35 protein-coding genes, 2 pseudogenes and 1 riboswitch are annotated in these 49,592 nt (G+C 33.0%); of the genes and pseudogenes, 12 read left to right on the forward strand and 25 right to left on the reverse strand.

Annotated features, from left to right (window positions below; translation table 11 throughout):
• Both IW20_RS18320 and IW20_RS18325 read left to right on the forward strand, forming a co-directional pair.
• On the forward strand, window positions 1-2,739 hold a 2,739-nt coding region (locus IW20_RS18320; RefSeq protein WP_035625737.1), incomplete at its 5' end, for a T9SS type B sorting domain-containing protein.
• 62 nt (window positions 2,740-2,801) lie between these two features.
• Window positions 2,802-3,707, forward strand: coding sequence for a PorP/SprF family type IX secretion system membrane protein (locus IW20_RS18325; RefSeq protein ID WP_035625739.1), 906 nt, complete (start codon window positions 2,802-2,804; stop codon window positions 3,705-3,707).
• Between the two features lie 982 nt (window positions 3,708-4,689).
• Here the strand turns inward: IW20_RS18325 and IW20_RS26615 are convergent.
• The 10 genes and pseudogenes from IW20_RS26615 to IW20_RS18370 form a co-directional block, all read right to left on the reverse strand.
• Window positions 4,690-8,382: a YecA family protein gene (locus IW20_RS26615; RefSeq protein WP_035625742.1), complete on the reverse strand. Its 3,693-nt coding sequence runs from the start codon at window positions 8,380-8,382 to the stop codon at window positions 4,690-4,692.
• Between the two features lie 376 nt (window positions 8,383-8,758).
• Entirely contained in the window at window positions 8,759-9,292 is a 534-nt protein-coding gene (locus IW20_RS18335) for a hypothetical protein (protein ID WP_051885931.1), read from the reverse strand.
• A 1-nt stretch (window position 9,293) separates the two neighbouring features.
• A complete protein-coding gene (locus tag IW20_RS18340) occupies window positions 9,294-10,889 on the reverse strand; it encodes a metallophosphoesterase (RefSeq protein ID WP_035625746.1) in 1,596 nt (531 codons plus the stop codon).
• Window position 10,890: 1 nt separating this feature from the next.
• Window positions 10,891-11,853 (reverse strand): hypothetical protein, encoded by a 963-nt coding sequence (locus IW20_RS18345; protein ID WP_035625749.1) that lies wholly within the window; start codon window positions 11,851-11,853, stop codon window positions 10,891-10,893.
• The gene (locus IW20_RS18350; protein WP_035625750.1) at window positions 11,846-12,889 is read right to left on the reverse strand and encodes an ATP-binding protein; all 1,044 of its coding nucleotides are present in this window, start codon (window positions 12,887-12,889) and stop codon (window positions 11,846-11,848) included. The genes IW20_RS18345 and IW20_RS18350 overlap by 8 nt, the downstream gene beginning before the upstream one ends.
• A gap of 288 nt (window positions 12,890-13,177) precedes the next feature.
• Window positions 13,178-13,603: pseudogene (locus IW20_RS25820) on the reverse strand (JAB domain-containing protein).
• A 314-nt stretch (window positions 13,604-13,917) separates the two neighbouring features.
• On the reverse strand, window positions 13,918-15,234 hold the full coding sequence (locus IW20_RS18355; protein ID WP_035625753.1) for a PcfJ domain-containing protein: 1,317 nt from the start codon (window positions 15,232-15,234) through the stop codon (window positions 13,918-13,920).
• On the reverse strand, window positions 15,231-15,611 hold the full coding sequence (locus IW20_RS18360) for a PcfK-like family protein (RefSeq protein WP_035625755.1): 381 nt from the start codon (window positions 15,609-15,611) through the stop codon (window positions 15,231-15,233). The genes IW20_RS18355 and IW20_RS18360 overlap by 4 nt, the downstream gene beginning before the upstream one ends.
• A gap of 30 nt (window positions 15,612-15,641) precedes the next feature.
• The gene (locus tag IW20_RS18365) at window positions 15,642-16,001 is read right to left on the reverse strand and encodes a DUF7222 domain-containing protein (RefSeq protein ID WP_035625758.1); all 360 of its coding nucleotides are present in this window, start codon (window positions 15,999-16,001) and stop codon (window positions 15,642-15,644) included.
• Window positions 16,002-16,040: 39 nt separating this feature from the next.
• The gene (locus IW20_RS18370; protein ID WP_035625807.1) at window positions 16,041-16,424 is read right to left on the reverse strand and encodes a single-stranded DNA-binding protein; all 384 of its coding nucleotides are present in this window, start codon (window positions 16,422-16,424) and stop codon (window positions 16,041-16,043) included.
• Between the two features lie 477 nt (window positions 16,425-16,901).
• Between IW20_RS18370 and IW20_RS18375 the strand changes: the two genes are divergently transcribed.
• The 3 genes from IW20_RS18375 (at window position 16,902) to xseB (ending at window position 18,893) form a co-directional block, all read left to right on the forward strand.
• Window positions 16,902-17,159, forward strand: a complete 258-nt coding sequence (locus IW20_RS18375; RefSeq protein WP_035625761.1) for a hypothetical protein — start codon at window positions 16,902-16,904, stop codon at window positions 17,157-17,159.
• A 113-nt stretch (window positions 17,160-17,272) separates the two neighbouring features.
• On the forward strand, window positions 17,273-18,709 hold the full coding sequence (gene xseA, locus IW20_RS18380; RefSeq protein ID WP_035625766.1) for an exodeoxyribonuclease VII large subunit: 1,437 nt from the start codon (window positions 17,273-17,275) through the stop codon (window positions 18,707-18,709).
• On the forward strand, window positions 18,687-18,893 hold the full coding sequence (gene xseB, locus IW20_RS18385) for an exodeoxyribonuclease VII small subunit (RefSeq protein ID WP_035625770.1): 207 nt from the start codon (window positions 18,687-18,689) through the stop codon (window positions 18,891-18,893). Before xseA ends, xseB begins: the two co-directional genes overlap by 23 nt.
• A gap of 213 nt (window positions 18,894-19,106) precedes the next feature.
• Here xseB and IW20_RS18390 read toward each other — a convergent pair whose 3' ends face one another.
• Window positions 19,107-19,340: a DUF6965 family protein gene (locus IW20_RS18390; protein ID WP_035625810.1), complete on the reverse strand. Its 234-nt coding sequence runs from the start codon at window positions 19,338-19,340 to the stop codon at window positions 19,107-19,109.
• A gap of 450 nt (window positions 19,341-19,790) precedes the next feature.
• Here IW20_RS18390 and IW20_RS18395 point away from each other — a divergent pair, with 450 nt between their 5' ends.
• Window positions 19,791-20,009: a hypothetical protein gene (locus IW20_RS18395; protein ID WP_035625772.1), complete on the forward strand. Its 219-nt coding sequence runs from the start codon at window positions 19,791-19,793 to the stop codon at window positions 20,007-20,009.
• 907 nt (window positions 20,010-20,916) lie between these two features.
• Here the strand turns inward: IW20_RS18395 and IW20_RS26915 are convergent.
• The 4 genes from IW20_RS26915 to dinB form a co-directional block, all read right to left on the reverse strand.
• Window positions 20,917-21,606, reverse strand: coding sequence for a hypothetical protein (locus IW20_RS26915; protein ID WP_316930723.1), 690 nt, complete (start codon window positions 21,604-21,606; stop codon window positions 20,917-20,919).
• Window positions 21,607-21,641: 35 nt separating this feature from the next.
• Window positions 21,642-22,283 carry a 3'-5' exonuclease gene (locus tag IW20_RS26920; RefSeq protein WP_316930724.1) on the reverse strand — a complete coding sequence of 214 codons (642 nt, stop codon included), beginning with the start codon at window positions 22,281-22,283 and terminating at the stop codon, window positions 21,642-21,644.
• Between the two features lie 145 nt (window positions 22,284-22,428).
• On the reverse strand, window positions 22,429-25,512 hold the full coding sequence (locus IW20_RS18405) for a DNA polymerase III subunit alpha (protein ID WP_035625775.1): 3,084 nt from the start codon (window positions 25,510-25,512) through the stop codon (window positions 22,429-22,431).
• Window positions 25,513-25,562: 50 nt separating this feature from the next.
• A complete protein-coding gene (gene dinB / locus IW20_RS18410; RefSeq protein ID WP_089052162.1) occupies window positions 25,563-26,744 on the reverse strand; it encodes a DNA polymerase IV in 1,182 nt (393 codons plus the stop codon).
• 88 nt (window positions 26,745-26,832) lie between these two features.
• Between dinB and IW20_RS18415 the strand changes: the two genes are divergently transcribed.
• Complete coding sequence (locus IW20_RS18415; protein WP_035625779.1) at window positions 26,833-27,597, forward strand: XRE family transcriptional regulator; 765 nt, start codon at window positions 26,833-26,835, stop codon at window positions 27,595-27,597.
• Between the two features lie 366 nt (window positions 27,598-27,963).
• Here IW20_RS18415 and IW20_RS18420 read toward each other — a convergent pair whose 3' ends face one another.
• From IW20_RS18420 to IW20_RS18430, 3 genes are all read right to left on the reverse strand, one after another.
• Window positions 27,964-28,983 (reverse strand): PDDEXK nuclease domain-containing protein, encoded by a 1,020-nt coding sequence (locus IW20_RS18420; RefSeq protein ID WP_035625781.1) that lies wholly within the window; start codon window positions 28,981-28,983, stop codon window positions 27,964-27,966.
• A gap of 307 nt (window positions 28,984-29,290) precedes the next feature.
• The gene (gene mobC / locus IW20_RS18425; RefSeq protein WP_035625815.1) at window positions 29,291-31,273 is read right to left on the reverse strand and encodes a conjugal transfer protein MobC; all 1,983 of its coding nucleotides are present in this window, start codon (window positions 31,271-31,273) and stop codon (window positions 29,291-29,293) included.
• Window positions 31,274-32,341: 1,068 nt separating this feature from the next.
• Window positions 32,342-33,601, reverse strand: a complete 1,260-nt coding sequence (locus IW20_RS18430; protein ID WP_035625783.1) for a WG repeat-containing protein — start codon at window positions 33,599-33,601, stop codon at window positions 32,342-32,344.
• Between the two features lie 331 nt (window positions 33,602-33,932).
• On the opposite strand from IW20_RS18430, the gene IW20_RS25510 reads away from it, so the two are divergent.
• From IW20_RS25510 to IW20_RS18455, 5 genes are all read left to right on the forward strand, one after another.
• Window positions 33,933-35,246 (forward strand): endonuclease V, encoded by a 1,314-nt coding sequence (locus IW20_RS25510; RefSeq protein WP_051885936.1) that lies wholly within the window; start codon window positions 33,933-33,935, stop codon window positions 35,244-35,246.
• A gap of 2 nt (window positions 35,247-35,248) precedes the next feature.
• Window positions 35,249-35,947 carry a deoxyribonuclease V gene (gene nfi / locus IW20_RS18440; protein ID WP_035625785.1) on the forward strand — a complete coding sequence of 233 codons (699 nt, stop codon included), beginning with the start codon at window positions 35,249-35,251 and terminating at the stop codon, window positions 35,945-35,947.
• Between the two features lie 48 nt (window positions 35,948-35,995).
• Window positions 35,996-38,356 carry a T9SS type A sorting domain-containing protein gene (locus tag IW20_RS18445; protein ID WP_035625788.1) on the forward strand — a complete coding sequence of 787 codons (2,361 nt, stop codon included), beginning with the start codon at window positions 35,996-35,998 and terminating at the stop codon, window positions 38,354-38,356.
• Between the two features lie 263 nt (window positions 38,357-38,619).
• Window positions 38,620-38,719: riboswitch (SAM riboswitch) on the forward strand.
• A gap of 247 nt (window positions 38,720-38,966) precedes the next feature.
• Complete coding sequence (locus tag IW20_RS18450; protein ID WP_240478512.1) at window positions 38,967-40,013, forward strand: TlpA disulfide reductase family protein; 1,047 nt, start codon at window positions 38,967-38,969, stop codon at window positions 40,011-40,013.
• 49 nt (window positions 40,014-40,062) lie between these two features.
• Window positions 40,063-41,535, forward strand: a complete 1,473-nt coding sequence (locus IW20_RS18455; RefSeq protein ID WP_035625823.1) for an aminotransferase class V-fold PLP-dependent enzyme — start codon at window positions 40,063-40,065, stop codon at window positions 41,533-41,535.
• 77 nt (window positions 41,536-41,612) lie between these two features.
• Here the strand turns inward: IW20_RS18455 and IW20_RS18460 are convergent, their stop codons facing one another.
• From IW20_RS18460 to IW20_RS18490, 7 genes and pseudogenes are all read right to left on the reverse strand, one after another.
• Window positions 41,613-42,215, reverse strand: coding sequence for a hypothetical protein (locus IW20_RS18460; RefSeq protein ID WP_123869486.1), 603 nt, complete (start codon window positions 42,213-42,215; stop codon window positions 41,613-41,615).
• 428 nt (window positions 42,216-42,643) lie between these two features.
• A complete protein-coding gene (locus tag IW20_RS18465) occupies window positions 42,644-43,945 on the reverse strand; it encodes a 5-methylcytosine restriction system specificity protein McrC (protein WP_051885940.1) in 1,302 nt (433 codons plus the stop codon).
• Window positions 43,935-45,794, reverse strand: a complete 1,860-nt coding sequence (locus IW20_RS18470) for an McrB family protein (protein WP_051885944.1) — start codon at window positions 45,792-45,794, stop codon at window positions 43,935-43,937. Before IW20_RS18470 ends, IW20_RS18465 begins: the two co-directional genes overlap by 11 nt.
• Window positions 45,795-45,831: 37 nt before the next feature.
• Entirely contained in the window at window positions 45,832-46,971 is a 1,140-nt protein-coding gene (locus IW20_RS18475) for a reverse transcriptase family protein (protein ID WP_035625791.1), read from the reverse strand.
• 166 nt (window positions 46,972-47,137) lie between these two features.
• Complete coding sequence (locus IW20_RS18480; RefSeq protein WP_035625796.1) at window positions 47,138-48,376, reverse strand: phosphoribosyltransferase-like protein; 1,239 nt, start codon at window positions 48,374-48,376, stop codon at window positions 47,138-47,140.
• Between the two features lie 100 nt (window positions 48,377-48,476).
• On the reverse strand, window positions 48,477-49,214 hold the full coding sequence (locus IW20_RS18485; protein WP_035625799.1) for a hypothetical protein: 738 nt from the start codon (window positions 49,212-49,214) through the stop codon (window positions 48,477-48,479).
• Window positions 49,205-49,592: pseudogene (locus IW20_RS18490) on the reverse strand (hypothetical protein); the annotation flags it as partial. The pseudogene IW20_RS18490 and the gene IW20_RS18485, both read right to left, overlap by 10 nt.

Consider the following 49,592-nt stretch of genomic DNA (forward strand, 5'->3'; position numbering starts at 1 on the left):
CAGACAACCCAGTTTAGAGCTGTAGTAAAAGATGGTAGTTGTGATGAAGCAACCTCTGAAATTACAACCGTTACAGTAGATTTATTAACAAAACCAATATTAGATAATTTGATTCAACCATCCTGCTCAGATGCTAATGGTAGTTTTAATATTTCTAATTATAACATTGCATACTCATATGAAGTAATTCCATCAAATGGGGTAAGTATAGTCAATGATAAGGTAACTGCAAGAGTAGGTAGTTATATTGTAATAGCTAAATTAGGATTATGCAATTCATTAACATCAGACGTTATTGTACTAAAAAATTATGTATGCCCAATATTTGAAAACGGCACTATCTCATCAACGGGAGGAACAGTTTTCGAAAATATTACATCAAATGATAAAGTAAATGGAGTTCCAGTAGTATTAGGAGCAACAGGAAATGCGAGCGTTGCAATATCTGGAATATGGCCAACTGGTATAACATTGGACCCATTAACAGGAAAAGTAACTGTAGATGCAGGAATAGCACCAGGAGTTTATAATGTAGTTTATGAATTGTGTGATAAAATGACTCATCAAGTTTGTGCTACAGTTTCGAATGAAATCAAAGTAATATCAGTTGTTGAACCAATATTTGAAAACGGAACTATCTCATCAACAGGAGGAACAGTTTTCGAAAATATTACATCAAATGATAAAGTAAATGGAGTTCCAGTGGTATTAGGAGCAACAGGAAATGCGAGCGTTGCAATATCAGGAATATGGCCAACCGGTATAACATTAGATCCATTAACTGGAAAAGTAACTGTGGATGCAGGAATAGCACCAGGAACTTATAATATAGTTTATGAACTATGTGATAAATTGACCCCAAAGGCTTGTGCCACAATTTCGAATGAAATTGTAGTAACTTGTAATTCGACAGCAAATATTTCGGGTATCATTAAAAATTTACAGACTAATAATGTATTGGCAAATGTTCCTGTGACTTTGATTCCACAAAATCAAACGACAGCTCCTATTTTATTACAAATAACTAAAAGCGATGGATCTTATAGTTTTTCAGGAATAATTCCTGGAGATTATTTGGTACAGGTACAAGATGCGAATTTAAATAGTGTTTATCAATTATATCCCGTAAATGGAAGTTTACGTTTTACAACAATAAAAAGTTGTGGTTTTCAAAAGTTTGATTTTGAATATGATCTTTCAGTATTACCTGTATTAGGGGATTATGTTTGGTATGATTTGAATGGTAATGGAATTCAAGATGAATGGTATGATGCTAATGATGATGGCATTGTTACCAAAAATATTCCAGATGCAAACGGATCTATTGATTATAGCCAATGGGAATGGATCGATTTTAATGGAGATGGTAGTTGCAGAGGAACACTTAATGTTGGAGAGTTAAATATGGCAGGATTTGGAAACTCAAAAAGCTCAAATATTTTGATAACGGGACCAAATGGATATTTAAAAAACACGATAATAGGAATTCAAGGCTATTGGAGAGACAGACCACAATCTGCGAATCCATGGGGTGAATATAATGTGAAATTACAAATGGATTCAAATCTTGAGATACAATCTCAAGCAATAGGCAGTACTGGCTTGGTAAAGGTCATTCCAAGTAATACAGAAAAGGTAATTTCCCAAAAAACAAATAGAGGAGAAAGTTCTATGGATTGTGCTGCCACAACTCAAAGTATAAAAACGATTACTTTGAGCGCAACAAATAGAGTTCATCTGGATTTAGATTTTGGAATCAATTGTAGCCCTTTTGTAAGCTTAATGGCTACTAATGATAAAGCAGATTTCATTGATGGAATACTAGGAGTAAAAGGTTTCTTAAATGTACTATCTAATGATACTTTCAATGGCTTACCTATAAATCCTGTAGATGTTATACTTACAGTTGTGCCAAATGTAAATTTTAGATCAAATTCAAATGGGACTTTGGATATTTTACCAAACACTCCAGGAGGAACTTATACTTTAAGTTATACTATTTGTGAAAAAACAAACCCTTCTAATTGTAGCACAGCCTCTGTAAGCGTATTTGTAGCTAGACCAAGTATTGCATTAGTTAAAACGGCTCATTTCAATGATGAAAACGGGAATGGCTATGCACAAGCAGGTGAGACTATCACGTATAATTTTGTGGTGACTAATACAGGAAATGTAGCTTTGACAAAAATATTAGTAGAAGATCCGTTAACAGGAATTATTATGACCGGAAATTCGATAGACTTAGAAGTAGGGGAAGAGGATATAACTTCATTTGTGGGGGTCTATTCTCTGTCACAATCTGATATTAATTCGGGGAGTATATCGAATCAGGCTATAGTGACGGGAACAAGTCCAAACGGAATTTTAGTAAAAGATAAATCAGATTATGGTAGTGTGTTTGATGATAATCCAACGGTATTACCAATTTCAGGATGTTCCATAAAAGTGTTCAATGCTATTTCTCTGAATGGGGATAAGATGAATGAACTATTTTATATTCAAGGATTAGAATGTTATCCTGACAATGTGGTTGAAATTTATAATCGCTGGGGAGTTTTGGTGTATGAAGGAAATCACTATAACAATGTTAATATTGCATTTAAAGGATTTTCAGAAGGGCGTGTAACAATTAAAAACTCTGATAAATTACCAGAAGGTACCTATTACTATATTTTGAAATATAAAGATAGTGAGTTCAATACACATCAGAAAACAGGATATTTATATCTTAGTAAGTAATTGGTGAAGAACAAATTTTAATGGCTTTACTATAGAGTAAGTATTTTTTAAAAGTAAAATAAATGAGAAAATTAGTTTTAGTTTTTATGTTTTTTTCTACTGTGGGTTTTGCTCAACAAGATGCTCAATTTACACAATATATGTACAACACCATAAATATCAACCCTGCTTATGCAGGATCACGAGGAGCTCTAAGTATTTTTGGATTATACCGTACTCAATGGGTTGGACTAGATGGTGCACCTGAAACTAGTAGTTTCTCGGTAAATAGCCCAATTAATAACAGTAATCTAGGATTAGGCATATCATTGGTTAATGACAAGATTGGACCTACTAACGAAAATAATCTTTCTGTAGATCTTTCTTATACTATATCTACTTCACCAAATTATAAATTATCTTTTGGTATTAAAGTCACAGGGAATTTATTTAATCTAGATGTCAATAAATTAAACCCAGCAAATCAGGGTGATCCACAATTTCAGAATTTAGATAATGTCTTTAAGCCAAATATAGGAGCCGGAGTATATCTTCATTCAGATAAAGCATACATAGGTCTATCAGTACCAAATTTTATCGAAACCGACCGTTATAGCGATAATGATATTGCGATATACAAGGATAGAATCAATTATTATTTTATGGCAGGTTATGTATTGGATTTGGGATCAGAAGTAAAGTTTAAACCAGCTGGGCTTTTTAAAATGGTAGAAGGGGCTCCACTACAAGCAGATATTTCTGCAAGCTTTATACTTATCGATAAATTTGTCGTTGGAGTGGCTTACAGATGGAGCGCTGCGTTAAGTGGCATGGTGGGATTTCAGGTTAGTAGTGGACTCTATATAGGGTATGGCTATGACCGTGAAACGACCAACTTAACCAACTTTAATTCCGGTTCACATGAAATATTCCTGCGTTATGAATTTTTTAATAAGCGCAATTCAATAACTGAACCTAGATTTTTCTAATATGTTAATTTGTTGGGGTAAATAATTGAAAAAAAGGTGAATAATATAATGACTAAAAAAGTTATTATAAAAAAAAATAATCATTTGGTTGTTGTTATTATTTATAGTTTTTTTACCAGCTGCAGAACCAGAAGTTAGCCAGTGGATTTTACTAGAGTTCAGGATTTTTAGGTACAATAAGGGCTCATGATTCGAACCATTTTAAGTTAGAGAAGTAATATGCTTAATACAATGGCTTGGCCATTCGAACCTTAACTTCTTAGGTGTTGATTTTGCTTGGTTTTGTGTTTTTAAAAACTGCCTGTGCCACGATGTTGCCACGAAACTTAGAGAAGTCATTTTTTTGTTTATTTATATCGCAGTATCAGCGTGAGCTCTTCATTTTAGATCAATGTTGATATTTTTTTTGCAAGCTCAAAAAGAGGTGCTTATACGACAATTAAAGTATAATTGTTTTTTGAACTATTTATTTTAATGTTGGAACCAGTAATTAGCAAACCTGTGTTTACTGTAGCTCAAGAATTTTAGGTACAATAAGGGCTCAGATTCGAATCATTTTAATTTAGTGAAATAATATTGCTTAATACAGTTTTGAATCTAAACTTCCGAAGGCCTGATTTTATTAGGTATCTGATTTTTAAAAAAATCAAGTGCCACGGTTTTGCCACAAATCTCTGATTGCTAATTGTTATAACTTTTTTTGATGTAGTAATGTTTCGAACTTAAGCCTTTAAAAAGTTTTATTACAGTGTTTTAAGTTAGTGTTAAAATCTAAACGCACCATTTCTACATCTAATTTCATATTATTGATTAATTCAATATTATATCTTTCCAAAAATGTTTGAATACAGTTTCGAACCTAGACTCGTTAGGCCTTGATTTATAGGATTTCTATTTTTCAAAAACACCATCTGCCTCGATTCTGTCATGAAAATTAAAAAGTAAACAAAAATTGTAACATTTTTGTCCTAAAGTGCTTTGGCTAAACAAAAAGTCCTTCACGTTTAATTTCTTGAAATGAATAAATGGGAATTTCTAAATCATGCAAATATTTTACTGGCAATTGATATGATGAAATTACAATTGGAGAAACAGTATATCCTTTTAAATCTATATTTACTTTTTTAGAAAGTTGTTCTAAATTATTAGATATAAATTCACCTCTTTTAATATGTTTTGGTAATTGCTTTTCAAGATAGTTTTTAGAATCAAAATGAAAATCATACATAACTTTAGCCTGCTTGGTATTTTTACATTCAATCAAATAAACTATCTTTTTGGAGCTATCAATAGTTAAAATATCGATGTCTCCATAGTCTCTATCAGCATTAGGGAAAACACTTTTTCTGATTCTAATTTCATTTTCTATAACTTGCAGGGGGGTATTTTTAAACCATTTTAAAACTTTATTTCTAAATTCATTTGATTTTATATTTAATCGCTCATTTATTACTGTAGTTATATTTGGGTTTTTAATTTCATCAACCTTTAATGTTCCATTATAAAAAATTGCCTTTAAGTTATCTGAAGCCATTATCAAGTGTCTTGCGCTCCACATAAGGACCTCCGATTCTCCTTGTTTTAATCTTATTATGGGTCTCCGGATGTAGGACAGTTTTCTATTAAATCGCCAGATCCACGTTTCTTTAACGTGAAGTCCTTCCGGCACATTTTCTATTTTACCTCTGGACTCTAATTCAGTAAAAGATAGAAATGCTTGTATTTCTGCCTTTGACAGGTTTGAGTTTGACGTTATTAAATCTATTAATTTATTTTCGGTGCAATACCACCAAGAACTTTCCTTCGAAAAACAGTAATTTGCCATGAACTCGGCAATCATGCCAATTTGATAAAAGTCTATTCCTAAATCTTTTTCAAACGCATTTGTAATTTTGTCATAGTAAGCTTCTTTTTCTATATCAATTTCGGAATTTTGTTCATCGGTTTGAAAATGACTATCGAAATCTTCGTTAATACCTTGAATCTCATCTAAAATTATTGATTCTTTGTAACCTGCCAAAATTGTGTCGTGAAAATCGTGATTCATTCCTAATCGCCCTGATGGTAGCAATCCCATGTCGGGATTATCTATTCCCAACACTATACTATCTTTGGTAGTTCCATAAAAGATGATCTCATTAATTAAAGCCAATAAAAAATCAACATCATCAATATTAACTTTTTTGCTGCCTACAGGACATTCTGCTACGACATATTCTATTAAACTTCTTAAAGAATGTGAAGCTTTTACCACATTGCTGTAATCTTCGCTATATTCATTAATAACATCTTGATACTTTTCAAAACATTTGATTCTCGCCGGCAAATCTAAATCCCAGTTGCTAGAGCTTTGGATAATGGCTTCATGTCTTAACATTAAATCGACAAGAAGTTCTTTTGCTTCATAATTATTTATATATTCCTTTAACTTAAATGTCAATGTGTTTATCAATTTAGTTAAGAAGGGAACCTTATCGGCATCGTTAATTTTTTCAGGAATCTGATATGAAAGATTCATCCATTTAATTTGACTCTCAAGTACCACCGAGACATCAGCATCTTGTATATATCTTGGTTTAGGAATAAATCTATCAAATCTTTTGAAGTCATTTGCTTTATGAGAAGTCAGCAGCATTTTTTTACTGCTGAGAGGCATTTGAGAAGCTAAGAATGTCTCTCTTTCTTCTTGACTAAATTCTATCAGTCCATAACCTTGCTGTAAAACAGTTAATGATTTTAAAATAGTATCCATTAAAATTTGTTCTCCATAATTATCCTTTCGATGTAAAGCGGAAAATATTTCAATAGGAATTTTTAGCTTTATTTTTCTTAAGTACACATCAACATCATATTTTACATTAATCTTTGCACCCTCTTCAATCTCAATTCCTGATGTCACAAAAGATATTAGCCTTTCATCAAATGACAATATAAATTCAATTGGTAAATTGCCTAAATTTGTAAAATATGGACTTAAAGTCTCCGCAAATTCATTTAGCCAATAAATCATAGATTCAATAAAATTGCTTCCTACTGTTCCAACACTCTGATCATAGCTAAACCAAATCGGAAAACAATAAGCTTCTAAAACTTTGCGTAATTTTCTGTTGAATATTTCTTCAGACGTATAAATTGGCGCATAATCTTTTGTTTTAATCACTGGAAGATGTCTAACTTTAGCTTCTGAATTATCTCCGATTTTATTTTCAACATGCATTACAAAATGCTTATCACTTTTTTGTGCAGATTCGGCAATTATTTCCGCTTGAGTAATAAAATCAAAACTCACTAGGTTAGGAGCTGCATCATCTGTCGGAAAAAAAGAGTCATGATTTCTTTTATACCATTGAAAATATGATAATATTGAAAACATAGGCATCATTTGTAGCTTAGCTTTGTCCGCTCTTTCTCCTGCTTTAGCATATTTCCATAAAGTTAATTCGTCTGGTTTCCAATGATTGAAAATACGCTCAAAATCAAAAAAACTAAGTGCAATTTGATATTTGGTTTCTTTTAAATATTCTATAGGATAAGAATGGAATTCATCTATTTCGTAACCTGCGAATATAGTCACTGAAAGAAATTCAGTTTCTTCGTTATTCATGCTCTTTTTAGCTAAAGCAATAGTTGAATCTGCCCTTTTTTTTAAATCATCATCCTGATTTTCTGAAATAAATCTTACGTAGGCATATTTGTTGGAATCCATCTGCCATAATGATTCGTAGTTTTTCAATTCTAGACCAAAATCAACACTATCCCACATAATATTGAGATATTTATGTGATTCATTTAAGACCATTTTTTCATAGCATGAATTTAAAACTTCAATCTGGTCTTTCAATTCTATCTGTTTTCTAATAAAAAGGTTTAGACTATACATTTGCGCGGAAGGCAATGCTAAATAAAATTTATCTTCAAACTGAAAAAAGGGCTTTTTTACTAATACTGTATCTTCCCCTTTGTTTTTAATCAGTTCCTGTTTGGTGGTTACAAAATGCTGTATAACATCTTCCTCAATATGTAGTCTTTTATAAATATCCTCAATGTCTTCTCTTGTAAACTCAAAGGAGCCTTTATGACTATTCACAAAATTACTTTCTGGAAAATAAATTTCACCTCTCCAATCATCTTCAAATAGATATCTTTTAAGCCCTATGCGCTCGGCAATCATGTTGTGAACATAGAGCATAAAATATACTCCATCACGAATTTTTAATTTCAATTCTTCAGATAAATCATTTTCCCACGCAAAAATTGAATTAAAGAGCAACTGGTTAATTGGTGTGCTGTCTTTAGCTATTCCGGGAAATACAACATTGTTGCCATTGAAAAACATAAAGTTTTCCGTTCCGCATGATTCGGCAGGGTCTTCTCTATAATCATAAGCATAGTCTTTGCCAATTAATCGCTTTACGGAATTATAATCTGTTTCTTTACCACCTTTTTCAAAGTTTGAGCAAATTAAATCTTGAATGCTTTCCAGTCTAATAAGCTTGGATTGGTTTATAGGTAATAACTGAATTAAAGAAATCATCTTTAATAATTCAGAAGCATCGTGTGTTTTGAGGTAGTTTTGAAAAGAATCTGCAGAAAATGTCGTATTTGAATTTATACAACACTTTTTATATTTTTGACCACTTCCACATGGACATATATCATTTCTTCCAATCTTCATTTTGATTGTATTAGTTAGCTCATAAATTTACAATAAAAATGATCTTGCTAATACAAATTCAAACTTAGACTTCACAGGTTTTCATTTTGCAGAGTTTTTTTGTCCCATGCAAAGTCCATCGTCATTTACGACCTCTGCGCAGTTTTCCATAAATTTATCAAAGATACAGCAACTCTTATTGCCAAATATTTGGCATTTTTGATTTCCAGCTGTTTATCGGTGCAATACGACTGATACCAAGTTATTGCGGAGCCAATCAACACGCCGATAAGTCCAAAAAATGCTTCTGTCATTTTAGATTTAATTTAGATTCTTTCGTAATATTATTATGATAACTGCCAAGTAATATGCTTGATTTTTAAAGGTAATCGAAAAGCTATAACCATTGTAATTTCTCAACGATTTCAAGCTTTAATCTTGTAGCTATTTGTTTCGGAGTTTTGGCTATGTATGTTTTTGCAGAGTCCTTTTTTTCATCAGTTAATTTATTGAGGTATCTGATGCGATCATCAGTTACATCCTGCCAATTTTCTGGTAAGTTTGTCCATATGACAGCATCAACATCAAGATTTGCAACCCATTGGGAGATATTTTCCACATATTGAAAGTCAGTAGGGTAAAAAGTATTTGACCGTTTATTAAAATAGCCAATATTTTTACTGGTTGTTCCCTCCCTGTATTTCAAATTCCCGACTGCAGAATTTAAATCGGCATAATTTGAAATGGCATAAAAGGTCTGGACCAAAGTGCCGTTTTCAGTTATAACCAGAGTTAGTCTTCCATTTTTTGAAATCCTGGCAAATTCTACAGGCAGAAATGGACCAGATCCAGACCAGCCAAATTCTTTGTCATATTTCAGTGTTTCGGGATTCCATATGAGAGATCCCCACGCAATGATCGCAATTTTCATATCATTGAAATTTTAAATTTGGCTCTACAAAATTTTCATCAGGCATTTCACTATGTTTTATAAGTGGAATTTTCAATTTGGCGCAGAATGTATTATAGGATTTTGCTTTTGGAATTACGGTCATCTTGTTCTCTCTGTCATTTGAAATGATAGAGATCACATGTATGCTTAAATTGGGATTTACAGTATTAAGATTTTCTACGAATTCTGTTATGGAATTTCCCGAAGAGATTAAATCAATGATAATGAAAATATCCTTTATATTGGCCAAATCATCAAATGCAGGTGAATGATTTGATTCCAATTGACTATAATGGCCTGATTTTGATCTTAAGGGGATAATTGAATTTTTACAGTTAAATCTTACCGATAGCTGCGAGGCTAAAATACCACCTATCATTTCAAGGCCTATAAAAAGAATTTCTTCATCACTGCCGCTTAGATTTTGTCGGACTAACTCAAAGCATTTGTCGGAGATTCTGGTTAGCAATAATTTATCGCTTAATAACTTATTAATATCTACCCAACCTAAAGAAATATACTCCTCGCTGACATGAAAGCGGCCGAATTTGTAAAGCCCTTTTTCCTTTATCAGACGCAGTATTTCTTTTTCTACTTCATGATTAAAAGCGTTTAGTGTATTTGATGGAGTATTTGTCACTTCCTGTACGGGAGTTATGGTCCTAAGCTCATTGATCTCTGAGCATTCCCAGTCACCAAGCGTCAGATGCTGTCCATGCGTCGGAAAAACGTAGCTGCACGTCAAACGGCTCACTGAGTGTTCGGTAATATGCAATATTACTGCCTGTCTGCGCTGTTGTGAAGTATCAGCTGTTCCGCCAAATTTTGAGGTAAGAATGAATGTTTCATTTTCAATAATTTTCTGATCGCTGGCATGAACATCACCGTGAAACCAGATAATATTAGATGCCGGAAGTCTTCTTATTCTATCCCGTAGAGATGCTCCTTTCGACCAATGATGGTTCTCATGCCAGTTCTGTTCTTCCATTGCCAGAAAGCTGTCATCAAAGGGGGCAATCAGGAAATGACAACCAATTAGGAGTGTAGTTTTTTCATTAGTGTTGTTCTTTAACACTTCGATTATATTATCCTGATCACCTATGTTGAATATACCCGGCGTACCGTCATTAGAATTCCAAGTGGAATCAATTGACAGGAAAAATATATCCTCTTCCAGTTTTGACAAAAAGTAGTTTGAGCCTTCTGAAATAACAGCTGGAATATATTTTTTGCGAAAATCTGAATATGGCATTTTTAATGTAAGTTCATCTGCTGAGGTAAGTTCTTTCCATTTATAGTCATGATTGCCAATTGCGAAGCACATATTTCTTTTCTCAATGGAAAATTTCTCAGCCAGATAATCAATTATCTTTTCTACATCAGGATAATTTTCAACCTTACCTTTATTTATAAAGTCTCCTGTAATGACCAGGTAATTTATTTTAAGATCCGGTTCTTTCTTTTGAATAGACAGAAAAAGACGGTCGATGTATTCTTGATAGAATCCTTTTCTTAAAAATTCCTGGTCGCCCTCGAAATGGTCAAGGTGAAGGTCAGTGATATGTAAAATAGTCATTTTAGTCAAAAAGTTTAAAATTAGCTTCCTGTGAAATTGCTCGTAATGTATTTAATTCATATAGTTTAAATTCTTTAAAGACATCGGACTCAAATAAGCTGCCAAGAACAAGGGCGTGATTGAGTTTGCCGCCTCCTAATGAAACATAGACTTTCGTCAGCTTAATTTCGGTACCACCAAATACAAAATCGCCAACATACACATAATTGTAAGAAACGGATTCTGAATCGAAAGAATTTGTGTTATATACTTTATGTATAGGTCCAATATGATCTATGTTGATATACTTTAAGTCATTTAAAATTCCTAAAATGGATGTAAATACAGAGCCTCTGAGACTTGCACTTACTAAGACTACATCTATCAATCTTTCTGTTTCAATTAATTGTGAAAGTTTATCAGAAAGATAAAAAGAAAACCACATGAAGTCTCTTGGGGATTCAATTATTCTTTTGGAATCAAATTCGCCATTTGCCAGAAACGGCGTGGAGCATAATCTCTGGTGATCTTCAAATTTTGTAAATGTAGATTTCAAAACTGTGCTTATATATCTGCATACAGTTTCGGTACGCTCCGTTTGTAATTCACGTAAATTTACATTTTTTGAATTTCCAATTATAATTATCTTATTGGCTGAATCGTGAAATATATTAACCTGCTTATCCTTTTTAAGCTTTATGAGCTCTTCGTGCAGGTGTTCTCCGTTTAAGATAATCAGCTGTTTTTTGTTTTCATTTAGTGAGTTGTAAACATCATCCAGACAGTGATCGTCCAGTCTTATTATACCTTTAAAATTAACCAACACCGTTTTATGTTCTTCACAGATATTAATAATTTCACTTAAGAGTTTTCCTGAACTCTTTTCAAATAGTTCGAGCATTGATAATCCATTAGCCACCCATACAAGTGCTTGCGCCCTTGTGAATAAAAGGTTAGTAGTTTCAAAATATAAATTTTTATTCATGGCTAAAAGGTATTTCAAATGTAATTCTGCTGCCCATTAAAAAGTGGTCGTATTTTTTTAGATATCCTTTCTTAAGTGTTTCAATATCAACAAAACCATCTAACATAAAAGCTGAGGTTTCCAGATTTAATGCCAGTATGTCCTCAAGACTCTGAAATGTATTAATGTGTTGCCAGATTTCGTTGCTCCACATAATCTCAGAATCAAAAGATGAAATATTAATGTAGCCGCCAGATAGGATCACATCGTTTATGGCGCGGTACAGACCAATTTTATTTCTGCTGTGTAGTGAAGAATATAATATGGCCTTTAAGTTTGACTTTGACAGGGAAGGAATTAAGTCAGGCTTATACTGCTGGAGAGAATTCAGAAAGCCTATTCCATTATCAGATATACAAGTTGTAATTCCTCTTTTTGTTCTCTGCACTCCTACAAAAGCTATGCTTCTGCCATGAATGAGTGAGTTTACTACAAGCTCTGAAATAGTGGTTGTAAAAACTGCCTCAAGTTCTCGATTCCACTGTTCAACAAAATAATTATTATCGAATATAGGTTTTAACCGAAATGAAATGGAGCGCTTAAGTTCTTCACGCTTTGTATCTTTCCAGGTAATAATGCTCTGCTGGTCAGTATAGCTGAAAGTGGGAACATCATTGTAAAAAAAAATTCTAGTGTTAGGGCTGGTTTTTTCATTTGAAAATCCTCCGAGCATTCCCTTCCAGTCATAGAGATCAAATTCAGATGAAATTTTAAGAAAATCAATATCAGATAAAAATCCCTGAAATTCAGGCTGCCATAAAACTCTTATTTCTATTGGTTTTCCTATAAAGTCGCGTATTGTTTTTGAAATGCCTAAAAATGTGGTAAGTGCAGCAAAGCTTACTTTTTTTGGTGTTATATTTGTTAAATCCCACACAGGTATGTGGCCGTTTCCCTTTAAATAACTCTCTCGCAGAATTTTGAGCTCTTTGGTGAGCGTGAAATTTAAATTACTAAGTGAGCTTAGTGAACCTACATTTATAATTTGTTCTTTCATTCCATGGTTTTATTTTACAGAATCTAGTTCACTGATCTATATTAACAGTTTTAATTTTAGGAGAAATAAAAGTAAATATTTGATCGTTTTAAATTTCAGGTATTTATACCTGAAATTTATCCTTGCTGATTTTAATTGACAGAGTCCGTAATTTATGCCCATGGTTTCCGAGCTACTTCTTTTGGAAGGGACGAAGTTTCAAAATAGAGTTTTATTACTTCAGAATTCATAGGACAAAATTATTTTAAACACCAGAACAGAACAAATGCATGAAAGATGAAAATGCCCTTAAAAGGCACCTTCATCTGCAAAAGAGTAGTAGGTATCGGGTGTTACGATCAGGTGGTTGAGCAGAGTAATATAGCAGTTTTCCTGCTTCGCGGTTTTTTCTGGTTATATTTTTGTCTGCCTCGGAAGGTGCTGTTTTACCTGAGGGATGGTTGTGGGTGATAATGATCCCGACGGCCGCAGCTTTCAGTGCTGCCGAGGAAAGCAGGCGGATATCAACCACAGTTCCCGAGATGCCTCCTGAGGATACCTCGTAGATTCCTAGAATCCTGTTAGACTGATTGAGTAGCAATACTTTAAATTGCTCGAAGAATTCTATCCTGCCTGGAGATCCCAGCTGTTCAATAGTATGCTGTAAGCATCTCTGGAAGAACTGATATAGGGTCTGTCAGTGTTTTTTACTTTGGATTTATAGATCAGTTCGATTTCTGATACTTTTTGCTAGTCTGTGTTTTGTTGTGCATTTTTCATAACTGCTATAGTTTTAAAATTAATTACAGCACCGCTGCACGGGCAGGGGTGAGCGAACGCAGAAAGCAACGCAATAAAGCAAGAGCAAAGTCCTGCATTTATGGGAGAATTTTTTGCGGAGAACTGAAGGCTGTACTCGAACTTTGTGATGAACTTTGACTTAACGTTCCACGATACTTCCTGAACCTAGACTGCCTGATGCGCTTAAAAGTGTCTGCGCGCCAAAAAAAAACGCAGTGTAAAATCTGCGGTGTAAATAGTAAAATGGTTTAAGCGAGAGAGGTCTGTTTTTTCTGTTTCTTCATTCGATGTGGAATCTTAGGCAGGTTTCTGTTGATAATCCTAAGAATACGACTATGATGTTTAGAGGCTTTATTGCGAAGCCCCCTGCACTGGATGATTTCCATTTTAGAAAGAGATACCTCTATAGTTTCAATAGGTTTATTATCTATTTGAGCAGAAAAAAGGAGAGAATCTTTCTTTTTAAAATACTCATTGGTAAAGATGCAGTGATGCAGTATATCTCCCTCTTCTATAAAATCCTGCACATTTTCCAGAACTTTAATGGTTAGATTTTCATCAGAAAAACATAGCCCGAAAAAAAGCTTTTTTTCTTTTGTATATATTTCCTGTGCTTGCTGTATTTCAGCGCGCATTTTCAAGAGGTATTTTTTTCGCTGCAATTCCCTTTTTTTGACAACAAGTTTATTATGCGCCTCATGGAGGTTTTCAGGACAAACTAAAAAGGGACAACTTAGGTCTTTTTTAAACCATTGAAGCAAGGAAATATAATCCTCCCAAATCGTGTAATCCGTAATGATGTAGTTATTTTTTAAGCAAATTTTTACTGCTTGCCAGTTACGAATAATCTTTTGATGAGGTGACTGCAAGTAATAGGAGAGTAGGGAAGTTTGCCTAGCTTTTAAAATCGTTTCTGTAATGGAATCTTTTAACAGCGCAGTAAAGAGTATTTGCGGTGCGATATCGTAAACACTTGTTTTAAATCCGTTTCTTTTTAGGATAGGGAGCACTTTCATACATGGGTAAATTTTGTAAGGATTAATTCGGTATTTGGGCGAGTTCTGAAAATTTTTTGGTCGTATTTCAAGGGAGGAATAATATTGCCATGCATCATAAGCATGCGAAAAAACATTTGTACTAAGGGACATGGTGCGAACTTCTCCTTTTGGATTTATCCAATGTTGCATCACTTCTTTGTGCGAATAAGTAGGGGCAACATTCTTTTTCATGTGCTTGTGTGAACAAATGATACGCACCACCTGATACCTTTGACATGCGTCCAAAACGCCGAAGTATTCAATTTCTTTGAAATGCACCTGATTGTATCCCTGCATTTTGAGTTTTCCCCCACAGACAGTACATTTTATATATTTCTCACAAGACTTGCTTTGTAATTCAGGTTTCCAAGAATGCGCACATTCAAGGCAATGAAATTTTCCACGTGAGAGTACACCCCATTTAAGGAATATGCTTATTTCTGCCCAAGTGTGCATCTGTGCTGTAATGGGTTTCAACGTACTACTCAAATTAGAAATCTCTTTCTCTATAATTGTTTTAGGTATCATAGGTCAAAAAGTGTTAAGGTGGTCTGTAAGTTTTTCGGAGTATGTATTATTTCTCTTTTCTGCTCCTTGTTTTGAGGGGCAGTAGGGGAAGAAGTGAATAAATCAGCCTTTACAGGCTGATTTACCAAGACTTTACAGCTAATAGGAACAGGAGGCGTAATATTATCATCGGTGTAGTATTTGACAGCCATGTCAAAGATTTCCTGATTGTCAAAGGCGCATAATCCTGTTTTTTTGACTTCGCCAAAAATGTAGTTAATACAGTTTTCAAGATTCTTTGATTCTTTGGCAAAGTGTGTAGCAAAGGCAGTATCGCTGAGTGCCTTTTCACTGAGAAAATTCTCTATAGCAGTTTTAAATTTTTCGGAAGCTTTCATAAGGCAAAAGATTTAAGATTAAAATGGAGGTCATTCAAAACTGCTTCTGTAGATATCAAAGCAGTATTCTTCAAAGCAAAGCCAACACATAAAGGTGTAGTGGGGAAGACGATGCCTGTTTTTTACAGGGGCTCCAAGAGAATCTTCGATTTCGTCTTTGATGTTTTCCAAATCATCCAAATGCTGTATATAAAATTCTTTACAATCTGAGTGGTATATAAATTCGGAAATCATACCGCTGATGCATCCACCGTTTTGTAAATCTTCGAGAAAGGATTTTAGCTGTTCTTTTTTAGTCCCATCATAAGAATCTAGGTCGGACAGGATTATTTTATCAAATGCTTGGCATACTTCATACTGTTTGTATGTTGATTTTTTTAAGGCTTTCATAACTCATTTTTTTAGGCGTGTACATTATTTATCGTGATATTAAAAAGGCAGGTTGTCAGGTTCTTTTTCAGAATCCTTTTTGGCTAGGGTGTTTGTCTGGGGTTGCCCATCTTTGGCAAATACGAGTATTTTAATATGGCTAGTGTGAAAGGTCAGACTGCCGTGTGCCTTTGCATCGCTGCCGATGTAGACATTCAGACCAATGCGTCCGAAGAGCTCCACGAGTGTGCCTTTTTTGAGCCACTGTGCTGATTTTTGGGATAGCCAATAGGAGCAGTCGATATAGGTTACTATTTTTTTAACTTCCGTGCTATTTTTTGGTTTATAGCTGTCATTGACTGCTATGGAGAAGTTTACCACCTCACTGTTTTTTTTTACTTTAAAAACGGAGGCATCTTTTACAATTCGTCCTGTAATTTCCATGATACTTGATTTTTTGGTGCATACTTTTTTTAAGTTCCCTTTCACCGTTTTTTTTTTGCAAATGAATTTTTTCAAAAGAAAAAACGGGAAAAAAGAAAGCACAAATCAAGTGTCCGGATAAGGAGCCGCAGTGCTATAAGTCCCGAAGGGCGACATCAAGTCGTTATGCGCATGCAGGTGACGGCGGGCACTATTTTGGCTGCCCTTTTAGTCCGTTTTGAATGGAAATAGATTCGACTTTAAATTGTTCATATTTTTATGATTTTATCAAATGATACTGTTATGATTTTTTAGTATTTTTAGTTTTGTAAAATAAGCAGGACAAGCTGTCTGTCTTGGGAAGGTACTTAGCTGAATTCTTGAGGTAAGCAAAAAGTAAGAGGCAATCAAGAGATAAAACAAAAGAACTAGTCGCTATATCTTTTGACTTTTAAGTATATTATTTTACATGAAAAGACAAAACTAAATACCAATACCATGGATAAAACTATAAAGCTTAGAGTGAAGAAGGAGATTGATAACAGGAATGAGCTTCAGGTATTAAAATTGAAAGGGAGCCTTATAACCAAAGGGTATACTGAGATTATCCATATTGCTGATGAAAACGAGGATTTTTATCTCAATTCGTTTTCAACGGCTCCCAATCATAGAAAAGAGGCAGAAGATTTTGTACTGGATTATATTTCCAGTCATGATCTTACAGATACCATTACACTTCTGGGCGCTGTGCGATAATTACCTAGTAAATGATTTTAGAAAAACAAATCAATCTTATTTTTCTAAACAATTATTGCACCTTGTATTAAAATCAGGATGATTTAAAAAGGAACATTTAGTCCCTCACTTTTATGGAGTCAGAAAAACATATCAAACTCTCAGAGCTAAACGATAAAATTAGCGATGCCCTGACGGATCGTTTTAAAGGGCAAACATTTTGGGTTGTTGCGGATATTACTAATCATTCCTATAAGGCGGATAAGAAAATTCATTATTTTGAACTTGTTGAAAAAGGGGCTACATCAAACAGTATTGTGGCGAAGATTGTAGGGAAAGCCTGGGGGACAGGATCGATGCATCTTTCTGATTTTGAAAAAAACACAGGGCAGCGTTTTACCAATAATATTAATGTACTTGTTTTGGTAAGCGTGGATTACCATCCCTTGTTTGGTTTGTCCCTAAATGTGCTTGATATTGATACCAATTTTACTCTTGGAATTCTTGAACAGCAACGAAATGCTACGCTGAAAAGACTTGTGGAAGAGAATTCTTTTATCGTTAAAGAAGGGGAACAATACATAACGAGAAACAATCAAATAAAACTCCGAGCAGTCATCCAGAAAGTAGCGGTGATATCAGGGACTAATTCTGCTGGTCTTGAGGATTTCAGGCATACATTGGAGAATAATGATTTTGGATATGTTTTTGAGATTGATGATTATCCAACTATTGTTCAGGGGGATAATAATGCCAAGGTATTTTTAGACAAACTAATTGAAGTGTACCGTAGTGGCAAATTGTATGACGTGGTTGTTATTACAAGAGGAGGAGGTGCACAATCAGATTTTCTGATATTTGATAACTATAACATAGGGCGTGCTGTGGCCAAGTTTCCTATTGCAATTATTACTGGAATCGGGCATCAGAAAAATGTAAGTATTGTGGATCTCATGGCGCATACCCAGACTAAGACCCCAACGAAAGCCGCTGAGTTTATCATAGCACATAATCGCAGTTTTGAGCAAAATATTCTTTCGCTGCAAAAAAATATTGTCATTAAATCACAGCAGCTTTTTCTACTGAATTATCAGAACCTTTCCAATCTTAAGAGTACTATTTCCAATAATGCAAGGCAACTTCTTAGTGGACATAAAGATATTTTAACAGCTATTAATCAAAATACAATTAATAGTTCCAAATCAATTCTGTATAAAGAGCATCGTCTGCTGGTGAATATGTCACATCAGATTTCGGGTAAACCCAGGATTATCCTTTACAATAGGATCAATGATATTAGTAATACTATTAATAATCTAAAAACATTCACGAATCAGTATCTTCGCAATCAAAAGGGATATCTGGCACATTATAGTTCAAGTATCAGAATGATGTCCCCTGAGAATATCCTTAAAAAAGGCTATGCAATAGTTAAAGTGAATGATAAGATTACCAGTAATGCTGATACTATAGCTGTGGGTGATACCATTGATGTCATATTAGCTGATTCTATTTTTAAAACCACGGTCAAAGAAAAAACAAAATACAATGAAAGAGACACTGACTTATGAAGCCGCATATGGTGAGCTTGCAGCAATTGCAAAGGAGATTGAAAATGAAACCATTTCGGTTGATGTATTAGCTATAAAGGTTAAAAGGGCTTCGGAGCTTATTACTTTTTGCCAGACCAAACTTAAGTCAACTGAAAGTGAAGTGAATAAGATTATCAGTCAAATGGAAAATCCTACCAACTAAGACAATCTGGTACCGACACTAATTTGATTGCATTTTCTATTTTTATACATGATGTGATATAAATAAGATATGTGATTTGATAATGCTGTATGGGCAATTATATGCCTATTATAAATAAACCCATTAAGCAAACTGCCTAATGGGTTTATTTATATATTTAAGTAAAAGAAAGTTATTTTCTAATATCCAGAAAGAATAACTTTTTTAGTTCTGTTATTCTGACTGTGTCTGGTTATTGTTGGAAGCGTTACGCTTAATATGATAGTAAAAATCTTTTAAATGCCACCAGGCAGGACACATCTCAAGAGGCCCATTAAAATTAAGTATTCCTATGTAGCAGCTGTTTAAGAAAAGTTGTGTATCAAAAATTTTTGCCCATGGTTTCCATTGTACTTCCTGGGGTGGAGGTGTGCTTTCAAAATAGCGTTTTATTTCTTCGTGATTCATACGGCAAAATTAAGTAAAATGCCAAAGTGTGTCAAGGACTTTGCGAAGAACTATAAATATATAATGCTATCTTGCTGAAAATAATATAAGGCAGTTTTTTTAGTACAAAAAAATCTCTTTTTTTAAGTATTCCTTTGGTTATATATCCTTGATCGTTTGTAAAAAACACCTCAAAAAGTAGATCGAATTTGGAGGTAGAGTGGTTGTTACTCAATCCAAAAAGAGTTTTAGTGCATGTATTGCTCTTAAAAACAATATCTCATCTCTTTAAAAAGTATCTTTAAGCCATAGTCAGGCAGCTAGCAGCCTATTTCTTTTTATAAAATAATTATACTAACAGGATTTATTTGCAGTTACTATTGTGCAGTTACCAGAATTTGGAGGGAGCATAATTGGAAAAAAATAGAAAGGCAGTATAACTGTTGCTATAGTTATTGAAAAAAGCATATTATGAAAAAATTTGGAATCAAAAAAGCAGGAGAAAATAAATGGGTGGTCTTGCATCATGAATTTCCAAAATTCACCTGTACTTTTGAGAATAAAAAATTCTATAATACTACCAGAAAGATTAAAGGTTTATTAGATTATACAGCAGAACCAAGAGAAGTCATGGCCCTACAACTTATGGAGGACTGGCTTGTTAGAAACCATTCCGATAAAATGGATTAATTAATAGAGCACCTTATCTTAATTATTGCATTGTTACGTCTTTAAATAGATTTTCGTTGTACTACTATTTGTTGGGAGTTAAATTAATATTTAGCTTACTCAATATCTATCAAAAAAACAAGAGAGTATTTTGATAAATTATTTAGGTCTAAGAATATAAGTGGAAAATAACTAAATTAAGGTATGTTATAAAAAAGAATATTTTTTCACGATATTTTTTGTTAAACGGGTATGTAGTAATTGTTTATTGACTATCTTAGTGATATACTTTGTAGCATTAATTGTACTATTGCATAAGGCTTTTAGTAGGGTTATTTGATGAGTTTTGGGGAATAAAACGCATTAAATTTTATGTAATATTACCTCCTTTTAAAAGATGTCTTACCACGGCATCTTTTTTTTTTGCTAAAATAACAGGTTATTCCACACCTAACAAAAGGCAAATAGGTATTTTAATATACTATTAAAAACAGGTATATTAGAAAAAAGACTAAAATAAGATATCCTAATAAAAAGGAGTGTTTTTTACGATGATTTATTGTTTAACATCTTTATTTCAATTATTTATTGCGTACTTTAGTGTGACAGATTTGTTATATTAATTGTACTATTTCATGAGACTTTCAGAGTAGGTTTATTTGATGTTTTTTTGGGGTATAAAATGCATCAAAGACTCATGAAATAGTATTTTATTTGATAGGATGCCTTAATCGGGCATCCTTTTTTTAAGCAAATAAATGATATTGCTTTGTTTACCAAGAGCAAATTTACATTCTAAAAGTGTTATTAAAGATAGTAGAACTACAATTTAGAAAAAAAGCATTACTTGCCCTAATTAAGGAGTTTCTCTATTAAGATTTTATAATTCAACAAAGAGTTTTTCTTTTGTCAAAGGATATTGTGTTAGTTATTTTGAGAAAAAAACTTTACCAGGGTATTTTGTTGCATAGGCAGTTATTAACTGCATGAGGTAGTGGTTGCTTCTGTAGGATACTACATATTCTTTTAGTTCATCATCTTGAGTCAAAGCAATATCGGATGAAATATAGCCCATACCATAAAAGTGTCCTTTTTCTACCCAGATACAGCTGCGCTCCTCTATAGTGCGGCCTTTATCGATAATAGCAAAACTTTTCCTGCTGGTTAACAAAAAATCAATTGCAGATTCAACTTGTTGGTTGTGTTGTGTAATCTCAGGTAAATTTGACAGGTCTTTATTTTGGAACACAACTGGATCTTCTGTTGTACCATATTTACAGAACCGATGGTCAATTTCAAACTGCTGAGCAAGACTACGGAGTACATTTATTCCATCGTAGATAGTATTGAAGGATTCAATGGCAGTTTGAAACTTTGCCATTTTTCCAATGGCAAGATAGCTGTACCCATTGCGAGCCTCATACCTGTACAGCCCATATTTGGGCTCAAAACGTTTTAAAGCCCTGTTATATCTGGGCCAGAGTTTTTGAATCTCGCTGCATTCCAAGAGCAACGCCATGAGTTCAGTGGCACAAATTTCAAAAGAAATTCCGTAAATATCGCGTAAGAAATTTTGTCGTTGTGGATTGATGTTGTGCCCGCTGAAATGAGAAGCCACTCTTTTTTTTATGTTGATGGCCTTTCCGACATAGATTACTTTTTTTGCTGATCATAAAAATAATATACTCCTGGTTTTTCGGGTAATTGCTCAAAGTCTGAAGGAGGGAGGTTAGGAGGCAGGCGCTGATCTTGGGCAGTATTTTTAATCATCTTTGCGATTTCACCTTCATGATCCCATTGGAGTAATCTGGTAAACAATATAACTGTCGCATCAGCATCTCCACCCGCGCGGTGTCGGTTCTCTACGGGTATGTCAAGGGAAACGCAAAGATTTCCCAAACTATAGGAGCTAAAACCAGGTCTAATTTTTCTGGCTGCACGAACGGTGCAGAGTTTTCTGGCTGTCCATTTGAGTCCTGATCTTTCGAGTTCATGGCGAACGAAGGAATAGTCAAAATTAACATTATGAGCCACAAAGATGCGGCCTTCGAGCATTTGTAGTACCTGTTCTGCGATATCATCAAAGATTGGCGCATCGCGTACCATTTCATTATTGATGCCTGTTAGGGCAAAAATGGGAAGCGGTATTTCTTTTTGTGGATTGACAAGCGTTTCAAAGCGATCCATCACTTTTTTACCATTGTGGATGATAATGGCAATTTCTGTAATACGACTGCCACTGGCGTTACCTCCTGTGGTCTCAATATCTACTATGGCATACTGTACTTCTTTCATCTGTATATATAACGTAAAAATGATACTTAATCTTATTAGGTTACTGGTATTACTTCAATATGGTTTTCTTCAACCTAATTATACAACTTAACAATCTATCAGTATTTCATTTATTCTATTGGAAAACTTTCTTTTTATCCAAAAGCTAATGCTGTTGCTGTCCTAATGGTATTTGTTCCATCATTTTCTGCCTTGGAATATTAATCTCATGCTCCTGTGGATAAGGTGCGCGATGGGTCATACTCACATCTTCTCGTAACTGCTGATGAGCAGTATATTGTCTTTCTGGAGCATTAGAATAGCGAGGATCAGCAATAAAGGGCATCTTTGCCATTTTGGTTATGGTGACTGTTGGGAAATGATAATCTACTTCTACAGTACCCAAGAGTAAATAGCAACCACCACCCTGAAATGGATATTGAGCCAGACTATCAGGAAAATGCACCGTATCAAAATAATCTCCTTTAGCATCTATCCAAGTCCCGAAATACATTGTCCCTCTTTTGGTGGGTACGTGTTTTCTGGAGATGAGATAGGCAAGCATTTTTATTGTTTTTTTGTGATGACTGATTAAATCCTTAACCATTACCGATCCTCTGTATTTGGTTTGTAACAAATCAAATGGGGTACAGGATACGGGAAAACTCAGTAGTTCAATCTCATCAAAAGCATCTTCAAAAGCAGAGCGTTCCAGCACAGGCAATTGATACTCTTTAACAGGCTCTTGAAGCAACAGCAAGCTTCTGTTTTCGGGTTTGAAATTCACCAGTATGAGTCGGGCGATTACTAGTAGCTGATTCTTGGATTGTCCTGTAAAACGAAAGGCACCGATGAAAATCAAGATCTGAATGCCTTCAATACCAATTGGAATACGATTGATGAAATTTTCCAGAGATAAGAAGGCACCTTGGGTCTCACGCTCTGTGATAATAAGATGCGCCAATTTGGTTTCCAAACCCTCAAGATGCATGAACCCCAGATAAACATCGGTGCCATATAGTGTAGTCTCATAATCGCTTTTGTTGACACAGGGATTGTGCAAAGTAGCGCCTGACATTTTCGCCTCATGCACATAAACCTCTGTTCTATAAAAACCTCCCTGATTATTAATCACGGCTACCATAAATTCCACAGGATAATGTACCTTGAGGTATAAATTCTGATAACTCTCCACGGCGTAAGAAGCGGAGTGCGCTTTGCAAAAAGAATAGCCAGCAAAGGATTCAATCTGGCGGTATATTTCCTGACTGAGTTGTACGGAATGCCCTTTTTGCAGGCAACAGGCAAAGAAATTATCCTTTACTTTTTGCAAGGCGGCTTTGGAGCGTCCTTTACCACTCATGGCGCGACGCAGGATATCCCCATCGGCGGCGGGTAATCCCCCATAGTGCAAAGCAATTTTAATCACATCCTCCTGATAGACCATAATCCCATAAGTCTCTCCGAGCTGCTCTTTGAACACCTCGTGAAAATATTCGAATTTATCGGGATGGTTGTGACGGAAGATATATTCCTTCATCATACCAGACTGAGCTACTCCGGGACGAATGATGGAAGAGGCAGCCACTAGTATTTTATAGTTATCACAATTCAGGCGACGTAAAAGTCCTCGCATAGCAGGACTTTCAATATAAAAGCAGCCAATGGTTTTACCAGTTGCCAAATAGGTATTGCATAGAGCTTCATCTTTAGAAAGCGCTGTATTTCGAATGTCTAGGGCAATCCCGCGGTTCTTCTGGATGAGCTTCACACTATCATCAATATGTCCAATGCCCCGCTGACTAAGAATATCAAACTTTTCAAAACCGATGTCTTCGGCAATATGCATATCGAATAAGACAATCGGAAATCCTTTTGGAGGCATTTCCAGTGGGGTATAATTGGTTATAGGCTCTTCGGAGATGATAATTCCACAGGAATGCATGCTGCGCTGGTTGGGGTATTTCTCGAGTAACATTCCATATTCCTGCACGTATTTCACTATAGTATTGGTCTCGTGTAATGCCATGGGGTTTTTAGCCAGCATATCAAGCTCTTCTTTTGGTAGTCCGAATACTTTACCCACTTCTCGAAATATCGAGCGGTATTTGAACTCTACGTTGGTGCCACAAAAAGCGACATGTTCGGCGCCATAACGGTTGAAGATATACTCCAGGATGGTATTGCGCTCTTTCCATGACCAGTCGATATCAAAATCGGGAGGAGTCTTGCGGTTGAGGTTCAAAAAACGTTCAAAATATAAATCAAGTTCGATAGGACAGATATCAGTTATGCCCAAACAATAACTTACGATACTGTTGGCACCGCTACCCCTGCCGATATGCATAAAACCGCAGCTGTTGCTGTACTGAATGATGTCCCAGGTAATTAGAAAATAGCCACTGAACTGCAATTCATCAATTACCTTTAACTCTTTTTCGACACGTGTCCGAGCTACCATATCCTCAGCACCGTATCGCCACAGTAATCCTTCAAAAGCTAATTTGGTAAGTAAGGCAATATCGGTTTCTCTGCTCTGGGTATAAAATTTTTTATTTTTCGGAGTCTTGAAGTCAAACTCAAAATTACACTCTTCTATTACTTTTTGGGTGTTGGCTATAATCTCGGGGTACTCTATAAAAGGTGACAGTAATTGCTCCATGGGAATCATTACATCAGAAGTTTTACAGACATCTTCCTGAGTTAATTTGGATAGCAAGGCATTGGTATCAATAGCCCGGAGGATACGGTGCAAATTAAACTCTCTTTTGGTTCGAAAAACTACAGGTTGCAGGATGACCATTTTAGGCAACAGGGCTTTCCATTGGGCATGGAAAAGTTTGGGAAGCTGTTCGGGACGAATGCCGATGTACTCGTTTTCATTTAAAATTTGGGGTACATTCTCTAGGGGATAGATAACTACCACATCTTCCCACTGGGGTGCGGAAAAGGGAAGGGGTGTTCCATCAAAATTATGATCGGTAAGAAAACGGTTCATTTGACCTAGTCCAAAACGATTCTTGGCTAAGGCAATATAACGAAGTTGATTTTCAAAACGCAATTCCATACCCACAATTGGTTTGATATTAACCTCATTACAAGCTTTTATAAAATCATAAATTCCTGTTACGGTATTGATATCTGTGAGTGCCATTGCTTTTACATTGCAAGCCACAGCCTGTTGTACCAACTCTTGAAGTGGTATGGTACCATAGCGAAGAGAATGAAAAGAATGACAATTGAGGTACATCAGCTATTGTATTTAAAAAATTGTACTTACAAAAAGGTATATTTTGAAATTTAGACTTTACGTTTTAAAATTTCATTTTTCGTATTGGGTTTAAAACTCGCTCCGGCGCAGCGCATGACGGCATCGAAGCCATAGCGACTCTTCATTTTATCCATAGCCTGATATAAGGAAAGCATTTCCTGGGTATCCTCGAAGAGATTAATCTGATAGGTGCCGCGAACGAGTCCGCTGAACCGAATTCCAATCAGACGAAGTCGCATCCGACGTTGGTATAGCTTATCAAAAAGATCAGTTACACTTTTAGTCAGTGTATGATCGGCAGAAGTATAGGCGATGCGGCATTGTTTGGTCTCGGTATCAAAATTAGCGTAGCGTATTTTGATAACCACTGTTGAGGTAAGCCACTGTTCTGATCGCAATTGAAAGGCCAATTTTTCGACCATACCAACCAAGATGCGTTTGAGTTTTATGATATCAATAGTATCTTGAGAGAAAGTATGTTCGGTTGATATTGATTTTCTCTCGGTATAAGGTTCCACAGGATTGTTATCAATACCATTGGCTTTCTTCCAGAGTTCCGTGCCATTTTTTCCAATCATTTGTTGCAAAACTTCTGAGGGCATTTCAGAGAGTGTTTGGATGGTTCTGATCCCAATTCTGGAAAGCAGTTGAAAAGTCTTATCACCCACCATTGGAATTTTTTTAATAGACAAAGGATTCAAAAAGGGTTGTACCATATGCTCAGGAATCTCTAAATTCTGCTTTTGTTTTCCTTCTCCAGTACCAATTTTTGAGACTGTTTTATTTACTGATAAAGCAAAAGTCAATGGCAATCCTGTTTCTTTGGTAATGGTTTGAGCGAGCTCATTGGTCCATTTATAACTACCGTAGAATTTATCCATACCGGTGATATCGAGATAAAATTCATCAATACTTGCTTTTTCGACTATGGGGGCTTTCTCCTGAATTATCTCAGTAATGGTATGTGACAAGGTGGAATAAAGCTCCATATCACCTTTCATGACTTTTGCCTGCGGACAAAGTCGAAGTGCCATTTTGATTGGCATGGCAGATCGAACGCCAAAAGTACGCGCCTCGTAGGAACAGGATGCCACGACGCCACGGTCTCCACCTCCAATAATGAGAGGAACTCCATTTAACTCAGAATTGGTTAACCTTTCGCAGGATACAAAAAATGTATTCATATCAATATGTACAATTGACCTTCCCATAATCTTCTTCCTTTTATACGGAACAAAATTAGTACAGATTGTAACAAAATTAATTATCTTTGTTGTTACAAATTGTAACAATATTGCTATGTCTTTATTTTCCGATAATATAAGAAGCCTAAGGCTAAAGAAGAAAGTATCTCAGGAAAAAGTAGCTGAAAGCCTGCTGATTACCAGAAGTAGGTATACCAAATATGAAGATGGTACCTCTGAAGCACCGTATGAAATTCTGAAGAAAATAGCGCATTATTATCAAATCAGTATTGATCTGCTACTCTCTGTTGATGTTCGAAAAATACCGATGGATGATTTGCTGAAATTAGAAAACAACCGATTGCTGTTACCCATTACCGTTGATGCAGCGGGTAATGATTTTGTAGAAATTGTGACTCAAAAAGCAAAAGCGGGTTATCTAAATGGGTATGGAGATCCTGAATATATCGAGAGTCTGCAACAAATCTCGCTGCCTTTTTTAGGACCAGGGAAACACCGAGGCTTTCCTGTGGAAGGGGACTCTATGCCACCACATGAGGATGGTTCAATTATCATTGGTCGTTATGTAGAAAGGCTGGGAGAGGTAATGGATGGTAAAACTTATATCCTGATTACTAAAAATGAGGGAATGGTGTATAAACGCCTGAACAAAAACAAAAAAAATACACTCATTTTAGAATCGGATAATCATTTCTATCCTAATTACGAAGTAAAGGCTTCGGATATTCTGGAAATATGGGAATACAAATGCAATATTGGGCGTACGGATAAAAAGCAGGAGCTATCAGAAACCCAAAGCATGAAAGATTTAATCCTTGAGATAAAAAGAGATGTTTTGGAACTCAAGAATAGGGCTTAATTTTTTAATAATCATAAAAAAAAGTATTATTTCATATTAACATTATTATTGTCTTGATGTATTATTGATAAGCAATTCATGAAACTTTTGTCATAGTATTTTATCAGAAAGATGTGTCTTGTATTCAGATACCAGTTACTATCAAGACTCTCAGCACTGCTGAGAGAAATTATTTTTATTAGGTAACCCTTTTTTAAATTGTACGAGCTACTTAAAAACTATTTTTAAATTGGGTGCAAATAGCACTGGAATTTGTACTTCAACAATAAATGTATCTTCTTTATTTTAAGTTAGGTATGTTTCCTAAAAAAAACGGTGGTTTTATTTCTTTATTCTAATGATTCGTTAAGGGCTTATTTTCTATTCCTATATCAACTTTTTTCTTTCTATTCTTTCTTTTGCTTCATTTAAAAGTAAGTGTATTTTTTCCTCGAATTGTTTTTTAGGTGGTAAATCTGTCCAATATTCAGCAACCATAATCCCGTCTTTATGCATTTCAAGTAGCTCTATTTGCTCTCTGCTACTTTCGGCACAAAGGATTAAACCGATTGGTGTTTTTTCACCTTCTTCTTTTTCGTACTTGTCTAACCATTTTAGGTATAACTCCATTTGCCCTTTGTGCTTGGCTTGAAATTTTCCTAATTTTAATTCGATTGCTACTAATCGCTTTAGTTTTCGATGATAAAAAAGCAAATCCAAATTAAAATCCTCACCATCTATAATCATTCTTTTTTGACGTTCTACAAACGTAAATCCTTTACCAAGTTCGAGAATGAATTTTTCTAAATCGTATAAGATTGCTTGCTCTAAATCTTTTTCCAAATAGGCATTCCCTAAATTAAGAAAATCCAGTAAATAAGGATCTTTGAAGGTGCTTGGTAAGTTACTTTCTATTTGAACTGCTTGTGTATTTGCTATTGCAGTACGCTCAAAAGTTTTAGCAGCAATTTGTTTTCGCAAATCTCTAATACTCATTAACTGATCGATTACTTGATGCGCATAGAATAATTTGGCTTCTGTTTTTTTCAGAGGTAATAACTCTATAAAATGGGACCAGTTTAATTGTTGTGATAATGTTGCTACAATTTGCTTGTCTTTAAATTGCTCTGCAAAACGCAGCATTCGTCTTACGTTTTTTTCGGTAAAATTTCTACCATACTTATTTTCCAATTGTGCCGACACTGTCGGCACAATTTGTTTTCCATATTCAGCACGTTTATTCTGTAGTATGGTTTCATTTATACGAAATCCAATTTGCCAAAACAGTAAAGTTAAAACACTATTGTTTTGAATAATTACTTGCCGCTGACTATGTTCAACAAGTTGAGATAACTCATGGAATAAATCTGTTTCAATAGCAACTATATTTTTTGTTTTTTCGGTCATGCTAGTTTGTTTGGTGTGTATTAGTTAAAAAGGATTATACTACTTTAACTTGAGTTAGATTATGCTTCTGTAGTACAAAATAGCAATTCTATGCTGGATAATCATACTATACAAACATAGTGAAAATAGCGAAATGGTAAAAGAGAAGAGCAAGCAAGGAAATTTTACTACGCAAGAATAGCCATAATAAAGCAATAGCATATGTATTGAGTTTAAGTCTTTCCCTTGCTAGTGGCTACTTTTAATTTGTAATGTCTGTAAATTGTTCTTGTAACATTATTTCTCCCGTTTAAATTATTATTTTTTATCATTTCTTAATTACTAAATGTCTTAGTTCATAATCATTTAAGAGTCTTTCTTTTTCAGAATAAATAATATCCTTAATGTCTTTTTTGATTTGTAAATAATTGCGTTGGACCATGGAGTTATCGACTTTACGTATAATAGGAATATCAACATAATTATCCTGTTCTTTTTTCAATGCTTTATGGTCATTGATAATATCACAGTGAAATGTTTTGAGTTCAATCTTACAATCAGGATCATCAGCTACCATCCCCACAAACTCACCAGAACTAAGTCCGGAAATTTTGGAAACAGGAATTGCAGATTCCAATTGTTTGGAGCGACTAATTGAAGTATCGCCACTATTAATGGATAGGCTTTCCCTGTCCTGCATAATCTTTCCAAAACGTTCCGATAATTGTTTGGCAGTATCTCCTGTAACTTGTCCGCTGACTATGTTTCCTGTAATGTTCATAATTACATCCGCCTGTTCTCGTCCGTAATCTTTACGCAATTGACTAAAGTCCTGAATTCCCAAACAAGTAGCCACTTTATTACTTCTTGCCGTGGCGATTAAACTATCTATATTATTGAGGTAGATGGTGGGAAATTCATCAAATATCAGACTGCTTTTCTGTTTGTTTTTCTGGTTCACTTGTTTTACCAATCGGTTTACGTATAGTGATAATACAGCTCCATAAATTTGAATTTTCTGTGGGTTATTGCCCATACAAACAATCTTAGGTTCCTCAGGATTATTGATATCCAAAGTGAAATCATTACCTGATAAAACATAATATAATTGAGGAGAAGACAATCTTGCCATTGCAATTTTTGCCGATGCGATTTGCCCCTCCAGTTGGTCCATAACGTGGTTGAGGTAGGCGTTTACAAAAGGATTAATAAGTACTTCTATTTCTTTTTCAGTCCTAAGGAGGGTAAAGAGACTGTCGTAATCTTCCTGCATGAGTTCAATTACATGAGGAAGCGTACAAAATTCACCATCTTTATATTTTTTTAAATACCATATTATGGCTGAGAGAAAATTAATCGGTGATTCTACAAAGAAATCTCCTTGACGTTTGATCCATTCTTTGTTTAAGCCTAGCAAAATGGTACGTGCCGATTCAGAAGCGTCGGTAATATCATTCATGGCTGAAGGATCTAATGGGTTACATCGGTTGCTTCGGGTGAGATCATCAAAATTAATAACATAAAACTGTGGTAATACTGGATAGTCATGTCTGTATTTAAGCCAGGTATTATAGACAATTTTGGTCAGATCATCAAACTTGAAATCGTAGACGAACATGGTAAATTTTTTACGAATGTGCTGGGTGATTACATGTCGTATGACAAAATAGGATTTCCCTGAACCAGGAGTACCAGAAACCAGTAAACCCCGAAACGGATTTATGATGTTTATCCAACTGTCTCTTATCTTATCCTTTAAATGATATCGGGCTGGCAGATTAATGGAATACTCATTTTCTAAGAGTCTTTCTTCTTGTGGGAAAGTCTCATTTTCAGCATTGAAAATATCTTTGTTATTGAGTCCGTTCTTTATTATACGCGATAGTAATGTGCCTCCAGAAAGCATTAAAAGAAAGCCACTGGAAGTAATAGTCATATAGGCAATCGCTGCTAGCATTATTTCTATTTTCAGGTATAATGAAAAATAGCTTATGAAGTAAATTAGGAGGCCCGCAATTATAAAAGCAAAAGCTGTTTTATGATTTAATTTTTCGTCTTTTCGTCCTTTAATACCTATTAGGGAAATCATCAAAAATCCCAATGCAACAAATTTGGACTTATGGAAATTGCTAAATAATCCTGTATTATAAATATTACTCAAAATTGTATCTCCAAATCCACTAACTAGATGCCACTGTTCAAAAGCTCCGTAACAGTAATAATAGAAATGAATACCTAAAAGCGCAATGCTGATTAGTCTTGTCATGTCCAAGATCTTTCTGAGTGCCTGTTCGTTTTCTCCTGTTTGCATTGCCATAATTTTTTCCAGGGTGTTACTTGTCTAACTTAAAGAAGAAAACTATAAATTCAAGTCTCTTTGAATTCTAATACTGAGGTAGTATAAAAGTAGAAACATGGTTAGGGTTCCTGTTGAGTTTTTTTTCTCATTTCCCGATTTGCACCTCTATCTTTAAGTAGTCAATGGATGGTTATGAAGTGTTTTCCAAAGGTAGTATGTATTTGGATTATTATGATGGTTATAATATGTCCATCATGACAGGTACTATTTGTATTTCAGCAAGATATTATAAGTTAATCCTTGTAAGGCATCAATTTTAAAAGCGTTTACCAATAGAGCAGTCTGTTTTTTTATGTACTGATTCCTAAAGAGACAGTAGTTATACCTATAGCTCTTTATCATAATTAAGTTTTTTTGTTATCCAACCTTTACTTAATATTATAATGTATCCAATCATAAAGTGCAGAATACAAGTGAAGTCTAAGTGATAACATTATTTTAAGGTATATATCAGAGCGATTGAAGATAAAAAGATATTTATTGAAATATGAGACGAAGATTTAAAAGATTTGAAAGAAGACAAGAATGACTTACTGAGTACTATACCACTTGTGACTAGTATTTTTTCTAATAAAAATCCAGAAATACCTTGTAATTCATTTGGATTTTGTCAGTGATTCTTCCGTAAACAGCAGTTAGGCGAAATAACTGAGTTAGTGTAAAATTGAACATTTGCACTTCGATTTCAACCATTTCGCTATATAAACCAATGAAATATGATATAAAATTACTGTAAATAAAATAACACCAAAATTAACAAGAAGAATTTTCTTAGTGATCCTTAGGGTAGAGTCTTTATACCTTATTATTGGATGATTTGAATTGATTAAATAGAACCTAAAATGTACATTTTTTTGGGTTTGTTAGAAGTCGTGAACTATCCAGCTAACTTATAGCTGATTGCGACGAAATTACTTTGTATTAATTTTAAGTTGTAATTACTAGTCTGCAGAAAAGTCAAAAAAACAATATGTATTTTAACTGATACAAACAAAATGATGAAAATAGTTTTTAATTTCTTTATTTTTCCTCGATAGCGATAGCACGTCCGTCGTATTTTAATTCAGCTATTATTTCACCAGTGCTGTTAATTAATAATTTTTTGTCATTTATTTCGACTACAAAATTTCCGTTATAACCAGGAACAATGCTTTCATATTTATTTTCAATCACAATATTTCCTTTTTTATCTATTAGCCCCCATAAATCAGACGTATAGTGTGCGCCAGAAGAAAAGGATCTTTTTCCGTAAGCGGCAAAACCTTTATTAAATGGCATCATAACTCCAATAAATTTAAAATCAATAGCGGTCTGACCTTCTTTATTGATAAAGCCCCATTTTCCATCCTTCAAGACAGGTGCTAAGCCTTCTGAAAAGTCTCCAGCCTCATCATAAATCAAAGGAATAGTTATTTCTCCTTTATTATTAGCAAAACCAAATTTTCCCATATTTTCCAATAGCATTAATTCATCGCTTAATTTCTTAATGTCTTTATATTGGGGAGCTATTAAAATATTTCCATATTTATCAGCAACACCCTTTGCATTATCCTTTGTAAGATAAACCATTTCATCTTCCCATGGAAAAACAAAATCATATTCCGGATTTAAGAGCACATTACCTTTTAAATCCATGAGTCCTTCCTTTGATTTATCACTTTCTCTAAATGCAAAAGAACAACCGTTAAATAACTCACTAAGATGATCATATTGAAAAGGAATTATTGTTTTTCCTTTAGTGTCAATAATCCCAATTTTTCCATTTTTTTTTGCTCTAGCATATCCTTTGTAGAATTCCGCAATGAACTCAAATTTATTAGGGATTATCTCTTCCCCGTTTTTATTAACAGTTCCTTCCAAACCATCTTTTTTAAAAGTAGCTAGACCATTATTAAAGTTTTCATATTGTAAATTTTCATATTTTGGTATGATCTTATATTCTCCTTTGTTGTCAATAAGGCCGAATTTTTCACCAAGCTGAACGATGGCTACTCCATTTTTCATTTGTGAAACCGAATTGTATCGAAAAGGGACAATAACATTGCCCTTGATATCAACAAATCCGTAATAGTCATTTTTTTGAACAGGGAATACATTCTCAGAAAAATCTCCGACATATTGAAAGGTTTCATTTGTGATTGGTTTACCTACCTCATCTAAAAGGATTAGTTTTTCGTATTGTCCTGATATGTAATATCCAAATTCTTTTTTTTGGGCAAAGGTAGAATTAGTAAAAACTATGATTGCTATTAGTTTAATAATGTAAAGTCCCTTTTTCATTTGTTGTTGTATTTAACTATTTCTGTCAGTGCCAGTGTGGAAAAATTCTGATTGTATAAAACAAATATAACAAAGATTATGTTTTTTAAATAGGAAGTTCTTTACAGTTTAAAATTTACTATGTGAAAAAAAAGAGTTGGCAAAGCTAAGAAGAACGCTATCAGTTCTTTAAAATAAAAAAAATGACCTGGAAATTAAAGCTGCTTGACGGGGTTAGTACAGAAATTCTGTAAACACTGACTTTGTTAGAATTAAAAAGAATAATTCAAATTATAATCACTAGGTTTATATCTTCAAAATAGACTATTACCTAGAGAAATTAAATTCATTAATGAATCACACAATAAATTATTATCCAAGTAAAAGCAAACTATTTTTTATTGACAGCTTATCTACTTCCAATTATGGTATGTACAATGGAAAACCTTTTACAGGAATTAAAGAAACCATTTCTGATAAAGAATATATCAGAGAAACTTTTGTAAATCGCAGGCTGCACGGAATAAAATTTTGGGCAAGCGAAAATTCTTTTTCAATTTTTGTTTACATTTTTGATGAAAGCAGATATAATTTTGATATTAGTAAAGATCGTGATCAAAATTTTATGAATAGAATCTACACTATTTATGATTTACAAACATTTGATTCAATTGTAGACTACAAAGTAAATAATATTGGAAAAAAAGAGTATCAGCAAGGTTATAATTTTACCCGTGAAGATTTAGATTATGATAAGAAGATAAAAGACAATTTTGATGTAATAAAAAACTACGAAGACACTAAAGAGATTTTTACTCGTTTGGATTTATTTGTTTGCACCTATAATACAGACAATCCCTTTAATCTCACACGTGAATTAAACCAAGATAGAGCTGGAAAGACTCTTTATGGCTATTTAGTTCAGGAAAGCATGAAAGAAACATTAGGATATACAGTTGAAGATGTTTTTATGGAAAAGTATATTCTTCAAAAGGAACTTGCGCAGAAGATTATTAGTGAAGACCAGATTCAACATCCGATAAAATACATTGCAGGTGTTAGTGTGGCATACAATGATGTAGATCTAAAAATGATTTCAGTCATTGCTGTAATGGATATTGAAACACAAGAAATTGTTGATCAGGCATTTTTTGAGTTAGAGGATGTTACATTGCATGTTCCTGATTTATTTGCCTATAATGAAGTTCCTTCAGTTTTAAAAGCGTTTGAAAAACTAAGTATAAAACCTCAATTAATTTTTTGTGACGGACATGGTATTGAACATCCAAAAAATGTTGGCTTAGCTACTCATCTGGGAATTGAATTAGATATTCCAACAATTGGATGTCCAAAGAAAAGACTTGTTGGATATTATGAAAAAACGAGTTTAGGGCATTTAAGAGGGGATAGGCAAGAACTATGGTTTGATGATAAAATTGTGGGCAAAGCATTACGGACCCAAGAAAGAAGCAATCCGCTTTATATATCTATTGGACATAAAATAAGTTTGGAAACAGCAATTGATTGGGTTTTAAAAACAACGACCAATACTCGAGTTCCTGTTGTTGTACAGGAAGCTATTACGCTAACTGAGCAACTTATGCCAAAAAGAATTAGATATGATTTCCTTGATGATGAAGAAAATAAATATGCTATAATAATATAAAAATGAGTAACGACATATTTGACAAAAAAACAGAATTTGAAATTTATTACGATCTTCAAAATAGTTTGCGTGAGAAAGTAATTATATATGATCAACTACCAGAGGTAATTCAATATATTGCCGGAGTTGATGTGGCATATAATGATATTAATGACAATATGATAGGTGCTATTGTAGTTTTAAATGCAGAAACTCATGAAGTTGTTGAAAAAGCCTTTCATGAAATGGAAATAGCATTTCCATATGTTCCAGGTTTGTTTTCTTTTAGAGAGATCCCTTCTTTAATTGAAGCTTTTAAAAAACTTACTATAAAACCTGATTTAATTGTATGTGATGCTCAAGGAATAGCTCATCCAAAAGGAATTGGAATGGCAACTCATCTTGGAATAGAATTAAACATTCCAACAATTGGCTGTGCTAAAAAAAGATTAATAGGTAGCTACGATAAAAATTTGCTGGGACAAGAAAGAAAAAGTACACAAGATTTGATTTACAACAATATTTTGGTTGGTAAAGCATTACGAACACAGAATAATACCAATCCTATGTTTGTCTCAGTAGGGCATAAAATTTCTCTTGAAACTGCTATTGCTTGGGTATTAAAACTTACTCCACATTATAGACTTCCTGAAACCACACGACAAGCCGATTATTTAGTTAATTTTCTTTTAAAAAATAAAAACGCTTTCTTGTCAGAATAATGATATATTTACGATTCATTCATATTAACAAATTTCTCTTTTTCTTTTATGAAAATATTTAAAATATTCATTTTATTAAGCATTGTCTTTTTACATCATGCACAGGCGCAGGTTTTTGTAAGTGCTTCAGCTACAGGTTTAGGAAATGGTAGTTCGTGGACTAATGCTTACACTAATTTGCAAAATGCAATTAACGCTGCAAAATCAGGACAAGAAATTTGGGTAAAAAGTGGTACATACTTTCCATCGCGAGACAGAAATGGTACCATACCAACGAATCCTAGAGATGCAACATTTGTTCTTAAAGAAGGGATAAAATTATATGGCGGATTTGCAGGTGCAGAGACAAGCTTAAGCGAGAGAAATCCAGAAACAAATACTACTATTTTGAGTGGTGATATAGGTGTTAAAAATGACGAAACTGACAATATCTATACATTATTGTTATGTGTAGATTTGACTTCATCAAGTAGGCTAGATGGTTTTACAGTTACTAAAGCCAACAACAACAGGACTAGTGGAGCCATAACTATCGCAAGTTATATCGTGTATCATAATACTGGCGGAGCAGGATGGATTTTATCATCTGATATTATAATTACCAATAATAAGTTTATTGGTAACAAATCAAATAGCAGTACTGGTGGGCTCTCCATTCTGTATGGTTCGAATCTAACATTTGCCAACAATGTATTTATGGGTAATGAGTCTGTAAACCAAGCTGGAGCGATTTATAGTAGTGGATCTTCTGTTTCCTTTGATAATTGTATTTTTTTACAAAATTTTGCAGGGCAGGGTGCTGCAGCATATATTGTTAACAACGGGGTATCTGGTTTTATTAGCAACTGTACGTTTACAGATAATAAATCAAAGGCAGATGGAGGAGCATTACTTTTTTATTCATCAGATCCTTTATTGAGAAATGAAATCAAGATTACCGATTCTAAATTCGACAAGAATACATGTGTACCTGGCGGTGTTTTAAATGGTCTAATTACAATTTCAACCCGTGGAGGTGCTATTCACGCGGAACGTACTAACCTTAATATTGTAAGGTGTGATTTTACAAATCAAATAATTAATTCTCTGAGCTCCGGTGTCGCCATGGGTGGTGCCATAAGTTTAGGATATGATACCTCTACCAAAATTGATAAATGCAATTTTATTAACAATAGTATCATTCCTTCCAACAGAGGCAACTCTGGTAGTGGTGGTGCTATTTTTGCCTTATCTGATATAGAGATTAGTAATTGTATTTTTGCTGGCAACCATTCGGCAGGATCTTCAGGAGCTTTGTCTCTAACTTCTGTCCCTTCAACTAAGAATAGAATAGCTGTTTCAAACAGTGTATTCACTCAAAATACGGCTGAACTTTATGCTGGTGCCATATCTTACGGAACTAATGCTTCTTCATATCCAGTTGGTTTTACAAATCTTACATTTCATGCAAACAAGGCTAAACTGCAAGGTGGAGCAATTTATTTGAACTGGGGAATTTCGGATGCACAACGAACTACACAGTTACAGAATTGTGTTTTTGAAGACAACTCAATAAACGAAATTGCTTTTAGCCAAGCATCGCAATCTGCTTATCTTCTAGCTACAAACAACCGATATCACACCGAAAATTTTTCAGGATTACTTTTCAATGATGCAACAAATCCGATTGGTAAGGATGGTATATGGAGAACGATTGATGACGGTTTGCGCATAAATGCATGCTCAATTGTTGCGGATGCTGGTACTAATGCAGCACTTATTCTACCAGGCACAAAGAATTTATGGACTCAAAATGATGTAGATATTGTAGGGAATAAAAGAGTAAAAGGAGAGAATGTAGATTTGGGCGCTTATGAAAGTGATGCTAGCACCAAGCCTGAATTAACAAACTCATTGCCTGCTATTGTGGTAAACACTGGAGCGAAACAGATTGTAATTAATCTGGATGATTATTTTTCGTCTACAGTAGGTAATAAAAACACTTACAGTATTACAAATGGAAATCCAGAATCAGGACTGTATCAAGCTATTATTACAGACAATATTCTCACGATATCATTCCATGAAACTCTTAGTGGCTCAAGCCAAATAAACTTTTCAATTTTAAGTGCTTGCGGACTTAGCTCAAATGAAACGATCAGTGTGATTATAACCCCAAGTTTATCAACTGAAGATGTAACTATGGATAGGTCTTTATTTTTATATCCAAACCCAGTTGAAAGTACACTAATGATTTCAGGAAGCACACCTATCGATTCTTATGAAATAATAAACATGCTAGGACAGACTATAAAAAAATCTTCTTTTGATTTAAGACAAGCTGATGTAAAGAATTTGACAACAGGAATATATTACATTATAATTAATTCCGATAATAAAATTCATAAGTTTAAATTTTATAAAAAATAAATAAGTTTTTTCGAATGAAAGAAGAGCTGAAAGAGTTAATTCTTTCAGCTCTTCTAAATTTATAGGTGATCTTGAACTGTCTAATCAATTTCTAGAGGGGATATAAAATCAGAATACATATTTTTTACAAATGCAAAGGGTTTGTATGTAATTGTTTAGAAGTTAATTTATATTTCAGAAATATAAAATAAAAAAAATATTTTCAAACTATATTAATTTGATAGAATTTATATATATTTGTGTCACAGAAAATTTCTGTATGATACTTATCCAGAAAGACTGAGGGAGTAGGCCCTGTGACGTCTTAGCAACCTGTTGCTTAATAAGGTGCTAAATCCTGCCGTTGTAACGGACAGATAAGAAAGATTTGCTCAAAATCTGAATAAGGTCATCATTGTTAAATTTATTTATTTTTTAAAATGAAAACCAAACTATATCATTTGTATACCAGTTATGAGCTTTTGAATTCAATCTTTGAAGAAAATAGTCTTGCTGGTTTACGAATGCAAAAACACTAATTTCTCCAATACATCTTTATAAATAGCATTTACGAAAGCTCTTTTACAATAGCTTGAAGGAATTCTTTTGTTCAATATTAAACTAAACTAAAATGAAAAAAAACGAACTATTCGACAATGTCAAATTTTTATTAAACAATCAAAATAAAATGAAAAAAATACTATTAGGATTTGCCTTATTATTTGGAACAGCACAAACACAGGCACAAGAAAGTAATTTACAGCTTAAAGGAACTGTTATAGATACGGTTGCTCAATATGTTTATTTGCAGAAATTTCACAATAAAATGTTTACAACTATCGATTCCGCAAAAGTGAAGGAGGGAAGTTTCAGCTTTAAGACAAAAGTGAAAACACCTGAATTGTATGGATTGAGTGTAAACACAGAAGACTCTCCATTGTATGTTTTTCTTGAAAAAGGTCCAATTAACGTAAAATTAAGTCCAAAGAAATATTATAGTACCTCTGTGGTTGAAGGTTCTGAATCTCAAAATTTATTTGAGTCGTATAGAAAATCGAAAGAGGTAGAAATAAGTACATTCATTACAGAAAACCCAAAATCTATAGTTCCAGCTTATGTATTATATAGAAACTGGTCTTACAGATTAACACCGGAACAAATAACTCAGAACATTGCTTTGCTTGATAAAAGCCAGCAAAACAGTACATATGTAAAAGAGTTAAAAGAACTGGTTACCGTTTTAGACGGTTTGTCGGTTGGTAAAAAAGTGCCTGATTTTACAGCTAATGATCCGCAAGGCAAATCAGTTCGTCTTTCTGAAAATTTAAAAGGCTATACTTTAGTTGATTTCTGGGCTTCATGGTGCGGACCATGCCGAAGAGAAAACCCAAATATCGTTGCAGCTTATAAAGAATTTCATGACAAAGGATTTAATATAGTAGGAGTTTCTTTGGATAAAAAGAAAGAAAATTGGATTAAAGGAATTCAGGATGATAATTTGACTTGGCTGCACGTTTCTGATTTACTTTTCTGGAATAGTGCTATTGCAAAATTATATGGAGTAAGAGCTATTCCGGGGAATTATTTAGTCGACTCAAAAGGAATAATCGTAGCAAAAAATCTTCACGGAGAAGAATTGCAGACTACTCTTAGATCGCTTTTAGGACAAGCAAATTAATCTTCGAAGATTCTAATAATAAATTTAGTTAATTAAAATGAGAAAGGAAATGAATGTGATTGATATAACAACAGAACCAGTTGAACTGGAGTGCTACTTCTCAAAATTTAGAGAAAATACAATAGGAGTAAACCACTGCTTTGAATCAGTTTATGGAAAACAAAACCTGCTTTATGCAGATTGGGTTGCCAGTGGGAGATTATACGCTCCAATTGAGGATATTATGCTCCATAAAATCGGTCCAATGATTGCCAATACGCATTCACTTTCTAGTCAAACAGGTCAGACTTCAACTCATGCTTATCAATATGCGAGAGATATAATTAAGAAGTCTGTAAACGCAAATGAATCTGATGTCTTGGTGACTACAGGAACTGGAATGACGGCGGCTTTGTCAAAATTACACCGCATTATGCGTTTACGAAAAGATTATGAAACTGATAAGCCAGTTATATTTATTACGCATATGGAACATCATTCCAATCAGGTTTCATGGTATGAAACAAATGCTGATGTTGTGATTTTGCCTCCAGACGTAAATAATTTGGTCGATTCCAATATTCTTTCTCAAGAAATTAAAAAATACGCTCACAGAAGCTTAAAAATAGGTTCTTTTACCGCCTGTTCAAATGTAACAGGAATTATTACACCTTATTATGAATTGGCAAAAATCATGCATCAAAATGGAGGACTTTGTTTTGTTGACTTTGCAGCTTCAGCGCCTTATGTCAAAATAGATATGCATCCGAAAGATCCAGAGCAGCAATTAGATGCTATTTTCTTTTCTCCTCATAAATTTCTAGGAGGACCGGGAACCTCTGGTGTTTTAGTATTTAATGAAAAATTATACAAAGCTGAATTTCCGGATAATCCAGGCGGTGGAAATGTAAAATGGACAAATCCTTTGGGCAGCTATTGTTATAGTCAGGCAATAGAAGTTAGAGAAGATGGTGGGACACCTGGTTTTCTGCAGGTAATAAGGACTGCTTTAGCTTTAGAATTAAAAGATAAAATGGGAATTCTAAATATTAAAAAAAGAGAAAAAGAACTGCTTACTGTTTGTTTTCTGAGGCTTCAAAAAATAAAGGGTTTGTCCATTTTAGGAGATTTAAAAACGGAAAGAATTGGTTGTATTTCTTTTGTAATCGAAGATATTCACTATAATTTAATCGTAAAGCTTTTAAATGATCGTTTCGGGATTCAGGTTCGTGGTGGCTGGTCATGTGCAAGTACTTATGCGCATTATTTGTTTAATATAAACGAAAATAAATCAGCAACAATTACAAACGAACTTTTAGAGAGAAACCAAACTAATAAACCAGGCTGGGTACGGTTGTCTCTGCATCCGATTATGATAAATGATGAACTTATGTTTATCTGTGACGCGATAGAACAGGTGGCTTTACATTACAAGAAATGGCAAAAAGATTACGAATATAATTCCGTTACAAATGAATTTGAAATTCCCGAAATAAGGGAAACGATTGCTGATGAGGTAAATGAATGGTTTAAGTTAGATTAAATCATGAAATGAATATTCGAAAAGTATTAAATCTGTCGATTTTTTTATAAATTACTTTATCTTCAGGACGAGACAATTTAATTTTGTAAATCCTTTAAATTTAGTACATCTAAAACTTTTGGTGAAACTTTCAAATCAGATCGGAACTTTAAAACACCCTTTATGAAATGTCTTTTTAATTCTTTTCCATTGCGTATCGAAAAAGGAGTATTGAATATAATGGCTTTATATATTATTGTGTTCTTAGAGTTATCGAAATAATATACACAAATATCATAACCTACATCTTCACCCTCTGATAAAACTACATCATAATTTTTCAGATCGTGATTTGGACATAAAGCTTCAAAAGTTAGTGATTCAATAATTATTTCATCTTTATAATGGTGCAAACCACTTTGATCAACTATTACTTTGGTAATTTTGTTTTTTATGATACTAATTGTATCCTTTAATACGAAGTATACCAAAAAAGATAAAAGAATTACGCATATTACTATAGACGAAATTTTAAATTCAACAGATAATTTTCCAGATTCAATGATAATTATCTCTAAACTAATTATTCCTAAAATAGCACTCACAAAAACAAATGTTGCAAAAAACTTTACTATAAAAGTTATTTTCTTTGATTTTAGTGATTCTATTTTTGAAAATTCATCATTCTGAAAATCCATCATTTTAGAAGTTAGAAATTAAAATGTTACAGGTACTGGAGTAAATTTAAGAAAGATAAATTTATTATTTGGATATTTCTTTCGGTAGCATAAATATACTATTGAAGAAAAAGAATAATTGCTTAACCAACATAAAGACTTTGTCAGACATAATAAGCAAAAATGAAACTACTTCTTAATTTCTTAAGGAATTGCTTGGTGGTTTCAATCATAAAAAGTCTTACGAATTACGGTTAGAGGTTAGAGTCTTGTTCCCGCTACTAATTGGAATCTTGTTGTACTTATATCTTCCTAGCGGGAAGCATTCAAATATCTAACCAAATTTTGGAAGATTATTATATGATTATTGCACATGCTTCTTAAGGTATAAGTTACAAATAACTTTAAAAAAATATTAAAGGAGACTATCCTAAAAGGAATGTCCCTTTTACTTATTCAATAATTGGTAAGTTTACCCCAATTTTATAAAAACAAACATACTTTCCAATCTTATTTTCTTCTGCTTTTAACTTACTTAAATCATTATGCTGAGTCTCTAAATCAGGATAGATAACCAAACAATCTATATTTTTGCTATAATCTTCTATTTTGAACTCGTCATAGACTTTTTTTAATCTGGCATAACCACTAATTTGTCGAAAATCCTCTTTTTCAATACCTGACTTATATTTGTACTTAGGCTTGTATTTAGCATCAATAACCATTTGAATTTCTTCTGAGTTTAAAAGATAATCAATTTCATGGGCATTATTACAATTAAACTGAAATTTCACTTCCCCCTGATTTGGATATTGTTTTTTTAACAGTCCCAAAACATAATACTCAAAAAGCTTACTCATATCAATCCAAAATGGAGGTGTCAAAATAGTCTGCTTTTCGACATTAGAAATATTATAGCCAAAACGTTTTAAAATCAATTTTGCTAATCTAGTGGCTTCTGCGTATTCTTTATAAAAAGTATTATTTTTTGTATGCTTTATTTCATTCAGTTCTACTTTTTTGGAAATAGTTTCGAAAGCCGGAGTGATGTAGTTGAACAAATCTGATGCTAAATTCTTATGATTGATTTTGTCTAAAGTTGGTAAAATTTTTTTCACGAAAACTAATGCTTTTTTTAGCAAACGATTTTCTAAACCATTTACTCCAAACTCATCATACTGGCAATAGGTGTGTAATTGTTTGTTTTTCAATATGTTTTGTTTCATGTTTTTACCCACTAAAATCTTTCCTTTTACTCTACTATTTAAATTATGTTCAACTTTGTAATATGATTTTTTTAATCCCTTACGAACTATTGTTTTTAATAAATTTAAATATTGAATTACCAACAATGGAGTTAGTAAATCTTGGGTTTGTTTAATCTCTATTTCTGGTTTGTTCCATTTTATTTCAAACAAATCATTTATTTCGTTTGAAGTTTCCATGTATTTTAAAGAAGAGAAAAGCATTTTTATATAATCGACTTCTATTAACTTTTCTTCTTCTTTAGTGCTCTTTGAATTTAGTTTAGGAGCAATATATATAGCTGATTTATCATCTAACCAATCTACACCAATGCAGTATGATGTGTTTAGGAAAAGCTGATTATTTTTTGTATAAATATTAAAACATAAAATATTTCCTTTTGGTTTGGAAAAGTCATAGCTATACTTTTCATCTGACAAAAGTTGTTGATGTTCAATTTTTAAAGCATTATCGAAATGCTCCCAATATTCAAATAAATTAGTTGTCAAATCTGTTTCTTAAATCTGAAATTATTTTTTCTGCTTTTTCTAATAATATACCGTCTTTTAGATATTCTTCTAAAATAGGTATAATTTCGTATTTGGCTTTAAGATGTAATTCGGTATCGTCTTTTACTATGAAATAACTGTGTCCTAATTGTACTTGAGTTGGTTTGAAATCAGAGGCAAGAGTTTCATTATTATGGAAAAGTTTACTAATTTCTTCAAATAGAGCTCTAGCATTTAAATTTTCTATTACTGAAGCATCTGGTAAAACATCAACAAAAGCAAAACGTCTTCGAATAGCGTAATCAATATGTCCTACACTTCTGTCAGCAGTATTCATAGTACCAATGATAAATAAATTTGGTGGAATTATTAATGTATTATCTCCGTCAATGTCATACATACTTTCTACTTTTTCTCCACGATATTCCAAAGCATAAATCAATTCCCCCAAGACAGCAGGAAGATTAGCTCTATTGATTTCGTCAATGATTAATACATAATTTTTTAATTTTTCTTTTTCTGAAGTGTTTGCAACAAAAACTATGTTGTTATCCTTTAAAAATTTTCTAAATTTATCAAGAACTCTAATGTAATAACTTGCGTGCCATTTAGCCAACCCAGATAAATCCTTATTGTGTTTTACATCTTGTCTATCGTTATTTTCATCTAGATATGCTTGCTTTATATCTTCAAAGAGCATTCTATTACCATTTTTAGACCACCCATCTATACCCTTATATCTGAAAGCATCTTCGTCTAACTTTATAATATTTACAGATTCAGTAATCTCAATTTTTCCATTCCTTTCTATGTTGTCAGAAATAAAATCAATAAATTTTTCAAATTGTTCACCTATCCATTTTTCTTTTGAAACTTCTATTTGTTCTTTATTAGTATCATTAAAGTTTTTTAATGCTTTTTTTGCAAACTTAGCTAAAACTTTATTCTCAGTGATGTATTCAATTACTCCATCTTTACTTTTTGCAGTAATCCCTCTAACAAAATCTTCGTAAGAATAAGAAGGATGGAATTGTATCAATTTAAATTGATCTGAATTTTCTAAGTTTTCTTTTTGTATTTTCTTATCAACTGAGATTTTACTATAAATTAGCTCCTCTGCAAGATCTTTCGACGTGTACGTTTTGCCGGTTCCTGGAGGGCCTTGCAGGATGATTTGTTTTTTATTTAAAAGGATCTTTGATAATTCCATTTTAGAAAGTTTGGTTTGAATAAATTTGATGTTGTTTAATAAATCCCAGATCATTTTTCTGCCACCTAAATCAGGGCTTAAACTATCTCTACCTTCTTTATGCCACTTAAAAACTAATCTGCTAAAATATTCTTTGGGGGGCATTTTACCCTTGCTCTTAATAACATATTGAATCAATTTGATTAAGTCATGCCAATGATTGTTATTCTCAAAATTATGCCCATACATTTGTGTTCTACCTTCCCAAGTAATTTCTTGAATAAACCCAGTAGATTTATTATTGGCAATTAATTTTAATAATTTTTCAAAATCAGGATTATCTCCATCAAACATATCCTTTATCACTCTTTTTTCAATCTCTGCTCCCTTGCCGTGAGGCCAATCGTGTGTTTCAATATCTAACCAAAAAACAGGAGTCTTAAAATAATTTTGTAGCTGGGATTTGTTATGTACGTTTCCTTGTAATGCAATATCTTTATAATATAATTTTTTTGTTTTACAGGAATAATCTTTATATTCATAAGTAACAACAACTGCAAAATAACCTTGAGTTTTTTCTAAATCTGTTGTAACGTCTTCTTCGAAAATCTTTAATTTATTGAAGAATTCTATAGATTCTAGTAATTTATTTTGATCCATTTATTTTTATAAAATTGAATATTTTATCAAATAAGTTTTATATATACCAATTGATTTTATTAAAATCTTCTAGCATTTTTTTACTTGCATTTTCATTTATTGATTTAATGAAACACATGTGACCATATAACCAATTGTGAAATTTAATATTATTGTATTTAGGAAAATCTTTGATACGTTTCTCTAAATGACTATTAACTCCATACTTTCTGCAATAATAAATATGTTCTGTAATTGTTTTTCTGTATCCCTTTGAAACATTGGTACCATTGGTTGTTGTCAATCCTGTTACGTATTGTTTACAACCTTTCTTCATATATTTAGTTTTTTTATCATTAATAAAAAAACCTTCGTTAGAAATGATTTTTGTAATCAATTTTAATGATGGTAATTTCCCTTCTCTTTTGATAGAAAATGTTAAATCATCAGCATATCTGGAGTAATTACAATTTAATTTTCTTGCCAAAGCTTCAAATCTGTAATCCATTTTAGTAGCCAGAATATTTGAAATCATCGGGCTTGTCGGCGCTCCTTGTGGCAATATAGGTGGTTTGTTCTCTATTAATTCTTTTAATATTTCTTTAGAATTTTCATCAAAATCATTCCAATAACTATCTCTATGTTTTGCTGTTGTAATTTTTGCAAATGAATATGCTAAATTATTTATGTAACCCAATGATTTAAAAAGTCCATACACTCTTTTTTCAGTTATAGTGTCGTAGAATTTTAATAAATCAACTTTTAAGATAACTTCTGAATTTTCATGAACTTTTGCATTGTGAGCAATGAAAATATTTTTTCTAAACCCTTTACAACTATCTGCTAAAACATATTTACTAACTATGTTTACTAAAATCCATTTTTGGATATATTTTAAATCTTTTGAAGGGGACATTATCTCCCTAAATTTACCGTCTCTCTTTTTTAATTTAAAGTAATTATATCTTTCATATTTATACTCACTACCATATACCAAGTTTTTTTTATCATCCCCAATTAAAATTCTAAGATAATCCGATTGAATAGCCATATGCATTGCCAAATGTTCCAATGAGAAGATAACTGGAAACTCTTTGTCATCTAATTTTTTGCCATAAGTTAAGCAAGCATCAATAAATTCTTGTGATTTATTTTGCTCTTTAGATTCTATAATAAATTGCTCAAATGGAAATGACATAATTAATGTTACTCTTTCTTGAATGTTAAATAATAGTATTACTCACTGATTTTATTTTCGAAATTAGTGAGCAAAAGTATTGCTGAGTCTGCTATTAAGTAGCTTTATTAGTTCTCGATGAACTACACCGAGAAAACCTTATTACGGGTTATTTGCTAACTAAAAATCATGTCAATCCATTAAGCATTTGTGGTATGTATATAATATTTTTTATTTCTAAATTTTTAGCTGTTTCCTTTCTAAAATTTTCTTTTCTTGTTTTTCTTTTTAACTCTTTAATAAATTGAGTTCCTTCTGCAGTTATGTCATAAGCTTTACTAATAAAGCCTAGGTCTTGAGCTTCATGATAAATTAATCTTATTTCCTCTCTTGTCAGACCTAATATGTGACAGATTAATAAATTATCATAGCCATAATTCTTTAAAATTAAAAGTGCAATGACCGAATGATCTTGTTTTGTATTGTGCCTTATGACCCTAACTTCTTTACCTTTCTTTTCTTTTATTATTGAGTTTCCGGTATATAAATCGATTCCTAAGCGGTTACAAATTCCAATGTAAAAAGCTATTTCTTTTTTAAATTCACGTGCTTCATCCATTCTGATAGTTGCAAATCTAGGAAAGATTGGAAACCACTTATTATCTTTCCAAATTATTGAAAGTGTATTATTTGGTGTACAGTGAAAATATGATATTAATGATTGACTCTCATCAAAACCATAAGCATATTTGCCACCACGTTTTAATGCTAATTTTTCAATATTACGAATATTTCCAAATGCTTTTAATGGTGATAATGATTTATCAAATATTTTATTTCTAACTTCTGATATAATTTTTACAGTTGAAAATCGATCTTGGATGTATTTCTTTCCTTCAGCCATAATTATGGTTGATAATAAATATACATTGTCAATTTTATTATCTTCAATCCATTTTTTAACATAATCTATTCTAGAGTATTCAGTACAAAATGTTTGTCCACTACCTATAAAATCATCTAAAAAAACAAAATGGTTATACTCTCCAGGTTTTTTGATATTTTCATAATCATGTGTCAACTCAATATCATTTTGCCTTTTTTTGAAAGCATCAGTGTTTTTTAAAGGATAAGTAACTAGTGTTCCACTCTTCCCAACTTTACCATATGGAAATATTATTATTTTTTCTCCAGCCGGTATACTCTTTAGTACTTCCAATAATAAATCATTTAATCGAAATATGAACTCATTAAATGGAATGTATTCATACACGCTCAATAAATCAATTGCTAAATCAACCTCATCTTCATCAAAGTTTTCTAACCAACGGATTATTTTTGTTGGAAAAACAGAATGCTTTAAACGAGGTAACAATAGGTCTATTTTACTTAAGGTTTGAATGCTTAATTTAAACGTATGCGCCATTATTAGTTTTTAAATATTGTCTATCATCTGCCAATTTATAATAATATATTCTTTTATGTCCTAAATTTATTTTAAAATCTCTTGCATAGCCTAATATTCATTATTTCTTTAAACTTCCTTTTTTAAAAGTGTCTTTTTGAATAATTATAATAGGTCTATTCTTTTTAAATATAGAATCTAAATGTTTAATTTCAATAGGGTGCTTAATAGTTATGTTTGACTCTTCTTTTTTTGTAAAAAACAGTATTGAGCAAACAAACATCACTAGTATTCCTGTTAGAAAAATACCAAGTTTGAAAGCTCTGTGTGCATGTAATAAATTTGTGCCCTTTTCATTATTTATCTTAACAACTTTATCAATAGAGTAAAGATAATCTCTAACAAGTTCAGCATTAAATTGTTCTATTGAGTTTGTTTTAAAATCTAAAACATTGGAAGGGTTAGCCCGAGGATATTTAAATTTTTTTATATCAAAATTTTTAAGGGCGTTTGTTATTGATAAAAGGTAAAATGAAAAAGTAAGCAATAAGGAACCAATTATTAATATTTTAAAAAAAAGTGGTATATTTTCAAAACTTTCCATTATTATAGGAGCAAACAAACCTAATAATGAAAACACTATACTTGTTTGAGAAATAATTTGAGAGGTTTTATTTTCGATAAAACCAAGTCGATTGTTTTCTTCTTCTAAAATAGACTTTAAAAACTCTTTGTGCAGTACTATTTTCTCTGAATCGGATTCTTCTTCTAAATCGTAATCAGTATGCTTATAAGCACATGGCTCTTCCTGGTTCTTTCTAGAAATTACACCAATACTCTTCAAGAAATTTATCCACATAGTAATTCGTTTATTATTGAATCAGAAATTTTTAAACCAGTTTCATTTTCAATCCAAGCCCATTGTCCATTGGGATTGATTTCTAAAAAAATATAATTACCATTTATATCCTTAATTAAGTCAATTGCTCCGAATTTGAGATTCAAGATTTTAACTAATGAGATACATTTTTCTTTTATCTCATTTGGAATTTCTTCTATATAAAATTCTAATTTTTCTTTTCGCCAATCCGTTTTAGTGGCTTCCAATATTTGAGAATTTACACCTGCAGTAAATACATTTTCTCCAACTACGGTTACACGCAATTCTATTGACTTTTCTATTTTCTCTTGAAAAATGCAAGGTGTCAAATCGAATTTTTCAATTTCATCAATATGT

It is taken from the genome of Flavobacterium hydatis (genome assembly GCF_000737695.1).
Classification (GTDB): domain Bacteria; phylum Bacteroidota; class Bacteroidia; order Flavobacteriales; family Flavobacteriaceae; genus Flavobacterium; species Flavobacterium hydatis.

Bases quoted from the DNA above. Each gene is read 5' to 3' on its own strand.
- IW20_RS18375 (WP_035625761.1), top strand. From the start codon at position 16,902: ATGGATAAAACTATAAAGCTTAGAGTGAAGAAGGAGATTGATAACAGG.
- IW20_RS18430 (WP_035625783.1), bottom strand. From the start codon at position 33,601: ATGAAAAAGGGACTTTACATTATTAAACTAATAGCAATCATAGTTTTT.
- mobC (WP_035625815.1), bottom strand. From the start codon at position 31,273: ATGCAAACAGGAGAAAACGAACAGGCACTCAGAAAGATCTTGGACATG.
- IW20_RS18365 (WP_035625758.1), bottom strand. From the start codon at position 16,001: ATGAAAGCCTTAAAAAAATCAACATACAAACAGTATGAAGTATGCCAA.
- IW20_RS18470 (WP_051885944.1), bottom strand. From the start codon at position 45,794: ATGGATCAAAATAAATTACTAGAATCTATAGAATTCTTCAATAAATTA.
- IW20_RS18350 (WP_035625750.1), bottom strand. From the start codon at position 12,889: ATGAAAGAACAAATTATAAATGTAGGTTCACTAAGCTCACTTAGTAAT.
- IW20_RS18390 (WP_035625810.1), bottom strand. From the start codon at position 19,340: ATGAATCACGAAGAAATAAAACGCTATTTTGAAAGCACACCTCCACCC.
- IW20_RS18415 (WP_035625779.1), top strand. From the start codon at position 26,833: ATGTCTTTATTTTCCGATAATATAAGAAGCCTAAGGCTAAAGAAGAAA.
- nfi (WP_035625785.1), top strand. From the start codon at position 35,249: ATGAGTAACGACATATTTGACAAAAAAACAGAATTTGAAATTTATTAC.
- IW20_RS18405 (WP_035625775.1), bottom strand. From the start codon at position 25,512: ATGTACCTCAATTGTCATTCTTTTCATTCTCTTCGCTATGGTACCATA.
- IW20_RS18345 (WP_035625749.1), bottom strand. From the start codon at position 11,853: ATGAATAAAAATTTATATTTTGAAACTACTAACCTTTTATTCACAAGG.
- IW20_RS18445 (WP_035625788.1), top strand. From the start codon at position 35,996: ATGAAAATATTTAAAATATTCATTTTATTAAGCATTGTCTTTTTACAT.
- IW20_RS18460 (WP_123869486.1), bottom strand. From the start codon at position 42,215: ATGATGGATTTTCAGAATGATGAATTTTCAAAAATAGAATCACTAAAA.
- IW20_RS18455 (WP_035625823.1), top strand. From the start codon at position 40,063: ATGAATGTGATTGATATAACAACAGAACCAGTTGAACTGGAGTGCTAC.
- IW20_RS26615 (WP_035625742.1), bottom strand. From the start codon at position 8,382: ATGAAGATTGGAAGAAATGATATATGTCCATGTGGAAGTGGTCAAAAA.
- IW20_RS18475 (WP_035625791.1), bottom strand. From the start codon at position 46,971: ATGTCATTTCCATTTGAGCAATTTATTATAGAATCTAAAGAGCAAAAT.
- IW20_RS26920 (WP_316930724.1), bottom strand. From the start codon at position 22,283: ATGAAAGAAGTACAGTATGCCATAGTAGATATTGAGACCACAGGAGGT.
- IW20_RS18450 (WP_240478512.1), top strand. From the start codon at position 38,967: ATGAAAAAAAACGAACTATTCGACAATGTCAAATTTTTATTAAACAAT.
- IW20_RS18355 (WP_035625753.1), bottom strand. From the start codon at position 15,234: ATGATACCTAAAACAATTATAGAGAAAGAGATTTCTAATTTGAGTAGT.
- xseB (WP_035625770.1), top strand. From the start codon at position 18,687: ATGAAAGAGACACTGACTTATGAAGCCGCATATGGTGAGCTTGCAGCA.
- IW20_RS18335 (WP_051885931.1), bottom strand. From the start codon at position 9,292: ATGAAAATTGCGATCATTGCGTGGGGATCTCTCATATGGAATCCCGAA.
- IW20_RS18480 (WP_035625796.1), bottom strand. From the start codon at position 48,376: ATGGCGCATACGTTTAAATTAAGCATTCAAACCTTAAGTAAAATAGAC.
- IW20_RS18325 (WP_035625739.1), top strand. From the start codon at position 2,802: ATGAGAAAATTAGTTTTAGTTTTTATGTTTTTTTCTACTGTGGGTTTT.
- IW20_RS18420 (WP_035625781.1), bottom strand. From the start codon at position 28,983: ATGACCGAAAAAACAAAAAATATAGTTGCTATTGAAACAGATTTATTC.
- dinB (WP_089052162.1), bottom strand. From the start codon at position 26,744: ATGGGAAGGTCAATTGTACATATTGATATGAATACATTTTTTGTATCC.
- IW20_RS18340 (WP_035625746.1), bottom strand. From the start codon at position 10,889: ATGACTATTTTACATATCACTGACCTTCACCTTGACCATTTCGAGGGC.
- IW20_RS18485 (WP_035625799.1), bottom strand. From the start codon at position 49,214: ATGTGGATAAATTTCTTGAAGAGTATTGGTGTAATTTCTAGAAAGAAC.
- IW20_RS25510 (WP_051885936.1), top strand. From the start codon at position 33,933: ATGAATCACACAATAAATTATTATCCAAGTAAAAGCAAACTATTTTTT.
- xseA (WP_035625766.1), top strand. From the start codon at position 17,273: ATGGAGTCAGAAAAACATATCAAACTCTCAGAGCTAAACGATAAAATT.
- IW20_RS18360 (WP_035625755.1), bottom strand. From the start codon at position 15,611: ATGAAAGCTTCCGAAAAATTTAAAACTGCTATAGAGAATTTTCTCAGT.
- IW20_RS18370 (WP_035625807.1), bottom strand. From the start codon at position 16,424: ATGGAAATTACAGGACGAATTGTAAAAGATGCCTCCGTTTTTAAAGTA.
- IW20_RS18395 (WP_035625772.1), top strand. From the start codon at position 19,791: ATGAAAAAATTTGGAATCAAAAAAGCAGGAGAAAATAAATGGGTGGTC.